Origin of the sequence: Novosphingobium sp. UBA1939 (assembly GCF_002336885.1) — a bacterium.
Taxonomy (GTDB): domain Bacteria; phylum Pseudomonadota; class Alphaproteobacteria; order Sphingomonadales; family Sphingomonadaceae; genus Novosphingobium.
In genome coordinates this window covers 231,662-287,710 of sequence record NZ_DDFB01000137.1, presented here as the reverse complement: position 1 = coordinate 287,710, position 56,049 = coordinate 231,662, and the positions used below count along the sequence as shown (strand labels likewise).

Sequence of the window (56,049 nt, the reverse complement as noted above, 5' to 3'; positions counted from 1 at the left end):
CTGTCTGGCCATGGTGGCGGCGGGGCTGGGCATCACCACCGCGCCCGCCTCGCTGGCGGTGGCAGGCACGGTTCCCTTGGCGGTGGAAGGGTATGATTTCCGGCGCAGAATCGGCTTTCTTCACGATCCGTCATGGGGCGAGGCGGCGCGCGACGCTTTGGCGCAGGTGGCAAGCCTGTTTGCCGATGGCTTGACGCTGGGGACCTGTGCTAGGAGGGCTCCCTAATCCAGCGCGGCGCCAGTGCAAGCGGCGCCAGCGTCGGGGTCGAACAAGGAAAGGTGATACACGATGCAGAGCGTAGGTGTGATCGGTGCGGGCCAGATGGGTTCGGGCATTGCCCAGACGGCGGCAAGCTTTGGCCACAAGGTGTGGCTGGCCGATGTGAGCGTCGAACTGGCCGAGAAGGCCAAGGCCAAGATCGGCAAGGGGCTGGAGCGCCTTGTCTCCAAGGAAAAGATCACCGCGCAGGCCGCCGAGGCCACGCTCGCCAATATCGTGCCGGTCGGGGAATATGCGCCCTTTGCCGAGGCAGGCTTTATCATCGAGGCCGCCACCGAGCGCGAGGACATCAAGGCCAAGATCTTCGAGGTGGCGGGCAAGGTGCTGGGCGCCGACGCCATTCTGGCCAGCAACACCTCGTCGATCCCGATCACCCGCATGGCGCGCGGCACGGTTGATCCGGCGCGCTTCATCGGCCTGCATTTCTTCAATCCCGTTCCGGTGATGCAACTGATCGAGATCATCCCCGGCCTTGCGACCAGCGCCGACACCATCACTCGCACGCAGGACTTCGCGCGCGGGCTGGGCAAGACGCTGGTGATGAGTCAGGACGAGCCGGGCTTTATCGTCAACCGCATCCTGATGCCGATCCTGAACGAGGCGGTGTTCACGCTGGGCGCGGGCACGGCCAATGTGGTGGATATCGACACGGCGGCGCGGCTGGGGCTGAACCATCCGATGGGGCCGCTCGAACTGGCCGACTTCATCGGGCTCGACACCTGCCTCGAAATCACCAAGATTCTGCTCAATTCGACCGGCGACAGCAAATACCGCCCCGCGCCGCTGCTGGCCAAATATGTCGAGGCGGGCTGGCTGGGTCGCAAGACGGGCCGCGGTTTCTATGACTATTCCGGCGAGACGCCCGTCCCGACGCGGTGACGCCGATTTTGGAGATGTGGTCGGAGGTCTGGTGACGGGCCTCCGACTATAGGCCTCCGGCGGGCAAAGGGTGGTTTCAGCGTGCCGATTTCTCGAGAGAAATCGGTTGCCCCTTCGCAATCCCCATACTGTCTGCGTGGTGTTGCGGGTTCAGCCTTGCGTGAGGGCGCGGCGTGGCGGGCTTTGACTGCCGCTTCGCGGCGGGTGTGTGGCTGGAAAGTTAGGCGGGAGTGGACACTAGCGCTCGTTCATTGCCTTGCCGATCAATCGCGGTACGCGCGTCCAAGCCAAAAGCATGTTCATCCCATACAGCCAGCTGAATGCAAATGCAGTAAACTCAATTGCACCGGAAAATCCGCGCGCGGCAAAGCCAAAACAGGCGAATATTGCCGAGACCAGAAAGCAGAATACCAAGGCGTGAAGACTACGCAAATCGTAGCGAACGACGCGCCCATTGATCTCATCGTTCACCGAAAAATCGCCATGATCATATGCAACTAACGCAAGCCAGTTTGGCGAAAGCCAAGTCGTCCAAAGCGGATTATCAAAAACAACGCGGCTGGGCTCTCGAGCGGTCACTGTCTTGTACTGCTTGATTAGAAGCCGCTCAATGCGATCTGTGACCTCTTGATCCGATGCCCCTCTAGGCGCGGGCGCGGTACCGCGCATATGCCAAATTGCGTCAAACATGATGCAGAATATAGCCCTATTCGCCATCTACAGCTATAGCAGCGTGTCCTGACCGTCCACTTTTCTACCCGCGAAGCGAAATAATAGACATCAACTTCGCATCACCCCGCAAGGTCAAACCCGAAGCGCAACGCAGACAGTATGGGGATTGTTAAGGGCAATAGCCCTTAACCCGCCGGAGGCACTCTTACCGCCGCACCAGCAATCAACGCGCCCCCAGATCGCCCAGCCCCACCGTGCCGCTGGCCATATCCAGCATCCGGTCGAGGCTTTTCTTCGCGGCAAGGCGCAGCGGCTCCTCGATCTCGATCCGCGGCGTCAGATCGCGCAGCGAGAGATAGAGCTTTTCCAGCGTGTTGAGCGCCATATAGGGGCAGATGTTGCAGTTGCAGTTGCCGTCGGCACCCGGCGCGCCGATGAAGGTCTTGTGGGGCAGGGCGAGCTGCATCTGGTGGATGATATGCGGCTCGGTGGCGACGATCAGCGTGTCGCCTTCCATTGCCTTGGCATAGTTCAGGATGCCGCTGGTGCTGCCCACATAGTCGGCATGGTCGACGATGGTGGGCGGGCATTCGGGGTGGGCGGCGATGGGGGCTGCGGGGTGCTGCGCCTTCAGCTTGAGCAGTTCGGTTTCGCTGAAGGCTTCATGCACGATGCAGACGCCGGGCCACAGCAGCATCTCGCGGTCAAACTTGCGGGCCAGATAGCCGCCGAGGTGGCGGTCCGGCCCGAAGATGATCTTCTGGTCACGCGGGATCTGGGCGAGGATCTTTTCCGCGCTCGACGAGGTGACGATAATATCCGAGAGCGCCTTCACCTCGGTCGAGCAATTGATGTAGGTGAGCGCGATATGGTCGGGATGGGCCTCGCGGAAGGCGCGGAAGGCTTGCGGCGGGCAGGCATCCTCAAGGCTGCAACCGGCATTGAGATCGGGCAGCACAACGGTTTTCTGCGGGCTGAGGATCTTGGCCACCTCGGCCATGAATTTGACGCCGCAAAAGGCGATCACCTCGGCATCGGTTTCCGCCGCCTTGCGCGAGAGTTCGAGACTATCGCCCACGAAATCGGCCAGATCCTGCAATTCGGGCTTCTGGTAATAATGGGCGAGGATGACCGCGTTCTTCTCCTTGCGGAGGCGGTCGATTTCCGCGCGCAAATCGAGACCAGCCAAGGATTCCTGCACCGTCATTGTCCATTCTCCGTCATCAGCGCCCATGCCTCGGCGCCCTCGCGTAGTACATGGCCCCTTTGCTCCAGATCGAGCAGATGCGCCAGCACCGATCGTCCTGCCGCGCCATGCAGACGGGAATCCAACCCGCGATACATGGCCGCCACGAAGGCGGGAATATCGGAAACGCCGCTTTCCAGATGGCGCAGGATCTGTTTTTCCCGCGCGCGGCGGTGGCCGATCATGCCGCGCACCAACTGGCGTGGATTGTCGATCTGCGCCCCGTGTGCGGGGTAATAGACGCGGTCCTCGCGGGCATAGAGCATCTCGAGGCTGGCGAGATAGTCGCCCATGTCGCCATCGGGCGGCGAGACAACACTGGTGGACCAGCCCATCACATGATCGCCGGTGAACAGCGCGCCGCTCTCCTCCAGCGCATAGCACAGGTGGTTGCTGGTGTGGCCCGGCGTGTGGATGGCGCGCAATGTGGCGGCGGGCAGGTGGATCGCCTCGCCATGTGTCAGCACGGTGTCCGGCGCATAGAAAGTGTCGAAGGCAGCGTCAGCGCGCGGGCCTTCATCCTCCATCGTCAGCGGGGCGCAGCCGATGATGCGCGCCTCGGTCATCGCGGCCAGCGGGGCGGCAGCGGGAGAATGGTCACGGTGGGTGTGGGTGCAGGCAATCGCCAGCAGGGGCGCATCGCCCAGCGCGGCCATGATCGCATCGAGATGCGCGACATCGTCCGGCCCCGGATCAATCACCGCCATGCCGCGCGCGTCGCCCACCAGATAGGTCTGGGTGCCGGTATAGGTGTAGGGGCTGGCATTGGGAGCCAGCACGCGCGCCACCAGCGGCTCGAGCCGTTCAAGCGCGCCGGTGGGCCAAGGGGTCGGGGGGAGATCCATCGCAGTCCAGCATATGGGGGCTGGCCTGCATCAGCGCAAGGCGGATCAGGCCACTTGCTGTCCGAAACGTGCCCGCAACTGGTCGAGCGCGCGCGGTGCGCCCGGCGCGCTCTCGCGCCAGCTGCGGTCGATGCGCAGCAGGCGGGCGTAGAAATCTTCCGTGGTGCGGATCAGCGTGCGGATGTCGGGCGAGAGCAGCGCCATCCGGTCCGCGTCAGACGTCGGGAAGTCGGGCGCCAGCCGGCCATAACGGCGCAACTGGAACTCGCTGAGCTCACCCAGAAAGAAGGCGCGATGGTTGAGCAGCCACGCCACCGCATGCATCATGCGGGTGGTGGTGCGCAAAGCCTCGCAGGATAGCGCGATGCGCGCGGCATCCTCGTCACCGCCGGTCTCTTCGATGCGACCCGAGAGATCAAAAGCCGCGCGAACCTCGTCCGAAAGAACGAGAGCTTCGCAGTACAGCCCCTCGACGATGCGGGGATTGATGTTGCTGGTATGGTTCATAGCAAGAACTCGTTAACCAGCGATCGGGCCTTGCTGCAACGGTCCTGTCGCTTTCGTACAATCCCGTATTGGGACAAGTCCCGATGGGGGACGGCAAATTACGGGAATATGTCGGAAATTCTTGCGGATGACGGTGCTGCACAGGGGGTTGGCAGACCCGCGGAAACCCGCCGTCAGGCGATAATATCGGGGATCAGATAGTCCTCGATCAGCGCGATCTGGTCCTTGAGCTTGAGCTTGCGTTTTTTGAGTCGCGCCAGCTGCAACTGGTCGCCAGCTCCCGCGCCGCTCAGCGCGTCGATCGCCGCGTCAAGGTCGCGATGCTCGATCCGCAGCGCTTCGAGACGTTTCTTCATTTCCTCTTCGGTCAAGGAAGGGTCTCCTGCGCGGGTTGGGCTCGATTGCGTTAACTTCATCTACTCAAGCGCGCCGCCGCGAGCAAGGGGCTGCGGGCAGGAATCGTGGTGAACCTGCCCTCCGGGCATTCCCTTGGCGGTTGGTCGCAGACACGCGCGGTTCGTCGCAAAAATGCCATAAAGGGGGCTTCGCAAGGGGGCGAACATGTGTTTTCCTCTCCCTCGCGCCAATCGGATCGGCCCGAAAAGCCGGTTGAGTCGGATGGCGCGACAGGGGGTCGCAATCGGGCGGCCGCCGCCGGATGGTCCCGCTCTTGCGGCGGCCGGAAGGGGACGGGCGTCGTAACCTTTGAAGGAGAGTGTCCCGTGGAATCATCCCATATTCTTGCCCTTCAGGAAAAGCACCACGGTCTTGAGCGCCGTATCCAGCAAGAGATGAAATCCCCGCATCCCGACCTTGCCATGATTGCCTCGATGAAGAAGCACAAGCTGCGCATTCGCGACGAAATCGCGCGGCATTGATGAGGCATCTGGCCCCGCCCTATGGAGAGGGCGGGGCAACCCCTGCCGGCAGGGAGGTTGGCAGGGTTCGCACCTTTCCCGAACAAGAGCCATGAGGGCAGGGGGCAATCGCCCCCTGTTTCCTTTTGTGGATGCGGGATTGCTTTGCGGCGCAATGGTATTTCTGCGCGGCAAGTGCTTGCGCCAAGTTTGCAATTTGCGCGCTTTGCTCTAGTCTTTCGGGCATGACCACCGCACCCATCGGCCCGACCTCGAATTCCACGGCAGTCACCGCCGCGCGCACCATCCTGACCGGCCTGCACGAGGTGATGGCTTCGCGCAGCCATGCACAGGCCAAGCTCAACACCGTGGTCGAGGTGATCGGCGAAAGCCTCGATAGCGAGGTGTGCTCGATCTATTTGCTGCGCGAAGGCATGCTCGAGCTGTTCGCCACGCGTGGTCTGGCGCAGGAGGCCGTGCACGTCACCCGCATGGGCGTGGGCGAAGGTCTGGTCGGCACGATTGCCGCCAAGAGCGAGACGCTCAATCTGGCCGAGGCCACCGCGCATCCCGACTTTTCCTATCGCCCCGAAACCGGTGAGGAGCGCTTCCATTCCTTCGCCGGCGTGCCGATTGTGCGGCGCGAGCGCTGCGTGGGTGTGGTCTGCGTGCAGCACGCCGATCCGCGCCGCTATGCCGAGGTCGAGATCGAGGCCTTGCAGACCGTGGCGATGGTGCTGTCCGAACTGATCGCCAACGCCGATCTGGTGGACGAGGAGGAGGCCGCAGGGCTGGCCGCCGCACTCACCGGCCCCGAACAATTGCACGGGCTGACCTTGGTGAAAGGGCTGGCGGCGGGTTCTGCCGTGTTCCACCAGCCGCGCATCACCATCGAACATGTCGTGGCCGAGGATACCGAGGCCGAGCGCCAGCGTGTCTATCTGGCGTTTGACAAGATGCGCGAGCAGATCGACCGCATGGCCAGCCAGGCCGAATTCGGCACGGGCGGCGAACATGAGGAGGTGCTCGATACCTACAAGATGTTCGCCTATGACGAAGGCTGGAGCCGCCGCATCAACGAGGCGATCGACTCCGGCCTGACCGCCGAGGCCGCTATCGAGCGCGTGCAGCAACGCACCCGCATGCGCATGCGCCAGATCGACGATCCGCTGCTGGCGGACCGCATGCACGATCTGGAGGATCTGTCCAACCGCCTGTTGCGCATCGTGTCGGGCCAGTTGGGCACGGCGGCCAGTATGGGGCTGCGGCAGGATGCCATCCTGATCGCGCGCAACCTAGGCCCGGCTGAACTGCTTGAATATGACAAGCGCCGGTTGAAGGGCGTGATCCTCGAGGAAGGCTCGCTCACCGCGCATGTGGTGATTGTGGCGCGGGCGATGGGCATTCCGGTGCTGGGCCGCGTCAAAAGCCTGCGCGGCAAGGTGCGCGAGGGTGATCCCATCCTGCTCGATGCCGATCAGGGGCTGGCCTTCGCACGGCCCACGCGCGACATGGCCATCGCTTTTGACGAGCGTTATGCCAAGACCAAGGAGCGGCAGGTCAAATATGCCGCGATGCGCGATGTGGTGCCGATCACCGCCGATGGCACGCGCATCACGGTGATGGTCAATGCCGGCCTGCGCGAGGATATGCCCAATGTGGCGTTGACCGGCGCGGATGGCGTCGGCCTGTATCGGACCGAGTTCCAGTTTCTCGTGTCTGCCACCTTGCCCAGCCGCGAGCGGCAGGTGCGGCTTTATCGCGAAGTGCTGGAGGCGGCATCGGGCCGCCCCGTGGTGTTCCGCACGGTAGACATCGGTGGCGACAAGAGCCTGCCCTATCTGCGCCATGACGAGGACGGGCAGGAGGAAAACCCCGCGATGGGCTGGCGCGCGGTGCGCGTGGCGCTGGAGCGCGAGGGGCTGATGAAAGTGCAGGCGCGCGCCCTGCTCGAAGCCTCGGGCGGGCGGGTGCTGCATGTGATGTTCCCGATGATCTCGGAGCCTTGGGAATTCGACGAGGCGAAGGAAGTGTTCGAGAAGCAACTCGCGCACCTCAAGGGGCTGGGCAAGCTGTTGCCCGAGCAGGTGAAATATGGCGCCATGCTCGAAGTGCCCGCGCTGGCCGAAGTGCTCGACATCCTGCTGCCCAAGCTCGATTTCCTGTCGATCGGTACCAATGACCTGACCCAGTTCCTGTTGGCGGCGGACCGTTCCAATCCCAAGCTGGCCGAGCGTTATGACTGGCTCAGCCCCGCTATTCTGCGCTTTATCAAGCGGGTGGCCGATGCGGGCCATGCGGCGGGCGTACCGATGACGGTGTGCGGCGAAATGGGCGGCAGGCCACTGGAAGCGCTGGCGCTGATGGGCGTTGGCATCCGCCGCCTGTCGATCACGCCGGCCGGTGTGGCACCGATCAAGGAAATGGTGCGCAAAATTCACCTGCCCGACATCGGCGAGGCAATGGCCGCGTGGCTGGCGAATCCGCCCGCGAATCTGCGCGGTGAAATCACGAGCTGGGCCGCCGAACGCGGGCTGATTGCCGATTAGGGATCATTACGAGGACGCAACCGTTTGCAGCTTTCCGCATCGCCTCGCACGCATCGGCTGGGGGACTCTGCATTTTGTCGCAAGGGATGCCGGTCTGATCGGTGAATCCGGTTGACTTTGCACCGCTTCCGGCGTTCTGTCCGGCTTCGGGACGCAATTGGTTGACAGGTCGTTTATGAGCGCGGGTGAAGGCAAGGTGTCGGGTGCGGCAAGCGTAGGCGAGCGTCTGGCCCGTGCGCGGGAGGCCGCTGGTCTGTCGATTGCCGATCTGGCCGCCACCACCCGTATTCCCGCCCGCCATTTGCAATCGATCGAGGCCGGTGATTTCGCCGCGCTGCCCGGCCGCTCCTATGCCGTGGGCTTTGCCAAGACCTTCGCCCGCGCAGTGGGCGAGGACGAGGGGGCCGTGGCCTCGGCGGTAGCCGCCGATTATGCCGCTGCCGCGCCGCAGGATGACAGTTCGGCCCCTCCCGCCTTCACACCGGGCGATCCCGCAAGGGTTCCCTCCTCGCGCTTTGCCTGGGCGGCGGCGGTGGCACTGGCCGTGGTGGGGGCTGGCGGTTTTGTGTGGTGGCAGAACAACCATGCCGCCAGCGACGCGCTGCCCTCGCTGCTGCCGGTGGAAACGCCCGCGCCGGTGGCCAGCACACCCGATCCCGCGCCCAGCGCGGAAGCCAGCGTTACGCCTGACGCCAAGGCTCCGGTGGTGCTGACGGCCGAGATGGACAAGCTCTGGCTCAAGATTTCGGACAGCGCGGGGCAACAGATCCTGCAAAAGCAATTGGCGCTGGGCGAGAGCTACACCGTCCCCGCCGAGGCGCAGGGGCCGACGATCTGGACCGGCCGCCCCGACAAGCTGGCGATCACGGTCGGCGGCCAGCCCATTCCCAAACTGGCCGAAGAGCAGAAGACCGTGAAGGGCATGCCGATCTCGGCAGAGGCTTTGCTGGCCCGCGCCAAGCCGCAACCCGTCACAGCGCCCCGGCCATCGCCGTCCTCCTCGGCCTCGGTCTTGGCGGCCTCTCCCGCAGCGAGCCCCTCGGCCAGCACCACAGCCCATGCCAGGCCCAAGCCGGCATTCAAGCCTCGCCCGCGTCCGGCCAGCACCGACAGCGAGGCTAGCATCGCCCAGCGCGCGCTCAACGCTCAGCCTGCCGCAGCGACGAATCCATCCACCGCTCCGCAATAAGCCGCTCTCGACAGCGCTCGCGCTTTTGGGCATCAGACAGCGATAGGCCAGCGCCGCTTCGCGTTCGGGGCGGTGTGGCAACGTGAGTGTTTCGGGAGCACAAGCAAGATGGTGAACATGCGGCGCTGGATGCGCGGAGGCGCAGTGCTGGCAATTGTGGCGGGGTTGATGCCTGTGGGGCTGGCCCATGCGCAGGACACGACCGATACGCGCCTGCGCAAGGTCGAGGCGGAGGTGAAAGCCTTGCAGCGTCAGGTGTTCCCGGGCGGCGATCCGGCACTGTTCCCCGGCGCGGTGCCCGCCAGCGCCACGGCGGCCAATGGCACGCCCGCCACCACGGCGATGACCGATGTGCTCACCCGCATGGATGCGATCGAGGCGCAGAACGCGCGGCTGACCGCGCAGGTCGAGGAACTGGCCAACCGGCTGCGCCAGTTGGAAGCCAAGGCTGCTCCGGCGCCCGCACCGGTGGCTGCGACGCCCGTTCCCGCGCCCGAACCGGTGAAGCTGGTGCCCGAAACCAGACCCGCCGTTGCCACGCCCAAGCCAGTGGCCATTACCCCTACCAAGCCTGCGGCAACCACGCCTGCCAAGCCGGCCGCGGCGCCCCCCGCCGGACGCGTCGCGGCGGTGAAAGCCATCATCAAGCCGCAGACCGCCGATACCGCCGAGGATGAATACACCTATGGCTTCAAGCTGTGGGAGGCCAAGTTCTATCCCGAGGCGGAGCAGCAGCTGAAGCTCTATCTCGACAAATATCCCACCCACAAGAGCGCCAGCCGCGCGCGCAATCTGCTGGGCCGCGCCTATCTGGACGAGGGCAAGCCGCGCGAGGCCGCCCCGTGGTTCCTGCAAAACTATCAGGCCAACAAGAAGGGCGAACGCGCGGCGGATAGCCTGCTCTATCTGGCCGACGCGATGATCCAGTTGAAAGACACCAACCGCGCCTGCATCGCGCTGGGTGAATTTGCCGATGGTTATCCCAACGAGGCGGGCGGGCGCTTGCGGGGTGCCTATTCCGACATCCGCGCGAAGGTGCAGTGCAACTAAACCCTCGTTTTATAGGCGATCTGGCGCGGATCTGGCCGGAGGGCACGCGCGATCCCGCGCTGAAGCTGGGGATCGCGGTGTCCGGCGGGCCGGATTCCCTGGCGCTGTTGTTGATGGCGGCCGCAGCGCGGCCCGATACGGTCTGCGCGGCGACGGTGGACCACGGATTGCGGCCGGAAAGTGCGGCGGAAGCAGCCGATGTGGCGCGCGTATGCACCAAGCTCGGCGTGCCGCACCGCATTCTGCGCGTCGATGTTGTGGATGGTAACGTACAGGCGCAGGCCCGCGCTGCGCGCTATGCCGCACTGGCGGCATGGATGGAGGCCGAAAGCGTCGCCGCTCTGGCCACCGCGCATCATGCCGACGATCAGGCCGAGACTTTGGTGATGCGGCTCAACCGCGCCAGCGGCGTGGCGGGGCTGGCTGGCGTGCGCGAACGCAGTTGGGTGCCTGATGCGGATCATCTGCTGATCCGTCCCGTGCTGGGCTGGCGACGGGCGGAACTGGCCGAGATGGTAGCGCAGGCGGGGCTGGTGGCGGCCGATGATCCGTCCAACCGCAACGAGGCGTTTGATCGCGTGCGGGTGCGGCAGGCGTTGGCGTCGGCAGACTGGCTGGATGTGGGCGCATGGGCGCGTGCGGCGGGGCATATTGCGGAAGCCGATGATGCACTGGACTGGGCGGCGGGGCGCGAATATGGCGCCCGCGTGCTGCGCGAGGGGATGGGCGTGACCTATCGCCCCGCCGCGCCGCGCGCCATCGCGCTGCGCGTTTTGGCACGGATCATCGAGGACATGGATGGCGAAGCGGCACGCGGCGAGGCGGTGGCGCGGCTCTATGACACGTTGCTGGCACGCCAACCGATGAGCATCGGCGGTCTGGTGGCGCGTCCCGGCCCGCAAGGCTGGGTGTTGATGAAGGCGCCGAAAAGGCGCGCCTGAGTCCCGATCAATCCACGCCCTTAATCGACCAGCGAATCCCCGACGCCGACCTGCTTGCCGCGCGTGATATAGACCTTGTCGCCGACATGGGCCTCGCCGAACACTTTTTGGGCGAAATCGAGCGGCACACCGATGCAGCCGTGGCTGGCAAAGCCGTTCTGCACCTTGGTGGCGTGGATCGAGACGCCATCGCCGGTCAGGCGCATCGTGTAGGGCATCGGCGCGTCATAGAGGCTGGAGGTATGGTCCTTGTCCTTCATCAGGATCGGGAACACGCCCAGCGGGGTCGGTTTTTCCTGCGTGCCGAGCAGCACGGCGGTCGCGCCGATCTCATAACCGTTGCGGAACACCGAGAGCACGCGCGCGTCAAGGTCCACCGTGATGACCAGCGGGCCGGCGGGCACACCCTCCTCGTCCCAATGCCATGCGCCATATTTGATCGGGCCGGCAATGGGCAGGATGCGCTTGATCACAAAGCGGCGGTCGGTGGGGGCATTGTCCATCACCCCGCCACCCTGTCCCGGATGGCGCTGGCCGATGGTGGTGGCGCCGGAATCGAAGCTGACCGCGCGGGCATCGGCGAAGGGATCGCGCAAGGTGCGATAGGCCTCGTTGATCGAGGCGGCCAGTTCGGGCCTTGCGGCCAGCACTTCGGCACGGGGCATATGCGCTGTGCCTGCGCGCTCGTCCGCCGCGCGCAGGGCTAGGCCACCTGCCGCCGTCGCCACCAGCCCGCCCGCCACGATCAGCGTGCGTGTCCATGCATATCCGTCGCCCATAAGGCGCCCGTCTGCCGTTTCCGACATGGTTTTCCAAGCCTTTCGCCTGCGTAATGCAGCGTTAAAATATATGGTTACCTTTGGCTTAACTTTTGTGGTCTGACCAGCGGTGCGTGGGGCATGTGTCGGATTGAAACAGGTTTTTAGCTTGTGTCAGCATTGTCGCCCGGAAACGCCGGCAAAGTCGAAATTTTTTCCGCTCCATGCCGCGATGGTGTAACCGGAGCGGGTGCGACGCCGTAATGCTCTCGGGGTGACCTTATGCGACCGAGCGAAGATGCGTTGAAACAATGGATGGTGATGGGCCTTGCCGGTGATGGCGCGGCCCATGCCCAGCTGCTGCGCGCGCTGGTGCCGGTGCTGCGCGGCTTCTATCGCCGCCGCATGGGCGGGCAGGATGACGACATCGAGGATCTGTTGCAGGAGACGCTGATCGCGGTCCACACCCGCCNNCGCGCTACAAGATGATCGACCATTTTCGCAAAGCTGGTCGCACCTGCACCATCGAGGGTCTGGAGGATATCCTCCATGCCGAAGGGTTCGCACAAGCCAGCGATGCTGCCGCCGATGTCGAACGCCTGCTCGACACGATTCCCTCCAAACAGGCCGCCGCCATCCGCGCCACGCGGATCGACGGGCTTTCCACCGCCGAGGCCGCTTCGCAACTGGGCCTTGGCGAATCCGACATCAAGGTTTCCGTCCACCGCGGCCTCAAGGCGCTGGCGCAAAAGGTCAGGGACAGTTTGACATGAAGACCGAGGATCTGATTTCCACCCTTGCCGCCAATGTGCCGCCTGTGCCGCGCCATAGCCTGTCACGCCGTCTGGTGGCGGGCGTGATGCTGGGGGGCGTGGTCACGCTGCTGGCGGTGGGTTCACTGCTGGGTTTCCGGCCTGATCTGTGGCTGGCGATGCATGGGGCGATGTTCTGGATCAAGTGGCTCTATACCGGCAGCCTCGCGCTCTGTGCCAGCCTTGCCACGGCGCGGCTGGCGCGGCCCGATACAGGAATGACGGGTTGGCTGTGGCTGGCCGGTCTGCCGGTGCTGGGGCTGGTGGCGATCAGCGTACAGGAACTGGCCTCGGTGCCTTCCTCGCAATGGTTGGCCATGTGGCTGGGGGCGAGCTGGAGAGTGTGCTCGACCAATGTGTTTCTGCTCTCGGTGCCGATTTTCGGCGGGCTGTTGTGGTCTTTCCGCCGTCTGGCGCCCACGCGGCTGCGGCTGGCGGGGGCCACGGCGGGGCTGACGGCGGGTGCCTGGGGTGCCACGCTCTATTGCCTGCATTGCCCGGAAGTTTCGGCGATTTTCGTGCTGACTTGGTATTCGCTCGGTATCGCGCTGGCGGCGTTGACGGGGGCGATGCTGGGGCCGAAATTACTGCGGTGGTGACTCGCAAAATCTGTAACCGTCGCAGCCGGTCGCCCGAAGTACCGTTGCCACTCAGGCAAGTCTTCAGGAGAATACCATGAAAGCGTCCACCAAGAGCATCAGCTTCGCCGCCACCGCCGCCCTGATCGCCGCCGCGTCGATGGCCGGCAGCACGCCCGCGCTGGCCAAGCACCACGAAGCGCCCAAGGTCGCCTGCTATGGCATCAACGCCTGCAAGGGCCAGTCCGATTGCAAGTCGGGCAACCATGACTGCAAGGGTATGAACGACTGCAAGGGTCAGGGTTTCAAGGACACGACCGCCGCCGAATGCACCAAGGCCGGCGGCAGCCTGACCGCTCCGCGCTGATTTGCGGCCTGTGCCGGTCGCGCGTTCGCGCGCGGCCGGCGGGTCCGCACCAACCCTGCCAGAGCGCCCCTCATGACACCTCCCCTCTCTCCCCGTTTCGGGCTGGGTTTGCGCAAGCCGCACTACCATGACTTTCTGGAAGGCGACGTCCCGGTCGACTTTGTCGAGGTCATTTCCGAAAACTTCATGGTCCCTGGCGGGCGCCCGCGTGACGTACTGCGCCGGGTGCGCGAAAAGCATCCCGTGGCGCTGCACGGCGTCTCGATGTCGATCGGGTCCGCCGACGGGATCGATCGCGACTACCTCCTGCGGCTCAGGGCGCTGGCGGACGAGGTGGAGCCGATGCTCGTTTCGGATCACCTGTGCTGGACGCGCACCGGCGGGTTCAATTCGCACGACCTGCTGCCCCTGCCCTACACGGAAGAGGCGCTGGACGTGGTGTGCCGCAACGTCGAACAGGCGCAGGACATTCTGCGGCGGACGCTGGTGATCGAGAACCCGTCCAGCTACCTCGCCTTCACCGGCGCGGAGATGAGCGAGTGGGAGTTCATCGCCGCGCTGTGCCAGCGTACCGGCTGCGGCCTGTTGCTCGATGTAAACAACATTCACGTCAGCGCAGTGAACCACGGCTTTGACGCCCATGCCTACATCGCCGGTGTGCCGCTGGATCAGGTTCGCCAAATCCATCTCGCCGGCCACACGCAGGGCCGCGAACTGCTGATCGACACGCACGACCAGCCCGTGCCCGATCCGGTCTGGGCCTTGTTCGGAACGGTGATGCACAAGCTCGACACCGACGTTGCCGTGATGATCGAGCGGGACGACAACATCCCGCCGCTCGCCGATCTCCTCGACGAACTGGATGTCGCGCGCTCGATCGCGCGTAACGGAAGCGTGGCATGGGCCTGATCGCGACCAGGCCGAACGCGACCGGGCTGGGCGCGATACAGGCCGATTTCAGCCGGTGGCTGGCCGAAGCGGACGAAAGCGCCGGCGAGCGGCTGCCGCTGACCGACCGGCGCGGTCTTTCCGTTTACCAGAACAATTATCGCGCGCAGTTGATGGACTGCCTGGAAGAGAGCTATCCGCAGACGCTGGCCCTGATCGGCGCGGACGCTTTCCGCAGCGCGGCAGCCCATCATGTCGATGCCGTGCCCCCGCATAGCTGGACACTCGACGAATATGCCGAAGGCCTGCCGGGCACGCTGGCCGCGCTGTTTCCGGACCAGCCCGAAACGGCAGACCTCGCCCGGCTGGAACTGGCCCTGTCCGAAGCCTTCGTCGCGCCCGACGCCCCGGCGCTCTCGCTGGCCGACATCCCCGACGTGGCATGGGATACGGCCACGCTGCGGCTCGTCCCCTCGGCAACCTTCCTCACGCTTTCCACCAACGCGGCCGATATCTGGGCCGCGCTGAACCGCGAGGAAGCGCCGCCACCCGCCGACCATGGCGGCGACGTTCGCGCACTGATCCTGTGGCGGCAGGATTTCACATGCTGCTTCCAGCTCATGGATGCGCAGGAAACGGCCCTGCTGCCCCGCCTCGCCACTGGCTTGCGCTTCGAGACGATGTGCGAAGAGCTGGTCGAGACGCTGGGAGCGGACCACGGCCTTGCGCTGGCGGGCGAATTGCTGGCGCGCTGGAGTCAGGCGGGCCTGCTGCGGCACCCCGATCGCTGAAGCCAAAGCCCTGTAAAATCACGCCATGCCAACCTGCCGGGTGGACATTCCCCCGCCATCGCCCGCATAGAGCCATGCGAATGCAAGGCGGCTCCACCCGTTGATGGCCGCCGGCAACGGAAAGGCCCTTGTCGTGAATCCCCTCCAGCGCTTTCTTCCCCGGCGGGTCCGCATTCTGCTGCGCCGCCACGGGCCGGAAGCGTTCATCTGGCGGCGGCGCGTGGCGCTGCTGGGCGGCGGCATACTTATCGGGCTGATCGCGCTGCTGTTCGCCGCCCTGGCCGACAGGGCGAACGAGGGCTTTCAGGGCATCGTCGCGCGCTGGTGGTGGATGCCGCTGGTGCTCACGCCCGCCGGGTTCGTCGCCTTCGCCTGGCTGACCCTGCGCCTTGCGCCCGCGGCCAAGGGATCGGGCATTCCCCAGGTCATGGCCGCGACCAAGGACCCCGAGGCGGCGCTCGGCGGTCTCGTCTCCGGGCGCACGGCGATCGTGAAGTTCTTCCTGACGATCGGCGCGCTTTTGTTCGGGGCTTCGGTGGGGCGCGAAGGGCCGACCGTGCAGATCGCCGCCGCGATCATGGGCTATTCACACCGGCTGATGCGGGTGCCGCTGCGCGCTTCGGTCTATATCGCGGGCGGCGCGGCGGGTGTGGCCGCGGCGTTCAACACGCCGCTGGCGGGCGTAGCCTTCGCGATCGAGGAACTGGCTGCCGCCTACGAACAGCGCACCACGCTGCTGGTCATGGCGACGGTGCTGATCGCGGGCATGGTCAGCCTGGGCCTGGCCGGCGACTACGTCTACTTCGGCGAGATGCGCCAGACGCTGAACGTCACGCAGGCGCTCGTCGCGACGCCGGTGGCGGGCGTGCTGGGCGGCCTCGCCGGTGGTTGCTTCTCGCACCTGATGCTGTCGGCCGGATCGACGCGCTTCGCGCCGATGGCCTGGCTGCGCGCGCGGCCGCTGCTGCTGGCCTTGGGCTGCGGGCTGGTCGTCGCCGGTCTCGGCGTCGCGACGGGCCTGACGTGGGGCACCGGCTATCAAGCGGCGCGCAGCGTGATCGAGGGCCGCGATGTACCGCTGTGGTTTGGCGCGGCCAAATTCGCGGCGACGCTGGCCACGGCCGTTTCCGGCCTGCCGGGCGGCATCTTCGCGCCTTCGCTCTCGATCGGGGCGGGGATCGGCGACATGCTGCGCAGCCTGTTGCCGGACTATCCGGCAGGCGCGGTGGTACTGCTGGGCATGGTCGCCTATTTCAGCGGCGTGGTCCGCGCACCGCTGACGGCCGTGATCATCATTTCGGAGACTACCGCCAGCCGGGGCCTGATGATGCCGCTGCTGGCCGCCGCGCTGATCGGCGATTTCGCGGCCAGCACGATCAGCCACGAAAAGCTCTACCACGGCCTGTCGCTGCGCTTCCTGCCGAAGGACTAGCCTTCCGCCACAAGCCTCACGCGAATGCCGTCGAGCGCCGGAACCAGCGGAATCTGGCACGAAAGGCGCGACCCGGAAGCGCGATCGTCCACGCTGTCGAGCAGATCGTTCTCGTCGGGCGACATCGCGGGCAGCAACCCCGCGTAGGCATCGTCGATCACGACATGGCACGTCGCGCAGGAGCAGCATCCGCCGCACAGCGCCATGACCTCGTCGAAACCGCTTTCGCGCAAGGCCTCCATCAGCGACAGGCCTTCGCCCGCGTCGATGGTCCGGACCTCGCCGGCGAGGTTCTCCACGATCACTCCAACCATAGCCCCCTCTTCCCGTATCGTTTGCGGTCAGGCGGCCCCGCCATAGACCGATTTGACTTCCAGAAACTCGCGCAGCCCGTAAACGCCCCATTCGCGGCCGTTGCCGGACATCTTGTAGCCCCCGAACGGGGCGGCGCTGTCGAGCGAAGCGCCGTTGAGGTGGACCATGCCCGTGCGCAGCCGCGCGGCGACATCGCGGCACGCGTCGAGATCGGCGCCCCAGACATAGCCGGACAGGCCATAGGGCGTGTCATTGGCGATCTGCACCGCCTGCTCCACCGTGTCGTAGGCGATGATCGACAGGACCGGGCCGAACACTTCCTCGCGCGCGACGGTCATGGCGGGCGTGACGTCGCCCAGCACGGTCGGCCGCACGAACAGGCCCGGCTTCAGTTCCTCCGGGCACTCCGGCCCACCCGCGAGCAGCGTCGCGCCTTCCGCGATCGCCTGCTCGATCATGCCCACCACGCGGCGGTACTGCGCCGCGTTGGCGATCGGCCCCATGAACGGATCGCCGGCAGGCAGGCCCACGCTCAGCGCATCGGCCGCCTGCGCGGCCAGCGCGTGTACTTCGGCAAGGCGCGCGCGCGGGACAAGCAGGCGCGTCGGTGCATTGCAGCTCTGCCCGCTGTTGCCCATGCAGCCGCGCACGCTGGCGGGGATCGCCTTTGCCAGATCGGCATCGGGCAGCACGATATTGGCGGACTTCCCGCCCAGTTCCAGCGCCACGCGCTTGACCGTAGGCGCGGCATTCATTGAGATCGCCACGCCTGCGCGGGTCGATCCGGTGAACGAGACCATGTCCACGTCCGGGTGCCGCGTCAGCGCGTCACCAATGCCCGGTCCGGTGCCGTGGACGAGGTTGAACACGCCGGGCGGCACGCCCACACTGTCGATCACCTCCGCCAGGATCGCGGCGTCGATCGGCGCCAGTTCGCTTGGCTTGAGCACCATCGTGCAGCCCGCCGCCAGCGCCGGGGCGACCTTGGTGGCGATCTGGTTCATCGGCCAGTTCCACGGGGTGATCAGCACGCAGACGCCGATCGGTTCGTGCCGCAGCAACGTGGTGCCGAGCGGCTCCTCGAACGCAAACGTCTCCATCACGCGGATGACCTCGCCGAAGTGCTGCGGTCCCGAAGGGGCCTGCGCTCGCCGGGCCAGACCTTGCGGCGCACCCATCTCGGCCGAGATCGCGTCCGCGATCTCGTCGTTGCGGGCGATCAGCGCTTCATGGATCGCCCGGATCAGCGACAGCCGTTCGGCCGGCCGCACCTGCGACCACGAACCGAATGCCGCGCGCGCCGCCTCGATCGCGGCTTCGGCATCGTCGGCATTGCCCAGCGCGACTTCGGCAACGGTGGAAAGGTCCGCCGGGTTGATGACGGGCGCGCGGTCGGCCCCGTGCGGCGCAACCCAGCGGCCGCCGATGTAGAACCGGGTGGTGTCGGCCATCGCGCGCCTACTTCTTCTCGTCCAGGCGGGATTCGTAGAACTGCGCGCCCTGTCCGCCCGCCGCGCGCTTGCCCCGGAACTCCCAGTCGCCGCCCATCGCGGTGGAGATGACTTCCTCGGATTCGGTCGGCTGCGCGCCGCAATCGTCGCGGATCGGCGTGGGTCCATGGACGATCCGGTTGGCCAGGCGCCCCAGCCCCTCGACCTCGACCTCCACGAGATCGCCGGGCTGCACCGGGCGGCTGTTCGCCGGCGTGCCCGAAAGCAGCACGTCGCCCGGCTCCAGCGTGATCGTCCGCGCGATGTCGGCGACCAGATAGTGCATGTCCCATTCCATATTGGCGGTGGTATCGTCCTGCCGAAGCTCGCCGTTGACGTACGTGCGAATGCGCTTGTCGTGGAAATCCCATCCGGTCACCAGGCCGGGGCCGATCGGGCAGAGCGTGTCCGATCCCTTCACGCGCAGCATCGATCCGGCGTCGGTATCGCGGAAATCGTGCAGGCCGTAATCGTTCGCCACGCTGTAGCCGGCGATGTAGTCGCCCGCTTCGGACGGCGCGATATTGCGGCAGGTGCGACCGATGACGATCGCGATCTCGCCTTCGTAGTTCAACCACTTGCACCGCTCGGGGCGGACCACGTCACCCTTGTGCGTGTTCAGCGCCGTGGGCGGCTTGTGGAAATAGGTGGGCGCGGCCGGCAGCTTGGTAATGAACTCGTCGACGCGGCTGTGGTAGTTCAGGTGGACGCACACGATCTTGCTGGGATTGCAGGGCGGCAGATGCACCGCATCGTCCACCCCGATCGAGCGGCCGTCGCGCGTCACCAGCAGATCGCCTTGGCGGGTGGTGAGGATCGGATAGCCATCCAGAAGGATGCGGCGGTACTCGACGGTCATGAGGAACTCCCTGGCTGTTGCACCGGCTTTAGCGACATGCCGGGCGGGCGGGATTGGCCGAGTTGGCCAAGTTGCGCCGGGCTGCACGGCATAGAACCGCCGCAATCGCCACGGGGAGTCGTCATGTCTGGTCTCAAGGGTCTGTTCTATCCGCGCACGCCATCGGGCAAGGCCTCGATCGTGCCGCCGGTGCCATGGCACTATTCAGGCGAGCTGATCACGCTGGAATACCGGACCGATCCCGCCAGGGTTGCGGCGCTCCTGCCCGAAGGCTTCGAACCGGCCGACGAGGACCCCGGCGCCGTCGCCGCGATCTGGGCCGACTGGCAGAGCGTGAGCGAGGAGCCAGGCCACCTGCTCGATCCCGTGCGCGTGCAGTACAAGGAGATGTTTTTCGTCGTCCGCTGCAAGTTCGAGGGCAAGCACTATTCGCGCTGCATCTACATCTGGGTGGACAAGGAATTCGCGGTGCTGCGCGGGCAGCACCAGGGCTATCCCAAGAAGCTCGGCTCGATTCACATGAGCCGCCCGGTGGTGGTCGGCAAGGCCGGCCCCCGGCTGGAGCCGGGCGGCACGTTCGGCGTGACGCTGGCGGCCTTCGACCGGCGCCTGGCGGAAGGCCGCTTCACCATCACCGATACGGCGGAGAAGCCCGGCTTCGTCAACGGCCTGCCCATGGCGCACAACCGCTGGATGCCCTCGATCGAAACCGACGGCACCGACAGCCTCGACGAAGTGGTGACGATGGCCAGCTACGACGTCGACTTCGGCCGCTGCTTCAAGGGCGATTTCGACCTGTCGCTGTTCGATTCCCCGGTGGAGGAACTGCTCGACATCGCGCCGCAGGAAAAGATCGCCGGCTACTGGCACGAAGTGGGCGTTTCGTGGAAGGCGGGAACCACGCTCCGGCGGCGCAACCGGATGTGACAGGTCGCTGCCCATTGCGGACGCATACGAGAAAGCCTCCCGTTCCGGATGGAGCGGGAGCCTTTCTCTTGCAATCGAACAATGGGGCAGACCAGCGCCTCAGACGCTGCCCTCCAGGATCTGCAGCGTCTTGAGGTCGGAGTGGAAATCGAGCGCGTAGTCGCCGCCTTCGCGGCCCAGGCCCGATATGCCGATGCCGCCGAACGGCGCGGTCAGATCGCGCACCAGGAAGGTGTTGACCCAGACCGTGCCGCCGCGCACCGCGCGGCCCACGCGCTCGGCGCGGGCAGCATCGCCGGTATAGACGATGCCGGACAGGCCATAGGCGGTGGAATTGGCCAGCGCGACGCCTTCCTCCTCGGTCCTGAAGGTCTGGAATGTCAGCACCGGGCCGAACACTTCGTTCTGCACCACTTCGCTATCGTTGGAACGCGGCACGATCAGCGTCGGTTCGATGAAGTTCGCGCCTTCGCGCCACAGCTTGCCGCCGCGCACGATTGTATCGCCCGCTGCGCGCGCGCGGTCGATAAAGCCCATCACCCGCGCGACGTGGTCGGGGTGGATCAGCGCCGACATCGTCGTCGCCGGATCGCGGCTGTCGCCGAGGACATGAGCGTCGGCATAGGCGTGGAAGCGTTCTAGGAACTCCTCGCGCACGCTCTCCTCCACGATGATGCGCGTACCGGCCATGCAGACCTGGCCGCTGTCATCGTATTGCCCCGCCGCCTTCTTCGCCGCCGCATCGATATCGGCGTCGGCAAAGACCAGCAGCGGCGATTTGCCGCCAAGCTCGGCGGTGAACGGCACGATGTTTTCCGCGGCGGCGCGGCCGATCACCCGCGCGGTGGGCACCGAGCCGGTGAAGCTGATGCGCTTGACGCGCGGGTCGCTGACCAGCGCCATACCCAGATCGCGGCCGAAGCCCTGCACGATGTTGAACACGCCCGGCGGGAAGCCCGCCTGCTCGATCAGGTCCGCCAGCACCGAGGCCGATAGCGGCGACCATTCGGCGGGTTTCAGGATCACCGTGTTGCCCGCCGCCAGCGCCGGCGCGCACTTCCACGTGGACAGCATGAACGGCGCGTTCCACGGCGTGATGATCACCGAAGGGCCGGACGGCATCCGGATCACCCGGTTGGCCGTGCCGCGCGAGGACCACACACGCTCGCGATAGTCGGTGGCAAGATCGGCGTAGTTGCGGAAATTCAGCGCGCCGCGCGCGATCACGCGCAGGCGCAGGCTTTCGTGCAGCATGGCCATGTCCATGCATTCCACGATCGCCAGCCGTTCGATGTTGGCATCGATCAGATCGGCCAGGCGATGCAGGATCGCACCCCGCTCCGCCGCTGACATCGCCGACCAGACCGGAAACGCGCGCGTGGCGGCATCAACCGCCAATGCGGCGGTGCCGGCGTCCCCGCGCGAAACGTCCGCCAGCTTGCGATCCCAGTCAAACGGGCAGCGCGTTTCGAAGGTTTCGGCCGACGCGACCCGGCGGCCATCGATGAAGTGATCGGGCGAGACATCCACGCCCTCGATCGAAACGCGCTCACGCATGGCCGGCAGGACCCTCAGATGAAGTGCAGGTAATAGGCGATCTGCTCGGCTTCGGACTTGCCTTCGAGTTCGAGCACTTCCTGCCGCTTGATCGCGATGAAATTGGCGACGAGTTCGGTCCCGAGCGTTTCGGTCAGGACCGTATCGGCTTCCAGCGCATCGAGCGCGTCGGGCAGCGAATGCGGCGTGTGCCGATCGGTGACCGTGGTTTCCAGCCCGTCGTTGGTCTCGCGCGCGGGCAGTTCATAACCCTTCTCGTAGCCCAGCAACGCCGCCTGCAAGGCCGCCGCCAGCGCGAAATAGGGGCTGGCCGCGCAATCGGCCAGGCGATGCTCGATCCGCGCCGCCGCGCCGGTTTCCGCCGAAACGCGCACCGTGACCGAGCGGTGATCGATGCCCCAGTTCGCCCAGTAGCCCGAAAGGCTGGCCGGTTGCAGCCGCGCATAGCTGTTGGTCAGCGGCGCCATGATCGCCGCCAGCGCCTCGTGGTGCTGCAACAGGCCGGCGATGCAGCCCGCCATCAGCCTGGAAGGTTCGCCGTTGGCGACATCGTCGGCGAAGGCGTTGCGGCCCGAATGCTCGGTGAAGCTGATGTTGAAGTGCAGCCCGCTGCCGCTCTTTTCGGCGAAGGGCTTGGGCAGGAACGAGAGCAGGTAGCCGCGCCGGATCAGCAGTTCGCGCGCCATCTGGCGGAACAGGAACACGTCGTCCGCGGCGCGCAGCGCGTCGGCATAGCGCAGCGTCAGTTCGAACTGCGGCGCATCGAATTCGGCGTTGATCGATTCGATCGGCAAGCCGCAGCGCGCGGCCATGGTCCATATATCGTCGATCAGCCCGGCGGGATCGGTGAAAGGACCGGTGCCATAGACGAAGGCGCCCGGCGTTTCATAGGGCACCCATTCGCCGTTCGGGCCGCGCTGGAAGATATAGGCTTCCAGCTCCATGCCCACCATCGGTTCCAGCCCGTGTTTGCGCCAGCCGTCGATCGCGCGCTTGAGCGCACTGCGCCCGCACAGCGGAAACGGCTCCCCCTGGAAATGAAGGTCGGCCAGCGCGATCTGGGTGCCGGCTTCCCAGCCCGGGCGCAGATCGTTGGCATCGAACCGCGCTTCCATGTCGGGCAGGCCATCGAGCAGGCCGCCACCGGGAGCCGGTACAAGCGCCTTGCTATATGTAACCGCATAGGTTCCAACACACAGGCGCGCGTGGCCCTTCCGCGCCTCGCTGGACGGAACGTACTTGCCGCGCGCCAGATTGAGCTGGTCGGCGAACAGGATTCTCACGCGATCGCCGGCGGCGAGTTCGGTCATGGCTGCAATCTCCCCAGGCACTATTCTGTTCACGCAGGTGCCCTCATTTTCTTTCGACCCTGACCGGCAGGTATTTGATTCCGTGGATGAAGTTGGACCGCAGATAGCGGTGATCGGCGGTCTGCCCGATCGCCTTCACCCGCCGCGCCAGTTCCTGCAGCACGATCTTCACTTCCAGCTTGGCCAGCCACATGCCGAGGCAGATGTGCGGCCCGCCCTGTCCGAACGAAAGGAACGGGTTACGCGGCCGGGTCAGATCGAGCCGGTAGGGATCGGGGATCGCGGTCTCGTCGCGGTTGCCCGAAAGGAACCACATGATCACCTTGTCCCCGGCTTTCACCGCCTTGCCGTGGAAATCGAAATCACGCGTGGCGGTGCGGCGGAAGTGCGAGGTGGGCGACGCCCAGCGGATCATCTCGTCGGTCGCTTCGTCCCACAGCGCGAAATCGGGTTGCTGCAGCTGCGCCAGCAGGGCCGGGTTGTTCGCCAGCGAATGCAGCGTCGCCGCGATCGAATAGCGGGTAGTGTCGTTCCCCGCCGCGACCAGAAGGCAGAAGAAGTTGCGGAACTCGTCGCGCGGCATTCGCGTGCCGTGGCTGGTTTCCTCGCGCACCAGATTCAGCACGCCGATCTGCTCGCCTGCGTCCATCCGGTCGAGCAGATCGTTGGCGTAGTCGAACAGCTCGACCGCCGCCGGCGAACGGAACGGCAGCAGCCGGTATTCGTCGGTATCGACCTTGTCGATCACGAAGTCGGTATAGTCGGGGTCCGAATTGGAAATGAGCGCATCGCCCTTTTCCACCAGCCAGGCGGCATCGTCGGCGGGTACGCCCATGATCTGCGCCAGCATCTGCATCGGCAGCCGCCGGGCGATGGCATCGACCGCGTCGAATTCGCCCGCCTCCAGCGCCTCGTCGAGCAGTTCGGTCACGATGCGGCGGATCGCTTCCTCGTACCCTGCCACGGTCGAGCGCGAAAAGGCCTTGGAAACCAGCGCGCGGAAGGCGCGATGCTGCGGCGGATCGGTTTCCTGGAAGGTCTTGCGTGCTTCGTATTCCTCGGGCGACTGGTCCTCCATGCGGATGCCGCTGGCCGACGAAAGGAGGTCGGGCTGCCGGTTCAGTTCCAGCAGATCGGCGTGGCGCACCACGTTCCAGAAGCCCTTCCCGCCATCGGACATGTCCGTCCACGCGAACGGGTCTTCCCGGCGCAGCCGGTCGAAGGTGGCGAAAGGCGCGCCTTCGTTGAAGGCATCCTGCGATGACAGGTCGACGAAGGCGTCTTGCGAGCGGGAGAACGGATAAGTTTCCATGCTCCTGACGATAGGGACGGTCCCCCGCCCCGACTTGGCCAAAACGGCCAAGCTGCGCGGGCCTGATTGCCGGAAAGAAGCATGGTGATTTGACGCGCGGAACGGCGCGTTCATACGGAAAGGATTGCCCCATGGGAGAAATCGTCGGTGCCGCGCTGCTGGCCCACGCCCCCACCATCATGTTGTCGCAGGAAGACCGCTACGAACTGAATGAGGGCAAGGAGATCAGCCTCGTTCCCGGCCTGCACCGCTTCCGCAGCGAAGTGATGGACGCGATCCGGCCGGACACGGTGATCGTGCTCGATTCCCACTGGTTCACCACCGTCGAATTCTGCGTCAGCGGGCAGGAGCACCGCACCGGCCTGTTTACCTCGGACGAATTGCCGCGCGGGATGAGCCAGGTGCCCTATGACCTGAAAGGCAATCCCGCTCTCGCCGGTGCCATCGCGGAACGCGCCACCGCCTGCGGCGTGCGCACCAACGCGATCGCCGATCCCTGCCTGCCGATCCATTATCCCACGGTGAACCTCGCCCACTATCTGCACGCGGGCGAGGAATGGCTTTCGGTAAGCTGCGCGCAGACCGGCGAAACGCCCGATTTCCTTGCCGTCGGCCAGGGCATCGGCCAGGCCATCGCCGCGTCGGACCGCCGCGTGCTGCTGCTGGCCAGCGGATCGATGAGCCACCGCTTCTGGCCGCTGTCCGTACTCCATCTCCACGAGGCCTCCGACCCGATCCACATCAGCCGCCCGGAAGCGCGCGAGGCCGATCTCGAACGGCTGGAATGGTTCTACAGGGGCGATCATGCCTCGGTCATCGACACCATGCCCGAATTCCTCAAGCACGTGCCCGAAGCGCGCTTTGGCCATTACCTGATGATGGCGGGCGCCTGTGGCGGCCGTGAATGGACCTGGCCGGGCGTGCGTTATTCCGACTACGAGAACGCCACCGGCACCAGCCAGGTCCACGTGTGGTTTGCCCGCCCGTGATGCGTTCGGTTCGAAAGTGACGGCATCAGGCGATCACGGATCAGCGCCAGGGCAGAATCCGCGGCCTCAAACGATCTGGATGCTGAAGGCGAACCACGCGCCTGCCGAATGATCGTAAAGTTGCACCACCTGATCCGTGACCGTCAGCGAATAATGGCTGGATGACGCGCGATCAAAGCCACGCGCGTTCCTGCCGTCGATCTCCAGCGACACGAACGCGTTGTCGGCGGCATCATGGATTTCCGACCGCGTCCCGCCGAACGTCGACGATCGATCGCCATCCCTGCCCTGAATTCTATCGCCCCGCACTTCCGCAGCGATACGCAGATCCTGTCCGGATTCGTGGTCATGCACGCCTGCAACCTTGTGGCCGAACATGAAGGCGTGGGCCGTTGCGGCGATGATTGCTCGTGTGTGGGGAAGCATCCCGCCTTGTGCCACCGACGGCCGGAAAGCACCAGACCGTGGCGCCTTGTTCGCGTCAGAGAATATCCGGGTTGGCGAGAACGACCCGGCGCATGACCTTGCGCAGCTCGATATCGAGCTGCCGGCGCTCGTCGGCCGAAAGATCGCCAAGCCAGTCCTCGTACATGCCGCTGCGCTCCTCGCGCACGGAGGCGTAGATTCGCTTGCCTTCCTCGGTCAGCGAAATCAGGCTGCTCTTGCGGTTGCGCGGGTGGGGTTCGCGCTGGATCAGGCCCCGCCCTTCCAGCACGCCCACGGCCCGGCTGACCTCGGCCCGGTCGACGAAAGCGGCGTCCGCAATTTCGCTGGCGCTGCACCGCCCCATCAGCTCGACGTGCGAAATCACGCGCCATTCGGCCAGCGACATCGCCGCCCTTTCGCGCACGTGCTGCGATGTGACCCGGTCGATCATTTTGGCCAGTAGCAGGATGCGATAGGGAAGATGGCTTTGCCCGAACAGCTTCCATCGCCGTTCGGAAGCGCGAAGCGTCGGATCGTCATCCGGCGGGGTGGCCCTGTCCATGACACGACCAATACCCGACTGAAACCGTCTTGTCACGCGCAGGTTGTAGATATATCAACAACTAGCGGCAGTGATTAATCAATAACTGGATGCAGCCCGCAGGAGAGGACGAGCGTGACCGCCCCACACCAATGTGCGCCGCAGTGCGAATATGCCTTCACCATCTCGATTGAACTGGGCCGGCTGCGCGGGATCGCACCTTCCGTGCCGGGCGACACCCGGGCGGTGATCGACGGGCAGAACCCCGACTATCGCTGGGTCCGCAGCCAAGACATCGTGGCGCTGTGATCGTGCCGGGCTCCGGTTTCGCCCCGATCATGCGCCCTGGCGTCGACCCGCACACCGCGCCGAACAAGCCGCCGCTGCCGCCGATCGATTACGCGCTGCGCCACGAGGCGGGGCTGGTGATCGAACGCAACGTCGCCATCCCGCTGCGCGATGGCGTGCGCATCTACGCCGATGTCTACCGGCCGGAAGGTCCGCGCGGCGAAGCCGACCTGCCGGCGCTGCTGTCATGGAGCCCCTATGGCAAGCACGCCCAGTCCAACCAGGTATTCTGGCCGCGATCGGGCGTAAATCCGGAATGGCTTTCGCCGCTGACGCCGTTCGAAGGGGCTGACCCGGTCAAATGGGGCGCGCTTGGCTATGCCGTGGTCGTCGTCGATCCCCGCGGCGCATGGCTGTCCGAAGGCGATTTCCACCACAACGGCGCGGTCGAGGCCAAGGATTGCGCCGATACGATCAACTGGCTCGCCGATCAGCCGTGGTCGAACGGCAAGGTCGGCATGACCGGCGTTTCCTACCTGGCGGCGATCCAGTTCTGGGTCGCGGCGCTGAACCCGCCCGCGCTCGCCGCCATCAACCCGTGGGAAGGCTTCACCGACTGGTATCGCGAATTCGCCTATCACGGCGGCATACTCGAAACCGGCTTCCTGCCGCGCGCGTCCGACAACATCCGCTTCTCGCTGAACCAGACTGAAGACACGTGGGAAAACGCGCTGGCCCATCCGCTGATGGATGCCTTCTGGCATTCGAAGGAGATCGACCTCGCCGCGATCCGCACGCCGGCGTGGGTCGTCGCCAGCTGGTCCGACCAGGGGCTGCACACGCGCGGCACGCTGGAAGCCTTCAAGGCTATGTCCAGTCCGCAGAAATGGCTGGACGTGCATGGTCAGAAGAAGTGGGCGCACTACTATCTGGCGCAGAGCCAGGCCCGACGCGAAGCGTTCTTCGATCACTTCCTCAAAGGCCGGCAGACCGCCGTGGCGGCGTGGCCGCCGGTCCGCATCGAGGTACGCGAACGGCACGGCGAAGCGGTGGAGCGCGCCGAACGGGAATGGCCCCTTGCCCGCACGGTGCCGACGCCGCTGTGGCTGTGGGCGGACGGCACGTTGGGCGCGGATCGCCCCGATGGCCCCGCGACGATCGCGTATGATGCCAACGAAGGTGAAGCGGTGTTCGATCACCGTTTCGCCACGGACACGGAACTGACCGGCCACGCCAGCCTGCGCCTGTGGGTGGAGGCCGAAGGGTCCGACGACATGGACCTGTTCGTGGCGGTGCAGAAACTCGATCGCGATGGGCAGCCGCTTGGCCAGACCTTCTATGCGTTCTTCGAAGATGGACCGGTCGCGCTCGGCTGGCTTCGGGCCAGTCACCGTGAAACCGACCCGGTCCGAAGCACACCGCTGCAACCGTTCCACACCCACGTTCGCGAACAGCGGCTGGCGCCGGGCGAAATCGTGCCGGTGGACATCGAGATCTGGCCATCCTCCACGCTTTTTCACGCAGGAGAAACGCTAAGGATCGTGATCAAGGGCGCGGATATCTACGCCGAAGGCGTGCCGTTCCTGCCGTTCGCGCGCCACGAGCGCACGCGCAACGCCGGTCGCCACATCATCCACATCGGGCCGAAGCACGACTCGCATCTGCTGATGCCGGTAATCCCGAAGGTGGAGAGCTGACCGATAACCTGTCGGCAACCGTCGGCCAAAGGCCGCAGGGCCGAAATAGCACTGTCATAACGGCCGTCCGGCCATCGGGTGGCTACTCAAACCTGGCGATGGGTGACGTCTTGGTTTTTTTTGCAGGGCGGTGCCTTTCCAGCACCGCCCCGCCCTGTTCAGAAACTGCGGCGAACGCTGACTTTCCATTCGCGCGGCAGGGCTGGCTGCCCCACGACGATGCCAATCGGGTAACGGATCTTGTTCAGGTAATAGAACTTGTTGAACATGTTGGTCACCGAAACCGAAAACTGCCAGTCGCGCGATGCGTCCTCGAAGGTCAAACGGCCGTTGGCGATCGCATAGCCATCGACCTTGGCCAGCGGATTGTTGTCGATATTGGAGAAGAACGAGGACTGGTAATTCACGTCCACGCGCGGCGTGATCGTCCCCGCATCTCCCACTGCGAAGGCGTACTGGACGCCCGCGCCGAATTTCCATTCCGGCGCATAGGGTGCCTTGTTGCCCAGCGTGATGCCCCGGATGGTTGCCCCGGTGGCACCGATCCGGGTCAGCTGGAAATCGAGCCAGCTGCCCGAAGCGTCGATAGTCAACCCTTCAACTGGGCGGGCGGTCACTTCGACTTCGACGCCCTTCATGTCCGCGTCACCCGCATTGACCGGCGTGGCGTTGGTCACGCTGTTGACCGTGGGGGAAACGTTGGTGAAAACGATGTCCTTGTATTTGTTGATGAACGCGGAAATGTTCACGCGGAGCGCGCGGTCGAAGAAATCGGTCTTGGCGCCGATTTCCCAGGCCGTAAGCGTTTCGGGATTGAACGAGACAGCCTGTTCCGGCGCGAACGGACGCGGATTGACGCCGCCACCCTTGTAGCCCGTGGAAAACTGCGCGTAAGTCATCACGTTATGCGACCAGCGGTAATCGATGTTGGCGCGGTAATCCCAGCGGGTCTTGGCAAACCGGCCGGTGACGCCATTGATCGCGCCAGCCACGGTATAGGCGGGCTGGGACACGTCGTAGGGATTGAGGCGGCCGTAGGTATAGGTCTTCTTGTCGTCGGTGTAGCGGATGCCGCCCGTCACCGTCAGCGCGTCAGTCAGCTTGTACGAAGCATGCGCGAAGGCCGAAACGCTGCGGGCTGGAATGCGGTCGCGCGTAACATAGAAGTTCTGGGTCGCCGTGCCGGGCGCGATGAACGTCACGCCGCCAAATTTGCTCGTCGCCTTGTAGTAGAAGCCGCCGACGGTCCATTCCAGCTTGTCCTGGAAAGACGATCCGCTGAGGCGCAATTCCTGGGTGAACTGCTCGTGATCGTAGATGTAGTTGGCGGAATTGGTGGAGTATGGCGTGAGATCGAGGTCGGAACCATAGCTGCCCTTGTAGCGCTGGTAGGCCGAGATCGCCTTGAGCGCGAGACCATCGCCGAACTTGTAATCGATCGTGCCATAGACTTCGCGTCCGCTGACCTTGCTGACCGGCGGGATGTAGGTGGCGCCGTGGCTGCCGGTGGCGTCGGTGAAGGGCAGATTCAGATACGTGGCGTAGTTGGTATAGGAATTGGGGCCGGTGATGAACTGGGCCGGATTCGTACCCGCAGGCATCGAAGCGGTGGTGGTCAGCGACAGCAGCTTGCTGGCACCGATTTCCGAATGGTCTTCGGTTACCATGCCCACCAGGTTCACCTCGAGCTTATCGGTGGCGAGCCAGCGCAGGGCGAGACGCCCCGCCTGCATGTTCTGGCCCCCTTCCTTGCCGAGCTTGCAATCCGCGCCGGTGGTCGCCGCCGGAACGCCGCTGGCCGGGTTGAGGCAGCCGTAGTCCAGACGGGTCAGATAGCCGTCCCGCGTCTTCGAAACGCCCGATACGCGGACGAACAGCTTGTCGGGCACCAGCGCGAAATCGGCGCTGCCCTTCAGTTCAATGCGGTTGAACGCCCCGTATCCCGCCTCGACATAGCCGGTGCCGCTGCCGGTGGGCTTGGCCGAATAGAGCTTTACCGCGCCGCCGATCGAATTCTTGCCCGCCAGTGTCCCCTGCGGGCCGCGCAGGATTTCCACACGATCAAGGTCGAGCAGGTCGAAGATCGAACCCAGCAAGGTGCCGTGGAACACGTCATCGACGTACATGCCAACGCCCGGTTCGAACGCGAAGCTGCTGTCGTACTGACCGATACCGCGGATGTAGACTTGTGCGGCCGGGCCGAAGGCGGAGCCGCCAGGGCGGATATTCACGTTGGGCGCTGCCGCTGCCACGTCCACCACGCTGCCGAGGTTACGGTTCTGGATCGAAGCGGCGTCCACGGCCGTGATAGCCAGCGGGGTGTCCTGGAGATTCTGGGCGCGGAACTGCGCCGTCACGACGATTTCACCCGTCGTTTCGGGCGAGGTGGACGGATCGGCAGCGCCTTGTTGCTCGGCGGCTTCCTGGGCCGAAGCCGCTGGCGTCCAGCCGACAAGAGCGACCGCCGCGAGGCTGGCATTTGCCAAAACGTGCGCGCGCCGCGCACGCGAGCTGAAATTGCGAAACATTGATGTTCTCCCTGGGCTTGCGGAGCATGCAGCGTCGCCGCCGGACACGCCGATCCGCCGGCACCCGAACGGCGCCGTTGTTTGAACCGGATCATGAGATGGATGGAGAGGAGACGCCTGCCGGCGAGCTCCGGAATGTGGTCAGTCTATCGATCACGCATACATGCAATTCCCCTCCACATCGCTCTCATGGCGAATTGTCGGGAGCGCTATTGGTTTATATAGCAACCTATGTCAAGGCGATTGTCGTGCTGTCGGGCGGACCTCTCGCTCGACTTCCAGGGGATCGATCGCGTTGGCCAGCTCCATGTTGTTGAACATGCGCGCGAGATAGCCCAGCACGATGGTTTTCTCGTTCGGAGAGAAGCCATCGAGCATCAGCTTCTCGCGAGCCAGCGAAACCGCGACAATCCGGTCATGAAGGGCATAGCCCTCGTCCGTCAGCTGGATCGGCCGCGATCGCTTCGAATCGCCAATGCTAACCAGCCCCATGCCTTCGAGAACTTGCATGGAACGGCTCGTAATAGACTTGTTCATCACGAGAATTTCGGAAATCTCCGCCGCGGTGAGCGGGCCGCTGTGCGCGATGACGGTGATGATTCGCGCTTCGTTGATGCCGATTCCGAAATGCTTCAGATAGATGCGTGACTGTCCGCGCTCCATGCCGTTGGCCAGAACGACCAGGTAGTGCGGAACATAAAGATGACGGTCGATTACCTTGCGCGAGGAAGGTTTGGAGGGCTGGTTCATGCCATCTCTTTTGGGGGCTTCCGCCGCTGAGTACAAGCCGGTCCGCATCCGTCGCGATTGACAATCATAAGTTGCTATGTAAACTAAATGGCAAGAGGATGTCGTGTCGGAGCCGTTTGCGCACTGTGCTCGCAGGCCATCGGCATGGCATCCGGCCACGATACTCTCGACAGGATGTCCATGACCGACGCCTCCAGCGCGCCGACGCTCGATTTCGACTTGTTCTCCGCCGACGCGATGGCGGCGCCCGATCAATACGACGATCTGGTTCGGGAAACGGCGCCCGCCGTCTATCTTGCGCGGCACGGCGTGTGGGCCGTGGGCCGCCACGCCGATGTCCACGCGGTGTTTTCGGATTGGGAGACGTTCTCCTCTGCTTCGGGCACCGGTTTCACCAACATCCGGAAACAGGGCAACTGGAGGCAACCGAGCCTCATTCTCGAGAACGATCCGCCGGAGCACGGCAAATATCGCCGGTTGCTGAGCCGTATTCTGTCCCCCGCCGTACTCCGCAAACTCAAGGCGGACTTCGTGGCGACGGCCGAAAGCATTGTGGATGCGGCGCTCGATCGCGGCGAGGTCGACCTCGTCGCCGATCTGGCGGAGGCCTTTCCATTCGCGGCGCTGCCCGACGCGGTGGGCTTCCGCAAGGAAAACCGCCGCAATCTGCTCATCTATTCCGAACTCAACTTCAATGCGATGGGTGAGAAGAACGACCTGTATCGCGCCGCGCTGGAGCGGGCGACACCCATCCTCGACTGGGTTGTCGAGAATTGCCGGCGCGATGCCGTCGCCCCGGATACGCTGGGATCCGCGATTTTCGATGCGGTCGATACGGGCGAAATCACCGAGGAAGAAGCCGGCCTGCTCGTCCGCATTTTCATCTCGGCGGGCATGGACACCACGATCAACGGGATCGGCTTTACGCTGGAGGCGCTGGCCCGCCACCCCGAGGCGTGGGCGCAATTGCGCGGCGACCCGACCCGCGCGCGCGCGGCATTCGACGAGGGCCTGCGCTACCGGGCACCCAGCCCCTATATCGGCCGCACGACCACGCGAGCGGTGGATATAGGCGGCGTGCGGATCGGCGCGGAAGAAAAGGTGATCCTGTTCCTTTCCGCCGCCAATCGCGATCCCCGTCAGTGGTCGCACCCCGAACGCTTCGATATCGAACGCAAGACATCGGGGCATCTGGCCTTCGGGTTTGGCATTCATGCCTGTGTGGGGCAAATGATGGCCCGACTGGAGGCCGATGTTCTGATGTCGACGATTGCCAGCAAGGTTGCCCGCATCGAACTGGCCGGCAAGCCCTCGTACCAGCGCATCAACTGGTTGCGCGGGCTGTCCAGCCTGCCGGTTCGCCTTGAGCGCGCCTGACATGGCCGCGCGGGGCGCCGGGCGGGCCGAGGATGGCGGCTATCCCGCCCCGCTGCGCGCGTGGCTGGTAATAGCCGTCCTGCTGCTCGCTTACACGATCGCGTTCGTGGATCGGCAGATATTGAGCCTGATGGTCCAGCCCATCCGGGCAGACCTGCAACTGAGCGACACCGCCATCAGCCTGTTGCACGGCTTCGCCTTTGCGATCTTCTACACGTTCCTTGGCATGTTCCTGGGCAGGTGGGCAGACCGTGGCAGCCGCAAGGCCATGATAGCGGGTGGCATGGTGTTGTGGTGCCTCGCCACCGTCGCATGTGGCTTCGCGCAAACCTTCCACCAGCTTTTCGCCGCGCGCATCATGGTCGGCGTGGGCGAAGCAACGCTTTCCCCGGCTGCTTATTCGCTGATATCGGACTACTTCGCCCCCGCTCGCCGCGGCCGGGCGATGAGCGCCTATACGATGGGCATCTTCGTCGGTTCGGGCGTAGCGCTGATTCTGGGCGGGCTTGCGGTCACCGCCGCCTCGCAGGAAGCTGCGGTGACCCTGCCGCTCGCCGGCACGGTAAGGCCCTGGCAGGCCGCCTTCATGATCGTCGGAATTCCGGGGCTGGCCGTGGCCGGGCTCATGCTGCTTGTCCGTGAACCGAAACGCCAGGAGCGCAGAAAGGGCGATCACCCTCTGCCCGATATGGCCGAAACGTTCGCGTTCTTTCGCGCCCGGGCGCGAATCCTGTTCGCGATCGTGATCGGCTTCGGCGTCAACGCCATCATCAGCTACGGCCTTTCGGCTTGGGTACCTTCCCTGTTTATCCGCGTTCACCACTGGAGCGCCGGGGACATCGCCTTTGCCTATGGCGTGATCCTGCTGACTTCGGGATGCGCCGGCATTCTTTGCGGTGGCTGGCTGGCCGACCGGATGACCACTTCGGGAAAGCCGGATGGCGCCTTGCGCGCTTCGCTTCTGGGAATGGCGGCGGTCATTCCGGTAGTGCCGTTCGTCGGCCTCGCCTCCTCGCCAGCCCTGGCGCTTGCCGCGCTCGCCTGGACCAGCTTTTTCCTGGGCGTGCCGACCGGCATAGCGCCAGCGGCCCTTCACGCCATCACCCCCAACGAGTTCCGCGGGCAGGTTACCGCCCTCTATCTCTTTGCCATCAACCTGATTGGCATGGGCTTCGGCCCCACGTTCGTGGCGCTCGCGACCGATCGCGTTTTCCAGTCTGACCTTGCCGTGGGCCGTTCCCTGGCGCTGGTTACCGGCCTGGCCGCAATCGTTGCGTTTGCGCTGATCGCCGCCGCCCGGCGCGGTTATGGCGCCGCGGTTGCCGCCGCCCACCGCTGAGACACTTCAAACAGGATCCGTCATGAAGAAGCTGATCAACGATCCCGCACGCGTCGTCGATGATATGGTCGAAGGGCTGGCTCTTGCCGATCGCCGGCTGATGCTGCTGCCGGATGAAACCGTGGTGCTTCGCGCCGATTACGAAGCTCTGCGCGCCGCCGGCAAGGTTGCGATCATTTCCGGCGGCGGTTCCGGCCATGAGCCCGCCCATGCCGGCTACGTGGGCCAGGGCATGCTGACGGCGGCCGTAGCCGGTCCGGTCTTCACCTCGCCCAGCGTTGACGCGGTGCTCAAGGCGATCCTGACCGTCGGCGGCCCGGCGGGCGTGCTGGTCATTGTCAAGAACTACACCGGCGACAAGCTGAACTTCGGGCTTGCGGCGGAGATCGCCCGGACGCACGGCATCCCGGTCGATGTGGTGATCGTCGGCGACGATGTGGCCCTGGGAGACGAGAATCGCGCCGTCGGTCGACGGGGAATTGCCGGGACGGTGTTCGTGCACAAAGTGGCTGGAGCTGCGGCGGAAGCGGGACGGCCGTTGGACGAAGTCCGTCTCGAGGCGCAGGCGGCGGCCGACAATGTGTTCTCGATGGGGCTGGGCCTCACGTCTTGCACGGTTCCGGCCGCTGGCCGCCCGGGATTTGAGCTGGGCGAGGATGAGGTGGAATTCGGCCTTGGCATCCATGGTGAGAGCGGTGTGCGCAGAACGGCAATCGCTCCCGTCGATACGATGCTGGGCGAAATGTTGTCTGCCATCATGCGGCACGGTGATCTCAAGGCAGGTGACGAGGTCGCCCTGATCGTCAATGGCCTTGGCGGTACGCCCGCGTTGGAACTTGCGATAGCAGCGCGAGGTGCCTTACGACACCTGGCCGCAGCCGGAATATCCGTAAAGGCGGTGAGTTCCGGTACGTTCCTGAGTGCACTGGAAATGGCGGGGTGCTCTCTTTCCGTCATGCGCCTTGACCCTTTGCGCAGCACACGATTGTTGAGCCCCAGCGAAGCTCCGGCATGGACAGCGCCGACATTGCCGGCCAGCGAAGTTCAGGTTGCGTCCGCAGTCTCGATTGCCGGCGAACAGCCGATTACGGGCCAGTCGTGGTCCGATGACGAGCATGGCGTCCACTTCGGACAAGCGATCCGCGCGGTGATCCAGGCGCTGCAAGCTGCCGAACCGGAGCTGACCAGGCTGGATAGCGCCGTCGGCGATGGCGATCTCGGCATCAGCCTTGCGCGCGGCGCGACGAGCGTCGAACAGGCATTCGATTCCCTTGCCCTGAGCGATCCCGCGAAGGCACTGGCGCAGATATCGGGGATTTTGCGTCGCTCTCTGGGAGGCACATCCGGCCCGCTCTATTCCATTTTCGTCCTGCGCGCGGCCACGGCCATGGCGGCTGAAGCGAATCCCGCAGACCCCATGGCATGGGCGCATGCCATGCAGGCCGGTTGTGAGGGCGTCATGGCACTCGGTGGGGCTCAACCGGGTGACCGCACCATGCTCGACGCGCTCTTGCCGGCAGCGGACGCACTTGCTTCGGCAGAGGGCAATGCCGCGGAGCGAAGCGCCCGCATGCTTGCGGCAGCGACCGCCGGCGCCGATGCAACGCGCGACATGGCGCCACGCCGCGGGCGCGCAAGCTATATCGGCGAGCGGGCCATTGGCCATCCAGACCCAGGCGCGGTCGCGGTCGCGACATGGGTGGATGCCCTCCACCGCTGGGCACGAGCCGCCTGAACCGGACCGGCAGGCGGACAGCGGCGCCACAATCCGCGGCAATTCCGGGGGTGGGGGGGCGGGAGGCCATAGACTGACCATCGGCGTGATGGGTCAGGCCATCCGCGCGCGCCGGAATTGCCGACGCGTGTTCCCATCCGAATGAGGCAGCGCCGGATACCGCGCTGCGCCCGTTCCCGACAGATTCTGCCCGGCAGCAATATATTGCAATGCAACATCCCTAGGCCAGAAAAGTTTGCTCGCTAGTTGGCCCTCTCTGACAATGGATTGTCATCCGTCATGGGAACGAAACGGTTCGTGACAGGGGGTGAAATTGGCTGGTGAACGTATCGGTCTGCGGCAGGCAGCTGCATGGCTGGCGGAAATTGTCGGTCCTGACCGAAGCTATGTGAACGTCGGTATCGTCTATACCGTGGCGATCAGCCTGTTGTCGCTGGCAACGCCAATCTCGGTGCAGCTTCTCATCAACTCGGTGGCGCGCACCGCACAGGTTGCGCCCCTGTGGATTCTCTCGGGCGTGCTGCTGGTGCTGCTGCTGGTAGTCGCGGGGCTGAGCGCGCTGCGGATCTATCTGCTCGCCATCTTCGAGCGTCGCATCTTCGCGCGCGTGGTGGCCGAGATCACGGTGCGCGCGGTCCATGCCCGCAACCCGTTCTTCGCCGACGCAAGCTCCGGCAGCCTGTTCAACCGCTATTTCGACATGGCCATCATCCAGAAGTCGGTGCCCAGCCTTGTCATCGGGGCGTTCACGATCATCCTGCAGGGCGCGGTCGGCCTGCTGGTGACGAGCTTCTACCACCCCTTCTTCCTGGCGTTCAATCTGGTGCTGGTCCTGGTCTGCCTCGCGATCTGGCTGATCTGGCGCCACGGCGCGATCAGCGGCGCGGTCGGCGTCAGCCACGCCAAGCATGATGCCGCGCACTGGCTGGAAAGCGTCGGCGCGTCGAACGGCTTCTACCAATCCGCCCGCCATCTGGACTTCGCGATGGACCGCTCGGAGGCGGTGACGGCGGACTACATCAAGGCCCACCGCCGCTACTTCCGATACAGCTTCGCCCAGACCCTCGGTTATTTCCTCGTCTATGCCTTCGCGGCCGCCGCTCTGCTGGCGCTCGGCGGCAGCCTGATCCTTGCCGGACAGCTCTCGATCGGGCAGCTGGTCGCTGCCGAACTGATCCTGTCCGGCGTGTTTTACGGCATCTACCAGCTCGGCTGGTATCTCGACACCTTCTACGATCTCGTCGCGAGCAGCGAGGAACTCTCGCTGGTCTTCGCCATCCCGCAGGAGCGTCCCGGACAACGGGGCGAGGCGCCGCGCGATGGCTCGGTGCGCTTTCGCGATGTCGATTTCGACGGCGTCCACCTCGATTTCGCGATCGCCGGCGGCGAACAGGCGGTCATTCTGGCCGAGCCCGGCGTGGAGAACACCCTCGCCCTGCTGCTCAAGCGCCATATCACTCCCACGGGTGGCATCGTCTCGATCGGCGGCAGCGAACTCGGCAGCCTCAACATGTACCTTCTGCGGTCGGCGGTCATGGTGCTGAACCGGCCGACGATCGTCGATGTGACCTTGCGCGAATACCTGACGCTTGCCGAGGGACGAAACGGAGACGGGGCGACGACCATGCGGGCGCTGGAGCGGGTTGGCCTGCTCGCCCGCCTGGCCAGTCTGCCCAATGGTCTGGACACCCAGCTCGCCAGCTCGGGCTCGCCGCTTTCGATCGTCGAGGTGATGCAGCTCAAGCTGGCCAATGCCCTGCTCAGCAGACCCCGGGTGCTGGTGATGTCGCAGCTTTTCGACATGATGCCACTGGGCGTGCTCAAAGCGACGCTGACCGAACTTCGGCAGAACGGCACCACCGTTCTTCTCAGCAGCGGACGCCCCGAGGCGCTCGATCTTGACGCCTGGTACTGGCTTGGCGCGCGCGAGCAGCACCGCTTCACCGACAAGGCCGCGTTCTTGCGCTTCGTCGCCGAACGGGAGGTGCGGCCATGACGCTGGACAACACCCAGATGGAGCACTTTCCGTCGCTGGCACGGCTGCGTCCGCCCCGCGTGGTAACGACCGTTGCATGGCTCATCTTTGTGGGCATTGCACTTGCCGTCGCGATCCTGTTCGTGCCCTGGCTGCAAACTGCCCAGGGCGGCGGACAGGTCACCACGCTGAACGCCGAAGACCGCGCCCGAGACGTCTCTTCGCTGGTCGGCGGCCGCGTCGAGGAATTCTACGTGAAGGATGGCGATTTCGTCCATGCGGGCGATCCGATCGTTCGCGTAGTCGATATCGATCCCGACTTCCTCGAGCGGCTAGCGGGCGAGAAGGCGCAAGTCGAGGCACAGATCGCCGCGGTCCAGCAGGCGCGCGCGACCGCCGCAATCGATGTGGGGCGCACCGGCCAGCTTTATGCCGAGGGCCTGGCTGCCCGCCGCGACTACGAACAGACGCAGATCAAGGTTTCGGAAGCCGACGCCAAACTGGCCGAAGCCCGTGCCAAGCTGAAGCAGATCGAGATCAAGCTGGCGCAAAACTCGGCGCAGATCGTCTCCGCGCCACGCGACGGGCGCGTCCAGAACCTCAACGCGGCCGCGGGCGGCTCGCTGATCTCCTCGGGCACGGTACTGGCGACGATCGCGCCCGAGCGTATCGCCCGCGCGGTCGAGCTCTACATAGACGGTCGGGACATCCCGCTGGTCGAGCCGGGCCGCCCAGTGCGGCTCGAGTTCGAAGGCTTCCCGGCTTTCCAGTTCAGCGGATGGCCGGCCTTCGCCGTGGGCATTTACGATGGTCGTGTGCGCTCGGTCGATCCCACCCCGCGCAGCGACGGGCTGTTTCGCGTCCTCGTCGAACAGGCGCCGAACAAGACCGCCTGGCCCGAGCGCCGCTTCGTGCGCCAGGGCAGCAAGGTGCTCGGCTGGATTCAGGGCGACACCGTCCCCGTCTGGTACGAGCTGTGGCGTCAGCTCAACGACTTCCCGCTCAATTTCGGCGTAGCCAGTAAGGCCGGCGAACAGGAGGCGAAAGCCGCGAAGGAGGACAAGAGCTCGATCGAGAAGAAGAAGTGATGATGCGCCGGCTCCTTGCGATCAATGCGCTGCTTCTCGCCGCAACGGCCGGCACGGCGGCCAGCGCAGCCGACCACGTCGCCGTCCGCCCGGTGGCGATGGCGGTTATGCCCGCCCACGGAGACGATCAACCGTCCACGCCGCTGACGCTGGACGAGGTCCTGCGCTCCTCTGCGCGCGCGGCGCCCGACATCGTTGCGGCGCTGGCGCGCGTGCGCCAGGCCGAGGGGCGGGCACTGAGCGCCGAAGGCGCGTTCGACACGGTCTTCTCGGTCGATGCCCGCAGCCGCCTTGCCGGCTATTACGACGGATCGGAAGTCACCGGCAAGGCGGAGCGCCCGCTCACCGGCAACGGCGGATACCTCTACGGCCAGTATCGCAATTCGCGCGGCGATTTCCCGATCTATGAGGACAAGGCCTATACCAACCAGCTCGGCGAGGTGAAGATCGGTGCGCTCTACGCCCTGCTGCGGGATCGCATGATCGACGCCCGGCGTTCGACGGCGCAGCTTGCCGGAAACGACATCGACATCGCCCGCTTCGAAACGCGCGCCACCGCCATCGGCGTGCAGGCCCGCGCGATCGAGGCCTATCAGAAGTGGGTGGAAAGCGGGCTGAAGCTGCAGGCCTATCAGGCGCTTTACGACATCGCGGTCGAGCGCGGCAATGGCATCCGCCGGCAGGTGCAACTGGGCGCAAAGCCGGAAATCCTGCTCACCGAGAACGAAGCCAACATGGTCAAGCGGGAAGCCCTGGTCGCGCAGGCACGGCAGGAATTCCGGGCAGCGGCGAACAAGCTCTCGCTTTACTACCGCGATGCAGCGGGGCTTCCGGTCCTGGTCGATGCCGACCGGCTGCCACCTTCGGCCGCGGCCTTCGATGGCATGAACGTGGATCCATTTTTTGAAATCGAGGAACGGCCCGATTTCGGCATCCTGCTCGAAGAGATCGAGCAGGCATCGGTCAAGCTGGCTTTGGCCGAGAACGACCTGCGGCCCCGGCTCGATCTCAAGGGCGAAATCGCCAAGGACATCGGACCGGCAGGTGCGGGCGGCTACAGCCGCTCGCCGCTGGAGGTCGTCTTCGGCGTGTCGCTCACAGTGCCGCTGCAAAACCGCAAGGCGCGGGGCAAGCTGACCGAAAGCCGCGCCAAGCTCGACGAACTGTCGGTCAAGCAGCGATACCTGGCCGAGAAGATCCGCGCCGAAGTGGCCGGGATCGGCATCGAGGTCGACACCGCGCGCGAACTGGCGGATGCCACTCGCCGGCAGGTCGCTCTCGCCGATCGGCTTGCCGAGGCCGAACGCCGCCGCTTCGCGTTGGGATCGAGTGATTTCTTTCTCGTCAACAGCCGCGAGGAAGCCGCCACCGATGCCGCCGTGAAGCTGATCGAAGCCCGTGCGCGCATCGCCGCCGCGCGGGCGCAGCTCGCTGCGGCGACGGCCGATGAAAGCGCCCTCAAGCTGGACGCACGTTAAGCTGCGGCGCGCTGGATTGGTCGCAGCGAACATCTTTGCGGCTGACCGACAATTACTCGGCCGGGGCGCCCGCAACCGGGAGTTCGATGCGGAAAGTGCTTCCCATGCCCGGCGCGCTTTTGACCAGGGTCACCTCTCCAGAGTGAAGTTCGACCAGCTGCCGGACCAGGGCGAGACCGATGCCGAGACCGTCCCGAGCCGCGCGCGACGTCCCGTCAATCTGCCTGAACAGCTCGAAGATGTGTTCTTGGGCCTCGATCGGGATCCCGATGCCGGAATCACTGACCTCGATGTGTACGCTATCCTCGACCCGTCTGGCCGTCATCAGAATCTGTCCCGGCTCAGGCGTGTACCGGGCAGCGTTGCTGACAAGGTTGATGACGGCTTGGGCGATCCGCACTTCGTCCCCATGTATCCAGATCGGCTCTGGCGGGATGTCGGCAACCAGCGTGTGACCGTCCGCGTCGAGCAGGGACTGGCACGATTCGACAACGTAACGGAGCGCATCCTGCAGCACGAAGGGCCTGATCTTCAGGGAAATCTTGCCCTCGTTGATCCTGGCGATGTTCAGCAGGTCCTCGACAAGCCGCGTCAGATGGTTGAGGCTTCGCTGCATCTGATCGCGGATGTCCTGCTTTGGCCCGCTGCCGTCGCGCTTGCCCAAAAGGTTCAACCCGGCGTTCAAGGCTGCGATCGGGTTGCGCAGCTCGTGGCCCAGGATGGCAAGGAAGCGATCCTTGTGCTGGTCGGCAAGCTGGAGCGCAGAGGTCAGTCCTTCGAGCTTGTCACGTTGGCGCGCAATGCGCCGTTGCTGGGCGTGGAGGTCGAAGAACACGGCGGCCTTCGAACGCAAGATGTCAGGCTCGATCGGCTTCTGGATGAAGTCGACCGCGCCGGCCTCGTAGCCGCGAAAGCGGCGCTGGTGATCCGCGGTGCCGGCGGTGAGGAAAATGATCGGGATATGGCGCGTGCGCTCGCTCCCCCGCATGAACTCGGCCAGCTGGAACCCGTCCATTTCCGGCATCTGCACATCGAGCAGCGCCAGCGCGATGTCGTGCACCAGCAGCAATTCGAGGGCTTCCTCGCCACTTGCCGCCTTGTGGCAGACCAGACCGTCCCGCTGGAGCAGCGCTTCGAGCGCGAGCAGGTTCTCTGGCAGGTCGTCGACCAGAAGGAAGTGGACCGGCTCGCCCATTTCGATATCGTCTGTGCGGTTCATGCGGAGACCAGACCGGCTAGAAACGCCGTGATGCCATCAAGCGTTTCCACTCGGGCATCGGGGCAAAGAGCCAGCGCCGCCGCCGGCATGGCCCCGGACATGGCGCTTTGCGGGTCCTCCACCAACGCAATGCCGCCGGCGGCCGTTACTGCGCGCAGGCCTTCGGCGCCATCGTGATTGGAGCCGGTGAGCACGATGGCGGCCAGCTCGTGTCCGTAGGCTTCGGCCGCGCTTTCCAGAAGGACGTCGATCGCGGGGCGGCTGTAGTTGACGGGCTCGTCGGACGACAGCGCAAGTGTGCGGTCCTTTTCCACCAGCAAATGGTAGTCGGACGGCGCAAAGTAGACCGTGCCCGGCTTGAGTGGCTCCTTGTCCTCAGCCTCCTTGACGTCCAGCGCGCAGCGCTTCTTCAGCAGTGGCACGAGCATGTTGTCGCGATCCGGGGGGACGTGCACCACGATCATGACCGGGACGGGCAACGCGGCCGGCAGCGGCGGCAGGATGTGCAGCAGCGCCTGAACCGCGCCGGCAGAGGCGCCGATGGCCACGGCGCTGACCTTTGCGGCGGTCATCCTTGTGCCCTCTGGTAGATTTTCTCTTCCGGCACGAACGGCGAAAACGATGCGGCATGGCGCGTGAAGCGCAGGCTTTCCTTGGAGCCCAGGCCAAGGAAGCCTTTACGCGCCAGCGAATCGCGAAACAGCGCCACGACCCGGTCCTGCAATTCGCGATCGAAATAGATCAGCACGTTGCGGCAGGAGATGAGCTGCATCTCGCCGAACGAGGAATCCGTGACAAGGCTGTGGTCGGAGAACACGACCCGCTCGCGCAGGGTTTTGTCGAAGATGACGCCACCGTGGGCCGCGCGGTAATAGTCGGAAAGAGAGGTGCGCGCGCCCGATTTCTGATGGTTGGCGGTGTACCCCCTTATCTGGTCGAGTGGGTAAACCGCCTTCTCCGCAGCGTCGAGAGCATCGGGGTTGATGTCGGTCGCATAGAACAGGGTGCGGTCGTACAGGCCCTCCTCGCGGAACAGGATGGCCAGCGAATAGAGCTCCTCGCCGCGGCTGCACCCCGCCACCCACACCTTGAGCGAAGGATACGTGGCAAGGTGTGGCAAGACCCGTTGTCGCAGTGCGCGAAAATAGGATGGGTCACGGAACATTTCGCTCACCTGCACGGTCAGGTAGTTGAGCAGCCGCGGCAGCACGCTCTCGTCGTGTAGCACTGCCTCCTGAATGGCAGACAGGCTGGTGTAGCCGAGCTGGACCCGCGCCTGCACCAGCCGTCGCTTGATCGAGGCCTGGGCGTAGTGGCGGAAATCGTAGTGATAGCGCCGGTGCAGCGCTTCCAGAAAAAGCTGGATTTCGATGTCCTCGATCTCGTCGCCCGCCGTCATGGGATCACCGGGGCATCCACACGCGGACGAGGCTGAGCAGCTTGTCCACGTCGATCGGCTTCGCCATGTAGTCGTTCGCCCCTGCCGCCAGGCACTTTTCCTGGTCGTCCGGCATCGCCTTTGCCGTCAGCATCACGATCGGCAGGTTCTTCCAGCGCGGATCGCCACGAATTTCCCGCGCCGCCGAGAGCCCGTCCATCACCGGCATCATCACGTCCATCAGAACGAGATCGATCGCGTCGGCGAGGTTGGCCGCACTGGCATCGAGCGCCTCGATCGCTTCGCGTCCGTTGCGCGCAATCGCGATCTTCGCGCCGCGCGGCTCCAGCACGCTGCTCAGCGAGTAGACGTTTCGCACATCGTCTTCGACGATCAATATCCGCCGGCCTTCCAGCACCGCGTCGCGGAAGCGGGCCTTCTGCAGCATGCGCTGCTGTTCCGGCGGCAGTTCGGAAACCACCTTGTGCAGGAAGAGGGTTACTTCGTCGAGCAACCGCTCGGGCGACTTGGCGCCCTTGATGATGATCGAGCTGGACAAGCGTCGCAGCCGCTGTTCCTCCTCAACCGACAGATCGTGCCCGGTGTAGACGATCACGGGCGGGAAGCTTTTCTCCTCGTTGCGGCTCAGGGTTTCGAGCAGCTCCATCCCTGACCGGTCCGGCAAGGTCAGGTCGAGCACCATGCAATCGAACGTCTCCTGGTCGAGCTTTTCAAGACATTCGGCAGCCGTACCCACTCCGACCGTCTCGACATCGCCGGTCCACAGCAGCCTGCTCACCGCATCACGCTGCACCGCGTCATCCTCCACGATCAGCACCCGGCGCAGCCGGGTCGCCAACTGGTCCTGAAGCTTGCTCAGCACATCGGCGAGGTCTTTCCGGCGGATCGGCTTGACATGGTAGCCGACCGCACCAAGCGCCAGCGCCGTCTGCGCGTGATCGCTGGCCGAAATCACGTGGATCGGGATGTGTCGCGTCTGGTCTTCGTGCTTGAGGCGGTCAAGCACCGTCAGTCCGGACTGGTCCGGCAGGCCGAGATCCAGCACGATGGCGCTCGGCCGATGCAGGGCGGCCAGGTGGATCGCCTCTTCCGCGCTGCCAGCCACTATGCACTGGAAGTTCATTTCCTGAGAGAGGTCGCGCACGATCTGGGCAAACGGCACGTCGTCCTCCACCACCAGCAAAAGCCGTCGACTCCGGTCCAGCCTGTCGCGATCGTCCGCCACCGCGTTCGATACCCGCCGCGGGCCAAGACGAGGATCATCCGGCGTCACCGCGGCGGCGTCCGCCGTCCGCGGCGTGGCCGGGAGTGCCGCTGCGGGAACAACGGCAGCGGCATCGTAGAACTCGGGCAGCGTCAGCGTGAACGTGCTGCCCTTGCCCACCGTGCTGACCAGCGCGATCGTGCCGCCCAGCAGCCGCGCCAGCTCGCGCGAGATCGACAGACCAAGCCCGGTTCCGCCGTATTTGCGGCTGATCGCGCTGTCGGCCTGCTGGAAGGCGCCGAAGATCGCCTCTTGCTGTTCGGGGGAAATGCCGATCCCGGTGTCGGTAACCGCAAAGGCGACCTGCCCTTCGCCGGCCGGTGCGATTTCCAGGCTGACAGTGCCGCTCTCAGTGAACTTGAAAGCGTTGGACAGCAGGTTGCGCAGGACTTGCTCCAGACGCAACCGGTCAGTCTCGATCGCGGCCGGCACGCCGGGCCGTACCACCAGTTCCAGCTCGACGCCGCGCTGATCCGCCACCGGCGCGAAAATCTGCCTGAGATCGCCCACCAGCCGTTGGAGCGCCAACGGTTCCGGCTGGATCTTCACGTGCCCCGCCTCGATCTTCGAGAGATCAAGGATATCGTTGATCAGCATGAGCAGGTCATTGCCCGAGGACTGGATCGTCCGCGCGAACTGGACCTGATCGGGCGACAGGTTGCCGTCGGCATTGTCACCCAGATGCTTTGACAGGATCAGCAGCGAATTGAGCGGAGTGCGCAGTTCATGGCTCATGTTGGCAAGAAAATCGGACTTGTACTGACTTGCCTGTGCCAGTTCCTGCGCCTTGCTTTCCAGCGATGCGGCGGATTGCTCCAGCATGGTGCGCTGCATCTCCAGCGTTTGGGCCTGTTCTTCCAGTTCGCTGTTGGTCTGCTCGAGCTCCACCTGCTGCTGTTCGAGGCGAACCTGCGATTCTTTCAGGGCACGCCCCTGCTCCTCCAGCTCTTCGTTCGACACGCGGAGCTCTTCGCTTTGCGCCTGAAGCTCGGCCTTCTGCCGCTGGGTCTCTTCCAGCGCATCCTGCAAACGGGTGCGAAAGCGGGCCGATCGCAAGGCAATACCCAGACTATCCGCGGATCCAGCCAGAAACTCGAGCACACGCGCCGGAACGGGATCGAAGAAACCCAGCTCGATCACGCCGTTGACCAAGCCGTCCGCGGTCGTCGGCGCGATCACCAGATGACGGGGCTGCGAGCGCCCGAACGCTGATCCGATGGTAAGGTAGTCGTCGGGCAGGTCGTTGATGACGATTGGCGCGCCCGAGTTTGCCACCTGGCCAAGCAGTCCATCGCCGAGGGAAAAACTGTGGGGCATTGCGCCGTCTGCCGGCACGCCCAGCGTTGCAATGCGTCGGAAATGGCCACCATCTCCCTTGAACAGGGCACCCGCCTGAAAGCCGAGATAGGCGGCCAGGAATGCCATCGCTTCCTCACCGATCTGTTCGACGCCCTTGTCGCCACGGATCACATCGGCGAGTTCCAGCTGGCCAGTGCGCAGCCAGTCCTGCCGCGCCTTGATTGCTGCGTTGCGCTGAACAAGCAGGAAAATGGCGATAGTCAGGATCGAACCGATCAGCCCAGCGATAATGCTGCTGCTGACTGCCCCGCGGGAAGCGGATGCCATCTCCTCCAGCCGCAAAGAGCGCTGTCGAACTTCCTCGGAGTTCATGACTTCGATCTGCCGCCGGATCGCGGCCATTTCCTGCTGCCCCACGTCCGTGGAAACCGCCGTGACCGCCGGCCCGAACCCCTTGGCCTGGCGCAGTTCTATGGTCCGTGTAAGCTCGGCTAGCTTTGCGATCACATGCGGGCGCAAATCCCGCAAGTTGTTGGATTGCACCGGGTCATTAGCCGTCAAATCCTGTACCGCATCAAGCCGGTCACGGACGTCGGACACGGCCTGATGGTAGGGCTGCAGGTAGGTCTCCTTGCCGGTCAGGATATAGCCGCGCTGGCCGGTTTCGGCATCCTGCAGCGTGGAGAGGAGCCGGTTGAGCGCCACCAGCATATTGTGCGTATCGCGTACCGAAGCGTCGGCGTTACCAACCGCCTGGATGTTCGAGTAGGATATGTAGCTGCTCGCGGCGAAGAACGCCAACCCGGCGACGAGGCCGATGAGCGTCCCGATGCGGACGCGAGCGGCGTCGAGCCTGCGCATCACGGCATCCTCGCAACGGCAACGAGTTCGGGAAGATGCCCGACAAGACAATCAGGTTTGGTGATCGAAGCCCCCTAGGATCGAGTTGCAAGCAAGGCCGCTGCAACGCGCCCGCGAACAACAACCAATTCACGTCCGCGGGATTACGCTCAATTTACCAAAAGGTTCCGAGCGCCGGAGCCGCCATGGTGCAAAACCACGCGAACGATCGTGTGATCGGACAAACATGCGAACCGCCCCGGCACTTGCGGAGGCTCCGATTTGTGAGAAGGAGCTTTCGTGATGAGCAAGGCCCGGCTCAAGCTGCTGAAACGAGAGGTGAAGGAACTGCGGCGCGCGCAAGGTCTGATCAGTTGCTGCGCGATGGGTGGCGGTCGCCCGGCGAACCGTGGAGCGCCTGATGGCAGCCATGGGGCTGGCAGGGGTTCGGCGCGGCAAGACGACGATCACCACGGTCAGCAACCCCAAGGCACCGTGTCCATTGGATAGGCGATTATTTAGTTTACAAACCCGTCAAGAGAGGTTGCCACGCAGATAGAAAGATCGCCGCCAACAATAAGGCGCTGGCGAGCGCATATCCACCAATGAGACAGGCCCGAAATCCGTTGGGATTCTCTTCCGGGCGAATGTTACCAAATATGGTCAGGAATGATCCGCGCCTTTTTGCCGTCGCCGTTTTAAGGACCATGTAGATTGCGAACGCAATCAGAAGGTAACGAACTACGTCAGGATTCACTCGGGTTTCTCCGGCACCGGCTTATGCCTCACGACCATCGCAAGCCTATCCTTGAAGCGCTCCGGGTCGTCGTCCGTCTCTAGCGCGCGGGCGGCTTCCTTGAATTTGTCGAGTTGGGATCGCTTTGGATCGGTGGTCATATGCTACGCCTCAGTCGTTCATGAAGTCAAAGCGCATTGTATCGCTCCACTTCGGGTGGATGGCATCCAGTTTGGTGCGGAAATCGTGGCAGTCCTTGCTTAGACGCACCCGGGAATGCCGGGACGGTTCAGTCTGCCGGCGTCGGACGCTTGAGGTAATTCGCCCTCTCATAGGTTATATATCTGAAATAAATTACTCTTTTCCAGAATCCATCATGCCGACACGCCATCGTGACGTTGAACACACGGTTGCGAGGCCCCGGAGGTTTCTCGAACGTGCGCTGCTGAGGCGATCTCTCATTTAGGAAACGCCGCCGCGAGATGGTCAAGCAATGCGCATAAAGCGGTTGCGAGATAATCAGGGAACGTCTGAAGTGGGCCAATTGCGCCGCTCATTGCTTGCGTTCGAAGCGAAGGCCGCAGACAGTCGCCCTACTTGGCAACGGGGTGCAAATCATGGCGGTTTCTGGATTTCTATTGGCTGCGGCAGCAGCGCTGGCCGGGCCAACCGCGCCGGCCCGTGAGGTCAACCCGCCCACGCCGGTGGCTCGAGCGGTCTGGCTGGCGGACTCCGCCCTGCGCGAGCCAAAGACCGAAGTCCTGGTGCTGGGCACTCCCCACCTCAGCATGCTTCCGCCCGATTTTGACCGCGCTCAGTTCGAGCCGCTTCTGGTCCGTTTGCAGGCCTGGCGCCCGCGCATGATCATGATTGAGGCAGTAGGCGGTGCGCAGTGCGACTATCTGCGAGCGTTTGCCGCCTTTTACCCGGGCGTTGCGGAGGATTATTGCCCCGACGCCAGCGCGGCGCGGGCCGCGCTGCACCTCGATCAGGCCGGTGCCGAGGCAGAAATTGCCCGGCTGCTGGCAACCGACCGGGCCGACCGCCCCGCAGCCGAACGGCGCCGGCTGGCCGCGCTATTTCTCGCGGCCGGGGATCCGGCTTCGGCCAGGGTGCAGTGGTTGCGTCTGGCCGAACCGGAGCGCGTCGCGGCGGACGGCCTGACCGACGCCTTGTTGGGAACGATAGCCGCGATCGGCAAGCGGCCGAATGAAAATCGCGAAGTGGCGGCCGTGGTGGCCGCGCGTCTTGGCCTGGAACGCGTCTGGCCCGTGGACGACCACACCGGTGATCGCGCGTCGGGGCCCAGCAACGCGGAGATGGACGCGGCGATCCAGCGGCTGTGGGATAACAACTGGTCACACGAACGCAGACCGTTGCTCGAACAGGTTCCGTCACGGCTCAAGAATGGGGCGGTGCTATCAGTCTATCGCGACGAGAACAGCCTGGCTGCAGCCCGATACGCCGTGGCGTCGGATTTTGCCGCCACCGCCGCTGACCCCGCCGAACAACGCTATGGCCGGCGCTATCTGGCCTATTGGGAAACGCGCAACCTCCGCATGGTTGCGAACATGCGCGAGGCCATGGGGCCAACGCCCGGGACGCGAGTGTTGGCCATCGTCGGCTCATCGCACAAGCCCTATTACGAACGCTATCTCGGGGTCCTCAGCGAAATCCGCTTGGTCAGTACCGACGAGGTTCTCGCGGACAAGCCGCGTTAGCGGCAGCGGCCCGCTGGGCGCGCTTACTGTCCGTTTGGGGAAGAAACGCTGGCTTGCGCTTTGCTCGGATCAGCAAAGTTGAGACAGCTATGTGCGCTCACCAGCCCGATCCCCACGCCGGACTGAGTTTCTCATCCGCAACAGGGCACGGCATCGCGCGGCTGCCCCAAAAGGCAGGATTGCAGCGCGTCCCTGCACGGATAGCAGCTTGCCATGACACGGCTTATCCTGATTCTGGGCGATCAGTTGACGCCTTCGCTCTCATCGTTGTGCGCCGCCGATCCGGCGAGCGATGTCGTGCTGATGGCCGAAGTGGCGGCGGAAACGACCTATGTCCGGCACCACAAGAAGAAGATTGCCCTGGTCCTGTCGGCGATGCGCCATTTCGCCGCGGAGCTTCGCACCCTTGGCTGGAACGTGGATTATGTCCGGCTCGACGATCCGGATAACACCGGCAGCCTGCGTGGAGAAGCCCATCGGGCCATGGCGCGGCATGGCGCCAGCAGCATCCTTGCGACCGAGCCGGGCGAATGGCGGTTGATGGAAGAGATGAGCGCCTGGGCCGAGCTGTTGCCCGATACGCGCTTTCTGGCCGATCGCCACGGATTCGCGCGCTGGGCCGAGGCGCGCAAGAGCCTGCGCATGGAGCATTTCTATCGCTTGATGCGGCGCAAGACGGGGCTGTTGATGGACGGCGAGCAGCCCGCCGGAGGGCAATGGAATTTCGATCACGACAACCGCGCTCCGCCGCCGGGCGCATTGGGGCTGCCCCAGCCCGCGCGCTTCGCTCCCGACGCGATCACGCGGGACGTACTCGATCTGATAGCGCGACGCTTTCCCGATCACTTCGGCGATCTTGAGCCGTTCTGGTTCGCCACGACCCGATCCGATGCAAGGGCCGCCTTTGACCATTTCCTGCGCCACGGCCTGCGCGATTTTGGCCGGTATCAGGATGCCATGCTGAGCGGCCACCGATTTCTGTGCCACGCCGTGGTCTCGATCTACCTCAATCTGGGGTTGCTCGATCCGCTGGAAATGTGCCGGGCGGTCGAGGAAGAATGGCGCGCTGGCCGCGTGCCGCTGAACAGCGCGGAAGGTTTCATCCGGCAGATCATCGGTTGGCGTGAATTCGTGCGCGGCATTTACTGGTGGCAAGGCCCCGATTACGCGAGAGTCAACGCGCTGGATGCGCGGCGCCCGTTGCCGTGGTTCTACTGGAGCGGCGAAACACCCATGGCCTGCCTGCGCGCCTGCATCGCCCAGACCCGCGAGGAGGCCTATGCCCACCACATTCAGCGGCTGATGGTGACAGGCACGTTTGCCTTGCTCGCCGGCGTCGATCCCCACGCGTTGCACGAATGGTATCTGGCGGTCTACGCCGACGCGTTCGAATGGGTTGAGCTACCCAACACCATCGGCATGAGCCAGTTTGCCGACGGCGGCTTGCTGGCCAGCAAACCCTATGCCGCGAGCGGTGCCTACATTCAGCGGATGAGCGACTATTGCGGCACCTGCGCCTACAACGTCAAGGCACGGGTGGGGCCACAGGCGTGCCCGTTCAACTTCCTGTATTGGCGCTTCATCGCCACCCATGCGGCCACATTACGGAGGAACGGCCGCATGGCGCAGATGGTGCGCGTATGGGACAAATTCCCGCCCGATCATCGGCGCGAATTGCTGAATCAGGCAGATGCCTTTCTGGCCGGTCCCGCGCTTGCGCCTGCCCCGTAAGCCAAACAAGCTGGCCGGTCAGGCGTGCTCGCACGCTCACCATGGTATGCGTGTGCCGTCCCAGGCAAAAAAGCCGCCGCTGTCCTCCGGCGTGAGGCGGTCGATCACATCAAGCAGATGCGCGGCGGCTGTTTCCGGCGAAAACAGCTGACCCGGCGCTACACCTGACTGGAATGGTCGGGAAAGGCCGGTGGCCACGGTGCCGGGATGCAACGCGACGATGACCGCCAGGGGATGCGTGCGCCGCATCTCGATGGCGAAATTGGCAATCAGCATGTTGAGCGCGGCTTTGCTGGCGCGATAACCATGCCATCCCCCCAGCCGGTTGTCGCCAATCGAACCCACGCGCGCGGAAAGAACCGCAAACACCGCACGCCGGTCCTTGGGCAGCCTGGGCAACCAGTGTTTGGCGATGAGCGCCGGACCGATCGTGTTGACCGCGAACATCCGGGCCATGGCTTCGGGCTGTATCGCCCGCAGCGTCTTTTCAGGCATGACCGCTCCGGATTGGTCGTGAAGCAGACCGCTTGCTACCAGCACCAGATCGGGCGGTGTCTCCAGGATCGAGCAGGCATTGATGATGCTGCTTTCATCGGTCAGGTCATACAGGAAAGGTATCCGTTGCGGTCGGGGCGGCAGGGGGCGGCGCGATCCCGCATGGATATGTGCGTAGCGGCCGCAAGCGGCCAAACGATCCACCAGAGCGCCGCCAACCCCGCCACCGGCGCCGAACACAACCGCGCAGGTCATCGCGCGATGCCTTCCAGAACAGGCCGCTCCCGCGCCCACAGGACCGCGCGGTTGCGATCGCGTTCGCCGCGCCAGACCATGCTGACCATGGCCGCAGTGGCCTTGTTCGCAGGCTGATTGCGCACAGGGTCCACCTTTTCAACAAGCACCATGTCAATCGTCCACGTCGTGGGAGCCAAATCATTCGTCTGATTGGCTCCTGCCATAGACACGAGAGCGCCTGAGACGGGCAATATGCACGACAGTGCAAAGTGGGCCTGTCTTCCCGCGCAAAGGCGCGTGCCCACCTCTCGCTCGACCCGCGCGCGGCCTGCGCTGGACGATCACGTCATCCGCGTAACGGGGCGTGAGGCCGGCGAAGCGTTGCGGTTGCGCGCATCGGCCACGGCCGCAGCGCCTTGCGCGCTCATGCCGCCGCCTCTTCCGCCACGAAGTAATCGCGGCGCAGCGTGCGCGCGGCCAGCAGGAACATCGCCCCGGCGATGAAGAACACACACACCGCCGACATCAGCGCCGACCGCACGCCAGTCGCCGCCGCCGCAGCGCAGGCGTGCTGGAGGGCGTCCACGGCCTGCGCCCCCGCCTTCATCGCATGGCACTGCGTCAGATAATCCCCACCCTGGAAAGCGGAGGAGGCGAAGCGATCGCTCATCCAGCCGACGAAGGTCGGTCCACCGCCATAGCCGACAAGCGTGTAGAACATGCCGAACACAGCCGCCCCGGTCGCCCGCATCCGCGGCTCCAGCAGATTCTGGATCATGCCGATGGTGGGGCCGTAGTACAGCAGCAGGAAGCAGCCCGAAATCACCAGCAACACGGTGCCAAGCAGGGGCGATGCGGCGCTGAACGCGATCCAGTAAAAGAACGGCGCAATGAACAGGCCGATCGCAGCGCCCCACGCCGGCCAGCGCCCATCGCCCCGCCGTGCGAGCCAATCGGTGCCGAACGACCCGATAAGCAGGCCGCTGCCCAGTGCCAGCGCCGAGATCGTGCCATAGAGCGCGCCCGCAGACCGCGCCGGCAGATCGTAAACCCGGCTGAGATAGACGGCGAGGAATTGCGAGATCGAACTCATGCCGAAGCCGGCGAGCGCCCCGCCCGCGATGACGAACATCAACGCTGGCTTGCTCGCCACCACTTTCAGGAACGCCCGGAAATCGGGCGCCGGCGTCTTCACCGGCGGCATGTTGTCCGCCAGCCCCCGGCGCGGTTCGCGCACCAGCAGGATGAACAGCAGGCCGATCACCACGCCCGGCAGTCCCATCACGATGAAGGCCGCGCGCCATCCCCACATGCCCGTCACGGCACCGCCGACAGAGGCGCCGATAAAGCTGCCGATCGGCGATCCCAGCAGGATCAGGCCCATCACCGAAGCCCGGCGTTCGCGCGGGAAAAGGTCGCCCACCAGCGACGACGTGGCCGGTTGCGATCCGGCCTCGCCCATGCCCACGCCCACACGGCACAGCATCATCTGCGCGAAATTGCCCACGGCCGAACAGGCCATCGTCATGGTCGACCAGAACAGGATCGCGGCGGTGATGATGCGCACGCGCGACATGCGTTCGGCCAGCCGGCCGATCGGCACGCCCAGCACCGCGTAAAGCAGCGCGAACGCCAGCCCCTGAAGAATGCCGAGCTGGAAATCGGTCAATTGCAGATCGACCTTGATCTGCTGCGCGGTGACGGCAAACACCGACCGATCGGCGAAATTGAACGTCGCGACCAGGAAGCTCATGGTGATGAAAGTGCGACGATAGCCCGTCGACAACATCCGTTCGTCATCACCTGTCCGCATTGCTCTCCTCCGGGCGGCGCTTTACCGCTTTCGCTTGTTCCGCACCCGTACCGTCTGCCGGCACGCCGTTTGTGCCCCCGTGTGTGGCGGATGGTTGGTGATTTATCAATACGATTTGCAAAAAAGTCAGACCGGCTCGTTCAGCCTCACCAGATCCGCCAGCGTGGCAGTGACGGGCACCTCCACCCCCAGACGTTCCGCTTCGCGCGCAACGGCACCGTTGATCGCCTCGATCTCGGTCCGGCGGCCCGCCAGCCGGTCCTGCAGCATGGATGCCTTGTGCTGGCGATGATGCTTCAGCGCGAAATCGATCTTGCCCTCGATCCGCGCGATATCGATCGACAGGCCCTTTGCCGCCGCCGTCGCCGCCACTTCCCGCGCGATGGCAAAGGCCACCCGTCGGCCGGCCGGGGTATCCATGCCGCCCACGGTCAGCCCCGTGACGGTCGCGATCGAATTGAGCGCCGCATTGAACGCAACCTTTTCCCAGACGCCGCCTTCGATCGCGGCATCGTGGTGGGCATCGATGCCCGCGCCACGCAGCAGGGCCACGGCCGCTTTCGCGCCGTCATCGCCCTGGGGCCGGTAACTGCCCAGCCGGACGGTGCCGTGGCCGTGCGAGGAGACGCAGGTGGGCGCTTCCAGATCGGCGGGCATATCGGTCACGCCCATCAGCACCTGTTCCGCCGGAAAGACTTCTGCGATCGCCTCGGCATTGCCGATGCCGTTTTGCAACGTCAGCGCGAAGGCAGACGCCTGCACCAAGTGCGCAACCGACGCGATGGCAGAGGTGCTGTGCATGGACTTGGTGAACAGCAGCACCAGATCGACCGGCCCCGCCACATCCGCTGCCAGCTTCGCCTTTATGGGGATTCGCCGCTCGCCGTCATCGTCGGCCAGCGTGATGCCATCGCGGGCCAGCGATTCCAGACGCGCGCGGTCCACGTCGACAAGCGTTACGGAAACACCCGATTCCGCCAGCTTGGCCGCGAACAGGCAGCCCATCGCGCCGGCGCCGACGATCACCACTTCGCGCATCCGCATTCTCCCGCATCATTCGCCCGCGCGCCCGGGGGGCGGGCTGCGGCAATCGCAGCCAGCTAACCAGTGGCTCCCGATCTCGCAAGCGGCGTCGCCCCGCCCTTCACCGCGCCCTGCGCCAGCGGCAACAGTTCGAACAAGCGCCGCGCAGCCGGAACCACGCTGCCCCGCCGACGCGTGTAGACATAGAAACGGCGCTCGATTTCCAGGGCCTTCACCCGGATCGGCAAGATGGCGCCCCGCTGCAATTCAGCATGGAGCAAAGGCATCGGCAACCAGCCCAGCAGGGAACTGGCGGCAACGGTCGCCAGCATGGTGCCGATCGAACCGGTTTCGACCGCCACGTCGGGCAACGCTTCGCCCTGCGCGGTGACGAGGCGGTGAAACAGCATGCGCGGCGTGCTGCCGATCTCCGGCATGGTCCAACGCTGCCCCAGCGCCGCGCTCAATGGCACCTCCTTCGCCCCGGCCAGCGAATGCCCCGCCGCTGCGAAGGCGGTGTAGCTATCGGTGTAGGCCAGTTCCGCCATCGGCCAGATGTCGGGATGCGGCTCCAGTTCCGGGGCAATCGCCACGTCGATCTCCCGTCCAGCCAGCGCCTGGACCAGCCGGTCTTCGGGCGCGTCCAGCAAGTCGATGTGCAGGCCCGGCGCCATGTCCAGCAGGGCCGCGATCATGCCGGGCAGCATGGTGCGCGCAACGGCCGCCACCGCGCCCACACGCAGCCGTCCGCGCCCCAGGCCACGCAGGGCGTCGAGCGCGTCGGTTGCCTGTTCCATCTCGAACAGCAGCAGGCGGGCGTGCGGAATCAGCGTTTCCCCGGCCGCGGTCGGCGCCATCCCCTTGCTGTGCCGATCGAACAGCGGCTGGCCGAAGCGCCGTTCCATCTCGCCAATCAGGCGGCTGAGCGCCGGCTGCGTCATGAAAGCCGCTTCGGCCGCCCGTCCCAGGCTGCCCCGGTCGACCACGGCGAGGAATGCCCGCAATTCTCGCTGATCAAAAGCCATGCATAATCTTTATGACTTTTGCAAAATTCCGCAATGGCGGCGGTTGCCTTGTCGGCCGATAAGACGGGCGAAGAACGGGGAACAGCAAGATCATGCACACGGTTCGCGATGCAACGCTTTCGCTGCTACGCACGCTGGGCATGACCACGGTGTTCGGCAATCCGGGGTCGACCGAGCTGCCGATGTTCCGGAATTTTCCTGAGGACTTCCGCTATATCCTGGGGCTGCAGGAATCGATCGTGATGGGCATGGCCGATGGCTTTGCCCAGGCGACCGGCAATGCCGCGCTGGTCAACCTGCACTCGGCGGCCGGCGTGGGCCATTCGCTCGGCAACCTGTTCACAGCGTTCAAGAACCAGACCCCGCTGGTGGTGACGGCAGGGCAGCAGGCACGATCGATCCTGCCGTTCGAACCGTTCCTCTTCGCCGAACGCCCCACCGAATTTCCGCGCCCTTACGTGAAATGGGCGGTCGAGCCCGCGCGCGCGCAGGATGTGCCGGCCGCGATCGCGCGCGCCTATTACGTCGCGATGGAGCCGCCCTGCGGCCCCACGTTCGTTTCGGTGCCGGTGGATGACTGGGACCAGCCCTGCGATCCGATCGCGCCGCGCCGCGTGGTCGCTCG

Annotated in this window: 52 protein-coding genes and 1 pseudogene (2 of these 53 only partly in view); 27 read left to right on the top strand and 26 right to left on the bottom strand. The window is 64.9% G+C overall.

The genetic code is table 11. The features are described from left to right. Together B3547_RS19050 and B3547_RS19045 are read left to right on the top strand one after the other, a co-directional pair. A protein-coding gene (locus tag B3547_RS19050) for a LysR family transcriptional regulator (RefSeq protein ID WP_292965902.1) crosses the window boundary here: on the top strand, positions 1–226 show its 3' end. The gene continues 677 nt to the left of window position 1, outside the view; 226 of the gene's 903 nt are visible here — the last part of the coding sequence; its start codon lies beyond the left edge, outside the window; it ends in the stop codon at positions 224–226. A gap of 63 nt (positions 227–289) precedes the next feature. Then, positions 290–1,159 (top strand): 3-hydroxyacyl-CoA dehydrogenase NAD-binding domain-containing protein, encoded by an 870-nt coding sequence (locus B3547_RS19045; protein ID WP_292965899.1) that lies wholly within the window; start codon positions 290–292, stop codon positions 1,157–1,159. Between the two features lie 237 nt (positions 1,160–1,396). Here the strand turns inward: B3547_RS19045 and B3547_RS19040 are convergent, their stop codons facing one another. The 5 genes from B3547_RS19040 to B3547_RS19020 form a co-directional block, all read right to left on the bottom strand. Then, positions 1,397–1,828 carry a hypothetical protein gene (locus B3547_RS19040; protein ID WP_292965896.1) on the bottom strand — a complete coding sequence of 144 codons (432 nt, stop codon included), beginning with the start codon at positions 1,826–1,828 and terminating at the stop codon, positions 1,397–1,399. Positions 1,829–2,054: 226 nt separating this feature from the next. After that, positions 2,055–3,038, bottom strand: coding sequence for a quinolinate synthase NadA (nadA, locus tag B3547_RS19035; protein ID WP_292965937.1), 984 nt, complete (start codon positions 3,036–3,038; stop codon positions 2,055–2,057). Beyond that, positions 3,035–3,922: an MBL fold metallo-hydrolase gene (locus tag B3547_RS19030; RefSeq protein ID WP_292965893.1), complete on the bottom strand. Its 888-nt coding sequence runs from the start codon at positions 3,920–3,922 to the stop codon at positions 3,035–3,037. Before B3547_RS19030 ends, nadA begins: the two co-directional genes overlap by 4 nt. 45 nt (positions 3,923–3,967) lie before the next feature. Continuing rightward, complete coding sequence (locus tag B3547_RS19025) at positions 3,968–4,429, bottom strand: DUF1465 family protein (protein ID WP_292965890.1); 462 nt, start codon at positions 4,427–4,429, stop codon at positions 3,968–3,970. A 173-nt stretch (positions 4,430–4,602) separates the two neighbouring features. Then, positions 4,603–4,800 (bottom strand): YdcH family protein, encoded by a 198-nt coding sequence (locus B3547_RS19020; protein WP_292965887.1) that lies wholly within the window; start codon positions 4,798–4,800, stop codon positions 4,603–4,605. A 93-nt stretch (positions 4,801–4,893) separates the two neighbouring features. Between B3547_RS19020 and B3547_RS22010 the strand changes: the two genes are divergently transcribed. The 5 genes from B3547_RS22010 to tilS all read left to right on the top strand — a co-directional run bounded on the left by B3547_RS22010 (position 4,894) and on the right by tilS (position 11,015). After that, positions 4,894–5,307: a YdcH family protein gene (locus B3547_RS22010; RefSeq protein ID WP_349676506.1), complete on the top strand. Its 414-nt coding sequence runs from the start codon at positions 4,894–4,896 to the stop codon at positions 5,305–5,307. A 224-nt stretch (positions 5,308–5,531) separates the two neighbouring features. After that, complete coding sequence (gene ptsP, locus B3547_RS19010) at positions 5,532–7,835, top strand: phosphoenolpyruvate--protein phosphotransferase (protein ID WP_292965884.1); 2,304 nt, start codon at positions 5,532–5,534, stop codon at positions 7,833–7,835. Positions 7,836–8,010: 175 nt separating this feature from the next. Then, complete coding sequence (locus B3547_RS19005; protein ID WP_292965881.1) at positions 8,011–9,024, top strand: helix-turn-helix domain-containing protein; 1,014 nt, start codon at positions 8,011–8,013, stop codon at positions 9,022–9,024. 108 nt (positions 9,025–9,132) lie between these two features. Further along, entirely contained in the window at positions 9,133–10,074 is a 942-nt protein-coding gene (locus B3547_RS19000) for a tetratricopeptide repeat protein (RefSeq protein WP_292965878.1), read from the top strand. Further along, positions 10,065–11,015 (top strand): tRNA lysidine(34) synthetase TilS, encoded by a 951-nt coding sequence (tilS, locus tag B3547_RS18995; protein ID WP_292965875.1) that lies wholly within the window; start codon positions 10,065–10,067, stop codon positions 11,013–11,015. The genes B3547_RS19000 and tilS overlap by 10 nt, the downstream gene beginning before the upstream one ends. 20 nt (positions 11,016–11,035) lie before the next feature. On the opposite strand, the gene B3547_RS18990 is transcribed toward tilS, so the two are convergent. Further along, complete coding sequence (locus B3547_RS18990) at positions 11,036–11,794, bottom strand: L,D-transpeptidase family protein (protein ID WP_292965872.1); 759 nt, start codon at positions 11,792–11,794, stop codon at positions 11,036–11,038. Between the two features lie 464 nt (positions 11,795–12,258). Here B3547_RS18990 and B3547_RS22005 point away from each other — a divergent pair, with 464 nt between their 5' ends. The 6 genes from B3547_RS22005 (at position 12,259) to B3547_RS18960 (ending at position 16,641) form a co-directional block, all read left to right on the top strand. Further along, complete coding sequence (locus B3547_RS22005; protein WP_349676505.1) at positions 12,259–12,546, top strand: sigma factor-like helix-turn-helix DNA-binding protein; 288 nt, start codon at positions 12,259–12,261, stop codon at positions 12,544–12,546. Further along, complete coding sequence (locus tag B3547_RS18980; protein ID WP_292965869.1) at positions 12,543–13,184, top strand: DUF1109 domain-containing protein; 642 nt, start codon at positions 12,543–12,545, stop codon at positions 13,182–13,184. The genes B3547_RS22005 and B3547_RS18980 overlap by 4 nt, the downstream gene beginning before the upstream one ends. A gap of 76 nt (positions 13,185–13,260) precedes the next feature. Further along, positions 13,261–13,530: a hypothetical protein gene (locus tag B3547_RS18975; RefSeq protein ID WP_124809448.1), complete on the top strand. Its 270-nt coding sequence runs from the start codon at positions 13,261–13,263 to the stop codon at positions 13,528–13,530. A gap of 72 nt (positions 13,531–13,602) precedes the next feature. Then, the gene (locus B3547_RS18970) at positions 13,603–14,439 is read left to right on the top strand and encodes a DUF692 domain-containing protein (protein ID WP_292965866.1); all 837 of its coding nucleotides are present in this window, start codon (positions 13,603–13,605) and stop codon (positions 14,437–14,439) included. Next, the gene (locus B3547_RS18965) at positions 14,430–15,209 is read left to right on the top strand and encodes a DNA-binding domain-containing protein (RefSeq protein ID WP_292965863.1); all 780 of its coding nucleotides are present in this window, start codon (positions 14,430–14,432) and stop codon (positions 15,207–15,209) included. The genes B3547_RS18970 and B3547_RS18965 overlap by 10 nt, the downstream gene beginning before the upstream one ends. A 133-nt stretch (positions 15,210–15,342) precedes the next feature. Further along, positions 15,343–16,641 carry a chloride channel protein gene (locus B3547_RS18960; RefSeq protein WP_414690589.1) on the top strand — a complete coding sequence of 433 codons (1,299 nt, stop codon included), beginning with the start codon at positions 15,343–15,345 and terminating at the stop codon, positions 16,639–16,641. On the opposite strand, the gene B3547_RS18955 is transcribed toward B3547_RS18960, so the two are convergent. Genes B3547_RS18955 through B3547_RS18945 form a run of 3 tightly spaced genes read right to left on the bottom strand, consistent with a single transcriptional unit; the run spans position 16,638 to position 19,305 of the window. After that, positions 16,638–16,955, bottom strand: coding sequence for a 2Fe-2S iron-sulfur cluster-binding protein (locus B3547_RS18955; RefSeq protein ID WP_292965859.1), 318 nt, complete (start codon positions 16,953–16,955; stop codon positions 16,638–16,640). The two genes, B3547_RS18960 and B3547_RS18955, sit on opposite strands and share 4 nt — an antisense overlap. Positions 16,956–16,982: 27 nt before the next feature. Further along, complete coding sequence (locus B3547_RS18950) at positions 16,983–18,407, bottom strand: aldehyde dehydrogenase family protein (protein ID WP_292965857.1); 1,425 nt, start codon at positions 18,405–18,407, stop codon at positions 16,983–16,985. A 7-nt stretch (positions 18,408–18,414) separates the two neighbouring features. Next, a complete protein-coding gene (locus tag B3547_RS18945; protein ID WP_292965854.1) occupies positions 18,415–19,305 on the bottom strand; it encodes a fumarylacetoacetate hydrolase family protein in 891 nt (296 codons plus the stop codon). A gap of 123 nt (positions 19,306–19,428) precedes the next feature. Between B3547_RS18945 and B3547_RS18940 the strand changes: the two genes are divergently transcribed. Next, on the top strand, positions 19,429–20,232 hold the full coding sequence (locus B3547_RS18940; protein WP_292965851.1) for an acetoacetate decarboxylase family protein: 804 nt from the start codon (positions 19,429–19,431) through the stop codon (positions 20,230–20,232). Between the two features lie 99 nt (positions 20,233–20,331). On the opposite strand, the gene B3547_RS18935 is transcribed toward B3547_RS18940, so the two are convergent. Genes B3547_RS18935 through B3547_RS18925 form a run of 3 tightly spaced genes read right to left on the bottom strand, consistent with a single transcriptional unit; the run spans position 20,332 to position 24,411 of the window. Then, the gene (locus B3547_RS18935; RefSeq protein WP_292965849.1) at positions 20,332–21,789 is read right to left on the bottom strand and encodes an aldehyde dehydrogenase; all 1,458 of its coding nucleotides are present in this window, start codon (positions 21,787–21,789) and stop codon (positions 20,332–20,334) included. Positions 21,790–21,803: 14 nt separating this feature from the next. Beyond that, positions 21,804–23,099, bottom strand: a complete 1,296-nt coding sequence (locus B3547_RS18930; protein ID WP_292965847.1) for a glutamine synthetase family protein — start codon at positions 23,097–23,099, stop codon at positions 21,804–21,806. A 43-nt stretch (positions 23,100–23,142) separates the two neighbouring features. Continuing rightward, entirely contained in the window at positions 23,143–24,411 is a 1,269-nt protein-coding gene (locus tag B3547_RS18925) for a cytochrome P450 (RefSeq protein WP_292965844.1), read from the bottom strand. 131 nt (positions 24,412–24,542) lie between these two features. Between B3547_RS18925 and B3547_RS18920 the strand changes: the two genes are divergently transcribed. Then, positions 24,543–25,400, top strand: coding sequence for a catechol 1,2-dioxygenase (locus B3547_RS18920; protein WP_124809428.1), 858 nt, complete (start codon positions 24,543–24,545; stop codon positions 25,398–25,400). A gap of 66 nt (positions 25,401–25,466) precedes the next feature. On the opposite strand, the gene B3547_RS18915 is transcribed toward B3547_RS18920, so the two are convergent. Next, positions 25,467–25,778 carry a hypothetical protein gene (locus B3547_RS18915; RefSeq protein WP_292965841.1) on the bottom strand — a complete coding sequence of 104 codons (312 nt, stop codon included), beginning with the start codon at positions 25,776–25,778 and terminating at the stop codon, positions 25,467–25,469. A 103-nt stretch (positions 25,779–25,881) separates the two neighbouring features. Then, positions 25,882–26,388 carry a MarR family winged helix-turn-helix transcriptional regulator gene (locus tag B3547_RS18910; RefSeq protein ID WP_292965839.1) on the bottom strand — a complete coding sequence of 169 codons (507 nt, stop codon included), beginning with the start codon at positions 26,386–26,388 and terminating at the stop codon, positions 25,882–25,884. Between the two features lie 114 nt (positions 26,389–26,502). On the opposite strand from B3547_RS18910, the gene B3547_RS18905 reads away from it, so the two are divergent. Together B3547_RS18905 and B3547_RS18900 are read left to right on the top strand one after the other, a co-directional pair. Further along, on the top strand, positions 26,503–26,676 hold the full coding sequence (locus B3547_RS18905; RefSeq protein WP_292965836.1) for a hypothetical protein: 174 nt from the start codon (positions 26,503–26,505) through the stop codon (positions 26,674–26,676). A gap of 2 nt (positions 26,677–26,678) precedes the next feature. Continuing rightward, a complete protein-coding gene (locus B3547_RS18900; protein ID WP_292965833.1) occupies positions 26,679–28,352 on the top strand; it encodes a CocE/NonD family hydrolase in 1,674 nt (557 codons plus the stop codon). Positions 28,353–28,510: 158 nt separating this feature from the next. Here B3547_RS18900 and B3547_RS18895 read toward each other — a convergent pair whose 3' ends face one another. Both B3547_RS18895 and B3547_RS18890 read right to left on the bottom strand, forming a co-directional pair. Further along, positions 28,511–30,880, bottom strand: coding sequence for a TonB-dependent receptor (locus tag B3547_RS18895; protein ID WP_292965830.1), 2,370 nt, complete (start codon positions 30,878–30,880; stop codon positions 28,511–28,513). Between the two features lie 234 nt (positions 30,881–31,114). Then, positions 31,115–31,630 carry a MarR family winged helix-turn-helix transcriptional regulator gene (locus B3547_RS18890; RefSeq protein ID WP_292965827.1) on the bottom strand — a complete coding sequence of 172 codons (516 nt, stop codon included), beginning with the start codon at positions 31,628–31,630 and terminating at the stop codon, positions 31,115–31,117. A 180-nt stretch (positions 31,631–31,810) separates the two neighbouring features. Here B3547_RS18890 and B3547_RS18885 point away from each other — a divergent pair, with 180 nt between their 5' ends. The 6 genes from B3547_RS18885 to B3547_RS18860 all read left to right on the top strand — a co-directional run bounded on the left by B3547_RS18885 (position 31,811) and on the right by B3547_RS18860 (position 40,622). Further along, entirely contained in the window at positions 31,811–33,007 is a 1,197-nt protein-coding gene (locus B3547_RS18885) for a cytochrome P450 (RefSeq protein ID WP_292965824.1), read from the top strand. Further along, positions 32,994–34,346 carry a spinster family MFS transporter gene (locus tag B3547_RS18880; RefSeq protein ID WP_292965823.1) on the top strand — a complete coding sequence of 451 codons (1,353 nt, stop codon included), beginning with the start codon at positions 32,994–32,996 and terminating at the stop codon, positions 34,344–34,346. The genes B3547_RS18885 and B3547_RS18880 overlap by 14 nt, the downstream gene beginning before the upstream one ends. A gap of 22 nt (positions 34,347–34,368) precedes the next feature. Then, entirely contained in the window at positions 34,369–36,081 is a 1,713-nt protein-coding gene (gene dhaL, locus B3547_RS18875; protein ID WP_292965821.1) for a dihydroxyacetone kinase subunit DhaL, read from the top strand. A gap of 313 nt (positions 36,082–36,394) precedes the next feature. After that, a complete protein-coding gene (locus tag B3547_RS18870; RefSeq protein WP_292965818.1) occupies positions 36,395–38,077 on the top strand; it encodes an ABC transporter transmembrane domain-containing protein in 1,683 nt (560 codons plus the stop codon). Continuing rightward, a complete protein-coding gene (locus tag B3547_RS18865; RefSeq protein ID WP_292965815.1) occupies positions 38,074–39,144 on the top strand; it encodes an HlyD family secretion protein in 1,071 nt (356 codons plus the stop codon). The genes B3547_RS18870 and B3547_RS18865 overlap by 4 nt, the downstream gene beginning before the upstream one ends. Continuing rightward, a complete protein-coding gene (locus tag B3547_RS18860) occupies positions 39,144–40,622 on the top strand; it encodes a TolC family protein (protein WP_414690587.1) in 1,479 nt (492 codons plus the stop codon). Before B3547_RS18865 ends, B3547_RS18860 begins: the two co-directional genes overlap by 1 nt. 52 nt (positions 40,623–40,674) lie before the next feature. Here B3547_RS18860 and B3547_RS18855 read toward each other — a convergent pair whose 3' ends face one another. From B3547_RS18855 to B3547_RS18840, 4 genes are read right to left on the bottom strand one after another with little or no spacing between them, the layout of a single operon-like run. Then, positions 40,675–41,841 carry a hybrid sensor histidine kinase/response regulator gene (locus B3547_RS18855; protein WP_292965813.1) on the bottom strand — a complete coding sequence of 389 codons (1,167 nt, stop codon included), beginning with the start codon at positions 41,839–41,841 and terminating at the stop codon, positions 40,675–40,677. Further along, on the bottom strand, positions 41,838–42,413 hold the full coding sequence (locus tag B3547_RS18850; protein WP_125953397.1) for a chemotaxis protein CheB: 576 nt from the start codon (positions 42,411–42,413) through the stop codon (positions 41,838–41,840). The genes B3547_RS18855 and B3547_RS18850 overlap by 4 nt, the downstream gene beginning before the upstream one ends. Continuing rightward, positions 42,410–43,240, bottom strand: coding sequence for a CheR family methyltransferase (locus tag B3547_RS18845; RefSeq protein WP_124808606.1), 831 nt, complete (start codon positions 43,238–43,240; stop codon positions 42,410–42,412). The genes B3547_RS18850 and B3547_RS18845 overlap by 4 nt, the downstream gene beginning before the upstream one ends. A gap of 4 nt (positions 43,241–43,244) precedes the next feature. Next, the gene (locus tag B3547_RS18840) at positions 43,245–46,664 is read right to left on the bottom strand and encodes a response regulator (RefSeq protein WP_292965807.1); all 3,420 of its coding nucleotides are present in this window, start codon (positions 46,662–46,664) and stop codon (positions 43,245–43,247) included. A 367-nt stretch (positions 46,665–47,031) separates the two neighbouring features. On the opposite strand from B3547_RS18840, the pseudogene B3547_RS22115 reads away from it, so the two are divergent. After that, positions 47,032–47,154, top strand: a pseudogene (locus B3547_RS22115) (IS3 family transposase); the annotation flags it as partial. 242 nt (positions 47,155–47,396) lie between these two features. Here B3547_RS22115 and B3547_RS18830 read toward each other — a convergent pair. Beyond that, positions 47,397–47,540: a hypothetical protein gene (locus tag B3547_RS18830; protein WP_199558040.1), complete on the bottom strand. Its 144-nt coding sequence runs from the start codon at positions 47,538–47,540 to the stop codon at positions 47,397–47,399. Between the two features lie 456 nt (positions 47,541–47,996). Here B3547_RS18830 and B3547_RS18825 point away from each other — a divergent pair, with 456 nt between their 5' ends. Both B3547_RS18825 and B3547_RS18820 read left to right on the top strand, forming a co-directional pair. Then, on the top strand, positions 47,997–49,100 hold the full coding sequence (locus B3547_RS18825) for a DUF5694 domain-containing protein (protein ID WP_292965804.1): 1,104 nt from the start codon (positions 47,997–47,999) through the stop codon (positions 49,098–49,100). Positions 49,101–49,313: 213 nt separating this feature from the next. Continuing rightward, positions 49,314–50,831 (top strand): cryptochrome/photolyase family protein, encoded by a 1,518-nt coding sequence (locus tag B3547_RS18820; RefSeq protein WP_292965801.1) that lies wholly within the window; start codon positions 49,314–49,316, stop codon positions 50,829–50,831. Between the two features lie 36 nt (positions 50,832–50,867). Here the strand turns inward: B3547_RS18820 and B3547_RS18815 are convergent, their stop codons facing one another. The 5 genes from B3547_RS18815 to B3547_RS18795 form a co-directional block, all read right to left on the bottom strand. Then, positions 50,868–51,581: an SDR family NAD(P)-dependent oxidoreductase gene (locus B3547_RS18815; RefSeq protein ID WP_292965799.1), complete on the bottom strand. Its 714-nt coding sequence runs from the start codon at positions 51,579–51,581 to the stop codon at positions 50,868–50,870. After that, positions 51,578–51,787 carry a hypothetical protein gene (locus tag B3547_RS18810; protein WP_292965796.1) on the bottom strand — a complete coding sequence of 70 codons (210 nt, stop codon included), beginning with the start codon at positions 51,785–51,787 and terminating at the stop codon, positions 51,578–51,580. The genes B3547_RS18815 and B3547_RS18810 overlap by 4 nt, the downstream gene beginning before the upstream one ends. 200 nt (positions 51,788–51,987) lie before the next feature. Further along, positions 51,988–53,376 (bottom strand): spinster family MFS transporter, encoded by a 1,389-nt coding sequence (locus tag B3547_RS18805; RefSeq protein ID WP_292965793.1) that lies wholly within the window; start codon positions 53,374–53,376, stop codon positions 51,988–51,990. Positions 53,377–53,502: 126 nt separating this feature from the next. Beyond that, positions 53,503–54,414, bottom strand: coding sequence for a ketopantoate reductase family protein (locus tag B3547_RS18800; protein ID WP_292965790.1), 912 nt, complete (start codon positions 54,412–54,414; stop codon positions 53,503–53,505). Positions 54,415–54,476: 62 nt separating this feature from the next. Further along, positions 54,477–55,424 carry a LysR family transcriptional regulator gene (locus B3547_RS18795; RefSeq protein ID WP_292965787.1) on the bottom strand — a complete coding sequence of 316 codons (948 nt, stop codon included), beginning with the start codon at positions 55,422–55,424 and terminating at the stop codon, positions 54,477–54,479. 92 nt (positions 55,425–55,516) lie between these two features. On the opposite strand from B3547_RS18795, the gene mdlC reads away from it, so the two are divergent. Next, positions 55,517–56,049, top strand: the 5' portion of a protein-coding gene (mdlC, locus tag B3547_RS18790) for a benzoylformate decarboxylase (protein ID WP_292965785.1). Its footprint extends 1,024 nt past the window's final position; only the first 533 of its 1,557 coding nucleotides appear in the window; the start codon lies at positions 55,517–55,519; the stop codon falls past the right edge of the window.

Excerpts from the sequence above, each read along its gene's own strand:
- B3547_RS19045 (WP_292965899.1), top strand. The coding sequence starts at position 290 with ATGCAGAGCGTAGGTGTGATCGGTGCGGGCCAGATGGGTTCGGGCATT.
- B3547_RS19040 (WP_292965896.1), bottom strand. The coding sequence starts at position 1,828 with ATGCGCGGTACCGCGCCCGCGCCTAGAGGGGCATCGGATCAAGAGGTC.
- nadA (WP_292965937.1), bottom strand. The coding sequence starts at position 3,038 with ATGACGGTGCAGGAATCCTTGGCTGGTCTCGATTTGCGCGCGGAAATC.
- B3547_RS19030 (WP_292965893.1), bottom strand. The coding sequence starts at position 3,922 with ATGGATCTCCCCCCGACCCCTTGGCCCACCGGCGCGCTTGAACGGCTC.
- B3547_RS19025 (WP_292965890.1), bottom strand. The coding sequence starts at position 4,429 with ATGAACCATACCAGCAACATCAATCCCCGCATCGTCGAGGGGCTGTAC.
- ptsP (WP_292965884.1), top strand. The coding sequence starts at position 5,532 with ATGACCACCGCACCCATCGGCCCGACCTCGAATTCCACGGCAGTCACC.
- B3547_RS19005 (WP_292965881.1), top strand. The coding sequence starts at position 8,011 with ATGAGCGCGGGTGAAGGCAAGGTGTCGGGTGCGGCAAGCGTAGGCGAG.
- B3547_RS19000 (WP_292965878.1), top strand. The coding sequence starts at position 9,133 with ATGGTGAACATGCGGCGCTGGATGCGCGGAGGCGCAGTGCTGGCAATT.
- B3547_RS18990 (WP_292965872.1), bottom strand. The coding sequence starts at position 11,794 with ATGGGCGACGGATATGCATGGACACGCACGCTGATCGTGGCGGGCGGG.
- B3547_RS22005 (WP_349676505.1), top strand. The coding sequence starts at position 12,259 with ATGATCGACCATTTTCGCAAAGCTGGTCGCACCTGCACCATCGAGGGT.
- B3547_RS18980 (WP_292965869.1), top strand. The coding sequence starts at position 12,543 with ATGAAGACCGAGGATCTGATTTCCACCCTTGCCGCCAATGTGCCGCCT.
- B3547_RS18975 (WP_124809448.1), top strand. The coding sequence starts at position 13,261 with ATGAAAGCGTCCACCAAGAGCATCAGCTTCGCCGCCACCGCCGCCCTG.
- B3547_RS18970 (WP_292965866.1), top strand. The coding sequence starts at position 13,603 with ATGACACCTCCCCTCTCTCCCCGTTTCGGGCTGGGTTTGCGCAAGCCG.
- B3547_RS18965 (WP_292965863.1), top strand. The coding sequence starts at position 14,430 with ATGGGCCTGATCGCGACCAGGCCGAACGCGACCGGGCTGGGCGCGATA.
- B3547_RS18955 (WP_292965859.1), bottom strand. The coding sequence starts at position 16,955 with ATGGTTGGAGTGATCGTGGAGAACCTCGCCGGCGAGGTCCGGACCATC.
- B3547_RS18950 (WP_292965857.1), bottom strand. The coding sequence starts at position 18,407 with ATGGCCGACACCACCCGGTTCTACATCGGCGGCCGCTGGGTTGCGCCG.
- B3547_RS18945 (WP_292965854.1), bottom strand. The coding sequence starts at position 19,305 with ATGACCGTCGAGTACCGCCGCATCCTTCTGGATGGCTATCCGATCCTC.
- B3547_RS18940 (WP_292965851.1), top strand. The coding sequence starts at position 19,429 with ATGTCTGGTCTCAAGGGTCTGTTCTATCCGCGCACGCCATCGGGCAAG.
- B3547_RS18935 (WP_292965849.1), bottom strand. The coding sequence starts at position 21,789 with ATGCGTGAGCGCGTTTCGATCGAGGGCGTGGATGTCTCGCCCGATCAC.
- B3547_RS18930 (WP_292965847.1), bottom strand. The coding sequence starts at position 23,099 with ATGACCGAACTCGCCGCCGGCGATCGCGTGAGAATCCTGTTCGCCGAC.
- B3547_RS18925 (WP_292965844.1), bottom strand. The coding sequence starts at position 24,411 with ATGGAAACTTATCCGTTCTCCCGCTCGCAAGACGCCTTCGTCGACCTG.
- B3547_RS18920 (WP_124809428.1), top strand. The coding sequence starts at position 24,543 with ATGGGAGAAATCGTCGGTGCCGCGCTGCTGGCCCACGCCCCCACCATC.
- B3547_RS18915 (WP_292965841.1), bottom strand. The coding sequence starts at position 25,778 with ATGTTCGGCCACAAGGTTGCAGGCGTGCATGACCACGAATCCGGACAG.
- B3547_RS18910 (WP_292965839.1), bottom strand. The coding sequence starts at position 26,388 with ATGGACAGGGCCACCCCGCCGGATGACGATCCGACGCTTCGCGCTTCC.
- B3547_RS18895 (WP_292965830.1), bottom strand. The coding sequence starts at position 30,880 with ATGTTTCGCAATTTCAGCTCGCGTGCGCGGCGCGCGCACGTTTTGGCA.
- B3547_RS18890 (WP_292965827.1), bottom strand. The coding sequence starts at position 31,630 with ATGAACCAGCCCTCCAAACCTTCCTCGCGCAAGGTAATCGACCGTCAT.
- B3547_RS18885 (WP_292965824.1), top strand. The coding sequence starts at position 31,811 with ATGACCGACGCCTCCAGCGCGCCGACGCTCGATTTCGACTTGTTCTCC.
- dhaL (WP_292965821.1), top strand. The coding sequence starts at position 34,369 with ATGAAGAAGCTGATCAACGATCCCGCACGCGTCGTCGATGATATGGTC.
- B3547_RS18865 (WP_292965815.1), top strand. The coding sequence starts at position 38,074 with ATGACGCTGGACAACACCCAGATGGAGCACTTTCCGTCGCTGGCACGG.
- B3547_RS18860 (WP_414690587.1), top strand. The coding sequence starts at position 39,144 with ATGATGCGCCGGCTCCTTGCGATCAATGCGCTGCTTCTCGCCGCAACG.
- B3547_RS18855 (WP_292965813.1), bottom strand. The coding sequence starts at position 41,841 with ATGAACCGCACAGACGATATCGAAATGGGCGAGCCGGTCCACTTCCTT.
- B3547_RS18850 (WP_125953397.1), bottom strand. The coding sequence starts at position 42,413 with ATGACCGCCGCAAAGGTCAGCGCCGTGGCCATCGGCGCCTCTGCCGGC.
- B3547_RS18845 (WP_124808606.1), bottom strand. The coding sequence starts at position 43,240 with ATGACGGCGGGCGACGAGATCGAGGACATCGAAATCCAGCTTTTTCTG.
- B3547_RS18840 (WP_292965807.1), bottom strand. The coding sequence starts at position 46,664 with ATGCGCAGGCTCGACGCCGCTCGCGTCCGCATCGGGACGCTCATCGGC.
- B3547_RS18830 (WP_199558040.1), bottom strand. The coding sequence starts at position 47,540 with ATGACCACCGATCCAAAGCGATCCCAACTCGACAAATTCAAGGAAGCC.
- B3547_RS18825 (WP_292965804.1), top strand. The coding sequence starts at position 47,997 with ATGGCGGTTTCTGGATTTCTATTGGCTGCGGCAGCAGCGCTGGCCGGG.
- B3547_RS18820 (WP_292965801.1), top strand. The coding sequence starts at position 49,314 with ATGACACGGCTTATCCTGATTCTGGGCGATCAGTTGACGCCTTCGCTC.
- B3547_RS18815 (WP_292965799.1), bottom strand. The coding sequence starts at position 51,581 with ATGACCTGCGCGGTTGTGTTCGGCGCCGGTGGCGGGGTTGGCGGCGCT.
- B3547_RS18810 (WP_292965796.1), bottom strand. The coding sequence starts at position 51,787 with ATGGCAGGAGCCAATCAGACGAATGATTTGGCTCCCACGACGTGGACG.
- B3547_RS18805 (WP_292965793.1), bottom strand. The coding sequence starts at position 53,376 with ATGCGGACAGGTGATGACGAACGGATGTTGTCGACGGGCTATCGTCGC.
- B3547_RS18800 (WP_292965790.1), bottom strand. The coding sequence starts at position 54,414 with ATGCGCGAAGTGGTGATCGTCGGCGCCGGCGCGATGGGCTGCCTGTTC.
- B3547_RS18795 (WP_292965787.1), bottom strand. The coding sequence starts at position 55,424 with ATGGCTTTTGATCAGCGAGAATTGCGGGCATTCCTCGCCGTGGTCGAC.